The 56,401-nt window shown below is 69.0% G+C and carries 53 protein-coding genes and 2 CRISPR repeat arrays (2 of these 55 only partly in view); of the genes, 28 read left to right on the top strand and 25 right to left on the bottom strand.

Going from position 1 to position 56,401, the window contains the following annotated elements; translation table 11 throughout:
* Positions 1-440 carry the start of a P-loop domain-containing protein gene (locus tag ACFP1Z_RS03245; protein ID WP_390314211.1) on the bottom strand. Its footprint begins 3,343 nt before the window's first position, so 440 of the gene's 3,783 nt are visible here — the first part of the coding sequence; its start codon is at positions 438-440; its stop codon lies off the left edge, out of view.
* Between the two features lie 463 nt (positions 441-903).
* Here ACFP1Z_RS03245 and ACFP1Z_RS03240 point away from each other — a divergent pair, with 463 nt between their 5' ends.
* Positions 904-1,773, top strand: a complete 870-nt coding sequence (locus tag ACFP1Z_RS03240) for an SMI1/KNR4 family protein (RefSeq protein WP_390314210.1) — start codon at positions 904-906, stop codon at positions 1,771-1,773.
* Positions 1,774-1,845: 72 nt separating this feature from the next.
* On the opposite strand, the gene ACFP1Z_RS03235 is transcribed toward ACFP1Z_RS03240, so the two are convergent.
* Positions 1,846-3,573, bottom strand: coding sequence for a hypothetical protein (locus ACFP1Z_RS03235; protein ID WP_390314209.1), 1,728 nt, complete (start codon positions 3,571-3,573; stop codon positions 1,846-1,848).
* A 666-nt stretch (positions 3,574-4,239) separates the two neighbouring features.
* On the opposite strand from ACFP1Z_RS03235, the gene ACFP1Z_RS03230 reads away from it, so the two are divergent.
* Genes ACFP1Z_RS03230 through cas6e form a run of 5 tightly spaced genes read left to right on the top strand, consistent with a single transcriptional unit; the run spans position 4,240 to position 9,215 of the window.
* Positions 4,240-5,766: a type I-E CRISPR-associated protein Cse1/CasA gene (locus ACFP1Z_RS03230; RefSeq protein ID WP_390314208.1), complete on the top strand. Its 1,527-nt coding sequence runs from the start codon at positions 4,240-4,242 to the stop codon at positions 5,764-5,766.
* Positions 5,763-6,338 carry a type I-E CRISPR-associated protein Cse2/CasB gene (gene casB, locus ACFP1Z_RS03225; RefSeq protein ID WP_390314205.1) on the top strand — a complete coding sequence of 192 codons (576 nt, stop codon included), beginning with the start codon at positions 5,763-5,765 and terminating at the stop codon, positions 6,336-6,338. Before ACFP1Z_RS03230 ends, casB begins: the two co-directional genes overlap by 4 nt.
* On the top strand, positions 6,335-7,690 hold the full coding sequence (locus ACFP1Z_RS03220; RefSeq protein ID WP_390314203.1) for a type I-E CRISPR-associated protein Cas7/Cse4/CasC: 1,356 nt from the start codon (positions 6,335-6,337) through the stop codon (positions 7,688-7,690). The genes casB and ACFP1Z_RS03220 overlap by 4 nt, the downstream gene beginning before the upstream one ends.
* Positions 7,691-7,695: 5 nt before the next feature.
* On the top strand, positions 7,696-8,532 hold the full coding sequence (gene cas5e / locus ACFP1Z_RS03215) for a type I-E CRISPR-associated protein Cas5/CasD (protein ID WP_390314620.1): 837 nt from the start codon (positions 7,696-7,698) through the stop codon (positions 8,530-8,532).
* Positions 8,529-9,215 carry a type I-E CRISPR-associated protein Cas6/Cse3/CasE gene (gene cas6e / locus ACFP1Z_RS03210; RefSeq protein ID WP_390314202.1) on the top strand — a complete coding sequence of 229 codons (687 nt, stop codon included), beginning with the start codon at positions 8,529-8,531 and terminating at the stop codon, positions 9,213-9,215. The genes cas5e and cas6e overlap by 4 nt, the downstream gene beginning before the upstream one ends.
* 366 nt (positions 9,216-9,581) lie before the next feature.
* Here the strand turns inward: cas6e and ACFP1Z_RS03205 are convergent, their stop codons facing one another.
* The 5 genes from ACFP1Z_RS03205 to ACFP1Z_RS03185 form a co-directional block, all read right to left on the bottom strand.
* Positions 9,582-9,827 carry a DUF6255 family natural product biosynthesis protein gene (locus ACFP1Z_RS03205; protein WP_390314201.1) on the bottom strand — a complete coding sequence of 82 codons (246 nt, stop codon included), beginning with the start codon at positions 9,825-9,827 and terminating at the stop codon, positions 9,582-9,584.
* Positions 9,828-10,379: 552 nt separating this feature from the next.
* Positions 10,380-11,564, bottom strand: coding sequence for a helix-turn-helix domain-containing protein (locus ACFP1Z_RS03200; protein ID WP_390314200.1), 1,185 nt, complete (start codon positions 11,562-11,564; stop codon positions 10,380-10,382).
* Between the two features lie 39 nt (positions 11,565-11,603).
* Positions 11,604-12,242 (bottom strand): HAD family hydrolase, encoded by a 639-nt coding sequence (locus tag ACFP1Z_RS03195; protein ID WP_390314198.1) that lies wholly within the window; start codon positions 12,240-12,242, stop codon positions 11,604-11,606.
* A gap of 778 nt (positions 12,243-13,020) precedes the next feature.
* Positions 13,021-13,467 carry a hypothetical protein gene (locus tag ACFP1Z_RS03190; protein WP_390314197.1) on the bottom strand — a complete coding sequence of 149 codons (447 nt, stop codon included), beginning with the start codon at positions 13,465-13,467 and terminating at the stop codon, positions 13,021-13,023.
* 58 nt (positions 13,468-13,525) lie between these two features.
* Positions 13,526-14,764, bottom strand: coding sequence for an MFS transporter (locus ACFP1Z_RS03185; RefSeq protein ID WP_390314196.1), 1,239 nt, complete (start codon positions 14,762-14,764; stop codon positions 13,526-13,528).
* Positions 14,765-15,140: 376 nt separating this feature from the next.
* Between ACFP1Z_RS03185 and ACFP1Z_RS03180 the strand changes: the two genes are divergently transcribed.
* Positions 15,141-15,629: a hypothetical protein gene (locus ACFP1Z_RS03180; protein WP_390314195.1), complete on the top strand. Its 489-nt coding sequence runs from the start codon at positions 15,141-15,143 to the stop codon at positions 15,627-15,629.
* Positions 15,630-15,704: 75 nt separating this feature from the next.
* On the opposite strand, the gene ACFP1Z_RS03175 is transcribed toward ACFP1Z_RS03180, so the two are convergent.
* Entirely contained in the window at positions 15,705-15,938 is a 234-nt protein-coding gene (locus ACFP1Z_RS03175; RefSeq protein WP_390314194.1) for a response regulator transcription factor, read from the bottom strand.
* Between the two features lie 171 nt (positions 15,939-16,109).
* Here ACFP1Z_RS03175 and ACFP1Z_RS03170 point away from each other — a divergent pair, with 171 nt between their 5' ends.
* Together ACFP1Z_RS03170 and ACFP1Z_RS03165 are read left to right on the top strand one after the other, a co-directional pair.
* Complete coding sequence (locus ACFP1Z_RS03170; protein WP_390314193.1) at positions 16,110-18,206, top strand: S9 family peptidase; 2,097 nt, start codon at positions 16,110-16,112, stop codon at positions 18,204-18,206.
* Between the two features lie 275 nt (positions 18,207-18,481).
* Positions 18,482-18,876: direct repeats of the CRISPR family, unit length 29 nt; unit sequence GTGCTCCCCGCACACGCGGGGTTGTTCCC.
* A gap of 77 nt (positions 18,877-18,953) precedes the next feature.
* Positions 18,954-20,198: an MFS transporter gene (locus ACFP1Z_RS03165; protein ID WP_390314192.1), complete on the top strand. Its 1,245-nt coding sequence runs from the start codon at positions 18,954-18,956 to the stop codon at positions 20,196-20,198.
* A 475-nt stretch (positions 20,199-20,673) separates the two neighbouring features.
* Positions 20,674-21,373: a CRISPR direct-repeat array (repeat unit 29 nt; unit sequence GTGGTCCCCGCGCACGCGGGGTTGTTCCC).
* 227 nt (positions 21,374-21,600) lie between these two features.
* Here the strand turns inward: ACFP1Z_RS03165 and ACFP1Z_RS03160 are convergent.
* Positions 21,601-21,819 carry a DUF397 domain-containing protein gene (locus ACFP1Z_RS03160; RefSeq protein WP_390314190.1) on the bottom strand — a complete coding sequence of 73 codons (219 nt, stop codon included), beginning with the start codon at positions 21,817-21,819 and terminating at the stop codon, positions 21,601-21,603.
* Positions 21,792-22,652: a helix-turn-helix domain-containing protein gene (locus ACFP1Z_RS03155; RefSeq protein ID WP_390314189.1), complete on the bottom strand. Its 861-nt coding sequence runs from the start codon at positions 22,650-22,652 to the stop codon at positions 21,792-21,794. Before ACFP1Z_RS03155 ends, ACFP1Z_RS03160 begins: the two co-directional genes overlap by 28 nt.
* Before the next feature lie 324 nt (positions 22,653-22,976).
* Between ACFP1Z_RS03155 and ACFP1Z_RS03150 the strand changes: the two genes are divergently transcribed.
* From ACFP1Z_RS03150 to ACFP1Z_RS03140, 3 genes are all read left to right on the top strand, one after another.
* Positions 22,977-23,447, top strand: coding sequence for a DUF6415 family natural product biosynthesis protein (locus tag ACFP1Z_RS03150; RefSeq protein WP_390314188.1), 471 nt, complete (start codon positions 22,977-22,979; stop codon positions 23,445-23,447).
* Positions 23,448-23,543: 96 nt separating this feature from the next.
* The gene (locus ACFP1Z_RS03145) at positions 23,544-24,101 is read left to right on the top strand and encodes an NUDIX domain-containing protein (protein ID WP_390314187.1); all 558 of its coding nucleotides are present in this window, start codon (positions 23,544-23,546) and stop codon (positions 24,099-24,101) included.
* A 178-nt stretch (positions 24,102-24,279) separates the two neighbouring features.
* Positions 24,280-25,275 (top strand): MBL fold metallo-hydrolase, encoded by a 996-nt coding sequence (locus ACFP1Z_RS03140; protein ID WP_390314186.1) that lies wholly within the window; start codon positions 24,280-24,282, stop codon positions 25,273-25,275.
* A 268-nt stretch (positions 25,276-25,543) separates the two neighbouring features.
* Here ACFP1Z_RS03140 and ACFP1Z_RS03135 read toward each other — a convergent pair whose 3' ends face one another.
* Positions 25,544-26,878, bottom strand: coding sequence for an XRE family transcriptional regulator (locus ACFP1Z_RS03135; RefSeq protein WP_390314185.1), 1,335 nt, complete (start codon positions 26,876-26,878; stop codon positions 25,544-25,546).
* Between the two features lie 385 nt (positions 26,879-27,263).
* On the opposite strand from ACFP1Z_RS03135, the gene ACFP1Z_RS03130 reads away from it, so the two are divergent.
* The 8 genes from ACFP1Z_RS03130 (at position 27,264) to ACFP1Z_RS03095 (ending at position 33,638) form a co-directional block, all read left to right on the top strand.
* Positions 27,264-27,821 carry a hypothetical protein gene (locus tag ACFP1Z_RS03130; RefSeq protein WP_390314184.1) on the top strand — a complete coding sequence of 186 codons (558 nt, stop codon included), beginning with the start codon at positions 27,264-27,266 and terminating at the stop codon, positions 27,819-27,821.
* Positions 27,818-28,387, top strand: coding sequence for a dCTP deaminase (locus ACFP1Z_RS03125; RefSeq protein WP_390314183.1), 570 nt, complete (start codon positions 27,818-27,820; stop codon positions 28,385-28,387). Before ACFP1Z_RS03130 ends, ACFP1Z_RS03125 begins: the two co-directional genes overlap by 4 nt.
* Positions 28,384-28,914, top strand: a complete 531-nt coding sequence (locus ACFP1Z_RS03120) for a dCTP deaminase (RefSeq protein ID WP_390314180.1) — start codon at positions 28,384-28,386, stop codon at positions 28,912-28,914. Before ACFP1Z_RS03125 ends, ACFP1Z_RS03120 begins: the two co-directional genes overlap by 4 nt.
* Complete coding sequence (locus ACFP1Z_RS03115) at positions 28,911-29,381, top strand: cytidine/deoxycytidylate deaminase family protein (RefSeq protein ID WP_390314179.1); 471 nt, start codon at positions 28,911-28,913, stop codon at positions 29,379-29,381. Before ACFP1Z_RS03120 ends, ACFP1Z_RS03115 begins: the two co-directional genes overlap by 4 nt.
* 13 nt (positions 29,382-29,394) lie before the next feature.
* On the top strand, positions 29,395-30,309 hold the full coding sequence (locus ACFP1Z_RS03110; protein WP_390314178.1) for a class I SAM-dependent methyltransferase: 915 nt from the start codon (positions 29,395-29,397) through the stop codon (positions 30,307-30,309).
* A gap of 98 nt (positions 30,310-30,407) precedes the next feature.
* Entirely contained in the window at positions 30,408-31,325 is a 918-nt protein-coding gene (locus ACFP1Z_RS03105) for a UTP--glucose-1-phosphate uridylyltransferase (protein WP_390314176.1), read from the top strand.
* Between the two features lie 53 nt (positions 31,326-31,378).
* On the top strand, positions 31,379-32,923 hold the full coding sequence (locus ACFP1Z_RS03100) for a glycosyltransferase family 4 protein (RefSeq protein ID WP_390314175.1): 1,545 nt from the start codon (positions 31,379-31,381) through the stop codon (positions 32,921-32,923).
* A gap of 43 nt (positions 32,924-32,966) precedes the next feature.
* The gene (locus tag ACFP1Z_RS03095) at positions 32,967-33,638 is read left to right on the top strand and encodes an HAD-IA family hydrolase (RefSeq protein WP_390314174.1); all 672 of its coding nucleotides are present in this window, start codon (positions 32,967-32,969) and stop codon (positions 33,636-33,638) included.
* Here ACFP1Z_RS03095 and ACFP1Z_RS03090 read toward each other — a convergent pair.
* From ACFP1Z_RS03090 to ACFP1Z_RS03050, 9 genes are all read right to left on the bottom strand, one after another.
* Positions 33,632-34,156 carry an HIT family protein gene (locus ACFP1Z_RS03090; protein WP_390314173.1) on the bottom strand — a complete coding sequence of 175 codons (525 nt, stop codon included), beginning with the start codon at positions 34,154-34,156 and terminating at the stop codon, positions 33,632-33,634. The two genes, ACFP1Z_RS03095 and ACFP1Z_RS03090, sit on opposite strands and share 7 nt — an antisense overlap.
* 121 nt (positions 34,157-34,277) lie before the next feature.
* The gene (locus ACFP1Z_RS03085; protein ID WP_390314172.1) at positions 34,278-35,786 is read right to left on the bottom strand and encodes a YfcC family protein; all 1,509 of its coding nucleotides are present in this window, start codon (positions 35,784-35,786) and stop codon (positions 34,278-34,280) included.
* Positions 35,726-37,228, bottom strand: a complete 1,503-nt coding sequence (locus ACFP1Z_RS03080) for a nucleobase:cation symporter-2 family protein (protein ID WP_390314619.1) — start codon at positions 37,226-37,228, stop codon at positions 35,726-35,728. The genes ACFP1Z_RS03085 and ACFP1Z_RS03080 overlap by 61 nt, the downstream gene beginning before the upstream one ends.
* 518 nt (positions 37,229-37,746) lie before the next feature.
* Entirely contained in the window at positions 37,747-39,159 is a 1,413-nt protein-coding gene (locus ACFP1Z_RS03075; RefSeq protein WP_390314618.1) for an 8-oxoguanine deaminase, read from the bottom strand.
* 100 nt (positions 39,160-39,259) lie between these two features.
* Positions 39,260-40,234 carry a factor-independent urate hydroxylase gene (pucL, locus tag ACFP1Z_RS03070; RefSeq protein ID WP_390314171.1) on the bottom strand — a complete coding sequence of 325 codons (975 nt, stop codon included), beginning with the start codon at positions 40,232-40,234 and terminating at the stop codon, positions 39,260-39,262.
* Positions 40,235-40,241: 7 nt separating this feature from the next.
* Complete coding sequence (gene uraD / locus ACFP1Z_RS03065) at positions 40,242-41,141, bottom strand: 2-oxo-4-hydroxy-4-carboxy-5-ureidoimidazoline decarboxylase (RefSeq protein ID WP_390314170.1); 900 nt, start codon at positions 41,139-41,141, stop codon at positions 40,242-40,244.
* A gap of 139 nt (positions 41,142-41,280) precedes the next feature.
* The gene (locus ACFP1Z_RS03060; protein ID WP_390314617.1) at positions 41,281-41,607 is read right to left on the bottom strand and encodes a helix-turn-helix domain-containing protein; all 327 of its coding nucleotides are present in this window, start codon (positions 41,605-41,607) and stop codon (positions 41,281-41,283) included.
* A gap of 59 nt (positions 41,608-41,666) precedes the next feature.
* Complete coding sequence (locus ACFP1Z_RS03055; protein ID WP_390314616.1) at positions 41,667-41,954, bottom strand: thiamine-binding protein; 288 nt, start codon at positions 41,952-41,954, stop codon at positions 41,667-41,669.
* Positions 41,955-42,047: 93 nt separating this feature from the next.
* The gene (locus ACFP1Z_RS03050; RefSeq protein ID WP_390314169.1) at positions 42,048-42,272 is read right to left on the bottom strand and encodes a hypothetical protein; all 225 of its coding nucleotides are present in this window, start codon (positions 42,270-42,272) and stop codon (positions 42,048-42,050) included.
* A gap of 276 nt (positions 42,273-42,548) precedes the next feature.
* Between ACFP1Z_RS03050 and ACFP1Z_RS03045 the strand changes: the two genes are divergently transcribed.
* From ACFP1Z_RS03045 to gcl, 4 genes are all read left to right on the top strand, one after another.
* Entirely contained in the window at positions 42,549-43,595 is a 1,047-nt protein-coding gene (locus ACFP1Z_RS03045; protein WP_390314168.1) for a trypsin-like serine peptidase, read from the top strand.
* Between the two features lie 156 nt (positions 43,596-43,751).
* Positions 43,752-44,588: a TIM barrel protein gene (locus ACFP1Z_RS03040; RefSeq protein ID WP_390314167.1), complete on the top strand. Its 837-nt coding sequence runs from the start codon at positions 43,752-43,754 to the stop codon at positions 44,586-44,588.
* 48 nt (positions 44,589-44,636) lie between these two features.
* Positions 44,637-45,530, top strand: a complete 894-nt coding sequence (locus ACFP1Z_RS03035) for a 2-hydroxy-3-oxopropionate reductase (protein WP_390314166.1) — start codon at positions 44,637-44,639, stop codon at positions 45,528-45,530.
* A 29-nt stretch (positions 45,531-45,559) separates the two neighbouring features.
* Positions 45,560-47,275: a glyoxylate carboligase gene (gcl, locus tag ACFP1Z_RS03030; RefSeq protein WP_390314165.1), complete on the top strand. Its 1,716-nt coding sequence runs from the start codon at positions 45,560-45,562 to the stop codon at positions 47,273-47,275.
* Between the two features lie 109 nt (positions 47,276-47,384).
* On the opposite strand, the gene ACFP1Z_RS03025 is transcribed toward gcl, so the two are convergent.
* Complete coding sequence (locus ACFP1Z_RS03025) at positions 47,385-47,897, bottom strand: hypothetical protein (RefSeq protein WP_390314164.1); 513 nt, start codon at positions 47,895-47,897, stop codon at positions 47,385-47,387.
* 357 nt (positions 47,898-48,254) lie between these two features.
* Between ACFP1Z_RS03025 and ACFP1Z_RS03020 the strand changes: the two genes are divergently transcribed.
* Entirely contained in the window at positions 48,255-50,903 is a 2,649-nt protein-coding gene (locus tag ACFP1Z_RS03020) for a M48 family metalloprotease (RefSeq protein WP_390314163.1), read from the top strand.
* A 176-nt stretch (positions 50,904-51,079) separates the two neighbouring features.
* Entirely contained in the window at positions 51,080-51,538 is a 459-nt protein-coding gene (locus tag ACFP1Z_RS03015) for an NUDIX hydrolase (protein WP_390314162.1), read from the top strand.
* Between the two features lie 492 nt (positions 51,539-52,030).
* Here ACFP1Z_RS03015 and ACFP1Z_RS03010 read toward each other — a convergent pair whose 3' ends face one another.
* Positions 52,031-52,261 (bottom strand): DUF397 domain-containing protein, encoded by a 231-nt coding sequence (locus ACFP1Z_RS03010; protein ID WP_390314161.1) that lies wholly within the window; start codon positions 52,259-52,261, stop codon positions 52,031-52,033.
* Positions 52,258-53,112 (bottom strand): helix-turn-helix domain-containing protein, encoded by an 855-nt coding sequence (locus ACFP1Z_RS03005; RefSeq protein ID WP_390314160.1) that lies wholly within the window; start codon positions 53,110-53,112, stop codon positions 52,258-52,260. Before ACFP1Z_RS03005 ends, ACFP1Z_RS03010 begins: the two co-directional genes overlap by 4 nt.
* A gap of 203 nt (positions 53,113-53,315) precedes the next feature.
* Between ACFP1Z_RS03005 and ACFP1Z_RS03000 the strand changes: the two genes are divergently transcribed.
* Entirely contained in the window at positions 53,316-54,137 is an 822-nt protein-coding gene (locus ACFP1Z_RS03000) for an ATP-binding protein (protein WP_390314159.1), read from the top strand.
* Positions 54,138-54,279: 142 nt separating this feature from the next.
* Here ACFP1Z_RS03000 and ACFP1Z_RS02995 read toward each other — a convergent pair whose 3' ends face one another.
* Entirely contained in the window at positions 54,280-54,672 is a 393-nt protein-coding gene (locus tag ACFP1Z_RS02995; RefSeq protein WP_390314158.1) for a nitroreductase/quinone reductase family protein, read from the bottom strand.
* A 124-nt stretch (positions 54,673-54,796) separates the two neighbouring features.
* Between ACFP1Z_RS02995 and ACFP1Z_RS02990 the strand changes: the two genes are divergently transcribed.
* Entirely contained in the window at positions 54,797-56,239 is a 1,443-nt protein-coding gene (locus tag ACFP1Z_RS02990) for an MFS transporter (RefSeq protein WP_390314157.1), read from the top strand.
* Here ACFP1Z_RS02990 and ftsH read toward each other — a convergent pair.
* Positions 56,236-56,401: the final stretch of an ATP-dependent zinc metalloprotease FtsH gene (gene ftsH / locus ACFP1Z_RS02985; protein ID WP_390314156.1), read on the bottom strand. Its footprint extends 1,790 nt past the window's final position; only the last 166 of its 1,956 coding nucleotides appear in the window; the start codon falls outside the window, past its right edge; it ends in the stop codon at positions 56,236-56,238. The genes ACFP1Z_RS02990 and ftsH overlap by 4 nt on opposite strands.

The raw sequence follows: 56,401 nt of genomic DNA, 5'->3' as shown, positions 1-56,401 counted from the left end.
ACCAGGGTTGCCGGAGCTATGCGTTCGGCGATGTGGGGTTGGTGGGTGGGGGCAGAGGCATGGACCAGGCCGGAATCATTGATGCGGCGTGGGCCTCCTCGTTGGTTGACGCTGCTTTCGTGTTGCGCCTTGAGTAGCGCATCACGCCATTTCTCTTGCCTCCGTTGAGGGTTGTCGTCGGCACGACTGCCGTAGGCGACCCGCGCTAAGAACGCGACCATCCACAGGAAATACCTGCTGTGCTCGGGTTTCGGTGCCGCCTTGCCCTTCATCCAATCGCTGATGGTCTTGCGCGAGAGAGTCGCCGAAGGGTCCACATCCCTTTTCAAGCGCTCGATCAGGCGCTCGTACGAGAGCGTCGTCTGCTTTCGCTTGGCAGCTTCGTACAGCTCGCCCAGCATCTCACCGAGCCGCTTGGTCTCCGGCTTGTCCGTGGACATGCAGTCTCTCCCTTGCAGAACGTCGCCGGACGTCGCCGGACACCTCCGCGAAGTGCTTGAGCAGCCTACCCACCTGCACTTACCGGTTGGAGGCCCACCCAGCAACGCTGGTCGGAAGTCGCCGGACAGTCACCGGACGGTGGATACCTGTGGGACCGCAGCCCGGCGGACCAGACCTCCGGGCGCCTTGCTCCAGGGGGTAGCAGTGTCCGCACTTCCCGCCGCGCTGAACGACGCGGCTGCGTTGGCCGCTGTCACGGGACTGACCTATGCCGCCACGCTGTTGGCGGTAGCAGTCACCTCGGTCGCTTCCCGCAGCCCGGAGCGCCGTCGGGACGCGCGGGCCACGCTCACGATCCTCGTCCGGCGCCGGCCGTCGCGCTGATCGAGCGGCGCTAGGCCTCGATTACGATCCGAGTTCCACGTCGAAGACCACGCGACGACCGCAGGGAGACATCGCGCCATGTCCACGACCGTTGACATACCCCGGCACGTACAAGAGCACTGCAACCAGCTTGGCAAAGGGGCCAGTTACGCCCTGAAGGTTCTGTGTGCGCAGCTCAGCAACGACCCCCTGCTGGGTACTCCGCAGGACAATCCGTCCTCGTACACCGTGGAGATCGACGGTGACACCTTCGAGGACTGCCCGGCACTGCAGGTGCACTACGCCTACGGCCCGCCCCTGCTGGAAGAGGACCGGGTGGAGATCAGGAGCGTCACTGCGACTCAGCCGCCCGTCACCGGTGTCGACGACCGCGACCAAGTCCCGGATACCCGCCTGGAAGAGATCGTGGTACGGCAGGTGACCGGGGCGTGGCGGCGCATCGAGACGTGGCTGCGGGAGCGTGCGCCCGCGTCGTTCGCCTCGTTGCAGGCCGGGGCGTCGCGGGAGGAGATCGACAGGACGGAGAGCGAACTCGGTGTCAGGGTTCCCGTCGAGCTGAGGGCCCTGTGGGGACTGCACCGTGGCGTGCATTCCTCTGTGGGCGCGGCGTTCTTGCAGGACAACGGCAAGCTCATGACCATCACCGAGGTTGTCGACCTTCACCGGCACTGGGGGGAGGTCTACGACGACCACCTGTGGGATCGCCGCTGGATACCGGTGTGCACGCTTGGCGAGCACAGCTGGTCGTCCGGCCTCTACCTGGATGCCGGGACAGGGGAGATGTGGTCGTGGGACGAGTTCGCCAACCGTCAGGCCGAGTTCGAGTCCTTGACCAGCTACCTGGAGGAAACGGCGGATGCCCTTGAGGTGCCGTCCCTTGCCGGTCCGGTCAGGCCCGGCCTGGTGGATGGTGCCCTGGTGTGGGGGACGTACGGCGGTCCGGTCTGACCATGGGATCCAAGGCAAGGTAGGGACCAGCACTGCTGGCCCCTACCCCCCTTGCGCGTCACGCGGAAAGCGTCAGACCTTGCGCCAGGCGCAGGTCGTGTCGGCGTTCGCGCAGTGCTCGAAGCCGGGGTTGCTGACGATGAATCCGTCGTTGTCCAGCAGGCGCCAGACGGTGGGGTTCAGCTTGCTGAATGCCTGCCGGTTCTGGGTGGACTCGATACCGGCCCGACCGCACCTCTCCTGCCACGTCGGGCCGTCCTCAGCCTTACGGGTGTCGGCGAACAGGCCGAAGTCGGCGCTGCCGTCACCCATCTTGCCGGTGAAGAGCTGGGCGCACTGGTCGCCGTTGGACACCTGGTTGAGGCCGCCGGGAAATCCACCGCTCTCATGGGTGGAGGCCATGGCGTATTCGTCGCAGTCCATGGCGCCCATGGAGGCGTCGGTCTGATGCGCTGTCCAGTTCCCGCAGACCTTTCCACGGCTGTCGTCAGAGGTCCACGGCTTACCGGTATTGGGGTTGGTGACGGTGGTGTCCGGCCCCAGGTAGTGCAGCAGGGAGTCCCACTTCTTCGAGCCGGCGTGGTCGGGCATCTTCTCCTGCATCAGCCAGTAGTACGCGCCGGCAGCCGGGTACAGGTTGGTGTCGACGGTGTAGGTGGGCTTGAAGAACGGCAGGACACAGCCGGGCGATACGCCCTTGAGGATGTCGTCGCAGCGCGGGGCCAGCTCCCGCACCGGGTCCACGCCGCTGGTGCCGAAGTTGGCCGTAGCAGGGTTCCCGCCAGCGTCCACGGTCGCGGTGATCGACCATCCGAGGTCGATGGTCTCCTTGCCTGTTCCGGACCAGGTGGTCTGGATGGTTCCCCAGCGCCCGCTGTACAGGTCGCCGGTCCTGGTGTCCCAGTAGGCGTCGTCCGCAGTGTTGTTCTGGCCGTCCGCCCACCGGATGTTCGACGTCACGCAGGACTTGCACGTCGACCCGGCGTTCCACTTCATACGGACGCCCTTGAGCTCGGGGTCGATGTGCTGGGGCACCAGCACGATCTGCTGGTCGAACTCGGCGAAGTCGGAGCCACTCTGACCCTTGTTCGGGTAGGTCTTGATGCGCTGCTCGATGTTGAAGGTGGCCGTCCCCAGTGCGGGCTTCTTCGGGTCAGTGCTGGTGAAGATCAGCGTGCCGGTGCCGATGCTCTTCATGCAGGCTTCGGTCCGGGTCATGTAGTCCAGGCCGGAGGGCTTGTCGTAGCACCAGTCGACCAGTTCGACGGCCGGCCCCACGGGTGCCGCCGCCCGGAGAGCCTTCTTGGACGGCGGGTTCAGCTCGATGCACAGCTCCTGCCCCTGCGCGTCGGACTCACCGCATGTGCGCTTCTTGGTGGGGGCTTTGAGGAGCGTGCCGTCCTTGCGCAGGGTCGGCAGCGCCGGTCCCGGGTCGGTGCGCGTGAACTCGATGGTCTTCTGTGCGAGCGGGTCGATCGTCGAGGATGCCTGTGGCGCGGGGAACGTCACGTAGGGCTCGATGCGGAAGTTCGCCCACGGGGACCAGTCCGTCTCGTACAGGCTTCCGTCGTAGGCGGAGGTATGGAAGGCGTAGGTAACGCCCGGCTTCAACCTGCCGTACGGGACGATGACTTGCGCGGTCCTCCCCGATGCCACGAAGGGCGACACCAGGACACCGTACGGGTTGGCGTCGGTCAGTTTGACCTGCGTCTTGGGTTTGCCGTCAGCATCTGTCGTCCACACCTCGAACGTGAGGTTGGCCGTGTGGCCGTCGGCGTCAGTGACCGTGTTGCGGAGCACTGTCTCGGGGGTGATGACGCGCCAGGTACTGCCGGACTTGGTGTATTGCGGGCCAGCCGATGGGGTCTTTCCGGACACGGGCCGTGCCCCGGCGGCAGCTGCGTTCTCCGGCCCGGCTGCCGGTCGCGACGCGGGAGCTGCCGAGGGGGTGGGGCCCGGCGGTAACCCGGTGGCTGATGCTGTTCCGGCGCCCGCCATAACAGCCAGCACTGCAGCGGCGGCCACGTGCCGCAGCGCCGACAGGGTGCGTATGTGTCTCACACGATCCTCCCCTTGAGGGTACGCATGTTCGACTCAAGTCCACCATGCGCACCAGCCGAGTCATAGACGTAAGATCGCCATTTACCCCACGCTGCCTTCGGAGTTCCGCACATCCGGCATGCAACAGCAGCCCTGCGCAGGCCCGGAAGTTCCACCCCGGGGCAGGCCACGACGGCCCGGAGACGCGGCCCACACCCCCAGCCATCGTCCTGCCAGCTCAGTACTTCGATGAAGAAGAGCTGTGCCCAGCTCCGCGCCTTCACCGCTCTGCCCACCTGCTAGGGTCCTGCATCATCCCGCTGGAACAACCGCGAGGAGCGAGCGCGGCAGATGCACGAGGCTGAGTTATCTTCTTCGTCCCCGAAGGGTGAGCGCCCCTGCTGGGACCCGCGGCACGAAGCATGTGTGAGGGCCCTCACCCTGGATGGGACGACGGTCGAGCTGAGCTTGAAGGGGCTGCTCGAAGAGTCCGAGCAACTCCGCATGGTGAGCGGCACTACTCCTGGTGAAGTGATCGCTTTCATCGAGTTCTTGCTCGGAATCTGCTACGCGTCAAAAACCTACCCGCCCTCAACAGCCGAGTGGGAACGCTGGATCGAGAAAGAGCAACCGCTCTCCGCTGCCGCCTCTTGGTTGGCCGACCAACCGGACGAGCAGTGGAATCTCTTCCACCCCACCCAGCCACTCGGCCAGAACGCGCTCCTTGCCCCGTTTCTGAGTGAACACGGCACCGGGCCAGCCCAGTTGGTCATTGAACACGCAGGTGACTACAACCAGTTCTTCGACCATCACCACCTTGAGCATCCGGCACCGTTGCCCGCAGCCGCCGCCTTCCGGGCCATGCTCACCCAGCACGTGTACGGCTTGTCCGGACGGGCACGGATATCCGGTAAGGGGACGCTCGGCCCCACCATCACCAACCTCGCCACCGGGCGTCTGGGAGGACGCATCCGGGTGCTCGCCCAAGGACGCAATCTCGGCGAGACGCTGCGATTGAATCTGGCTCCCTCAGCCAGCCCTCCCGGCCCCCTCAACCTTTCCTGGACCACCGGGGACGTGAAGCGCAGAGGGTTCCACACCAAACCTGCCGGCAGGGCCGTCCAGGGTCCCGCGGACCTCCACAGCTACCTTGGGCGGTCCGTGCTGTTACGCCCCGCGCTCGTACCCAACGACAAGGGCAAGCAAGACATTTGCGTCGACCGCGTTCTGATAGGCGCTGGGGAACTGCTGGAACTGGGTCCGGAACAACACCTCCAAGACGCTGTGTTCACCACGACGAGAGAAGGAAAGGCCAAGCCGCTCTGGCCTTCTGGGACCCGCGCTTTCTGGCGTGAGGCCCATGCCCTCTACGCGGCCGTCACTGAGAAGCGGCAAGGACTGTACGGACGACTGGCGGGACTGCCCACGGTCTCTCAACCCAGGCCGCACCCCTACGATCTGTGGGCCGTCGGGCTCGTGGCCAACAAGACCTCAGCGGTCACCTGGGTCTCCAGTGCCTTTCCCTTCGCCCCAGGGCTGGGGCCGGTCCTGTACGAGGCCTCGCAGCGCGGTTCTCAGATCGCGGAACATGTGGCGCGGAGCCTCGACAAGGCGGCGTATGCGGCGTGGGAGATCACCTACCCGAACCCGAAGCCTGCCGACAAGCAGAAGCAGCTCGCCCGCTTCGATGCGCGGGACAAGCACTGGCAGGCGGCTGAGGAGCCGTTCCACCTCCTCCTGGAGGAGGTCGCGGACGGGGAGCCGATGGAGGAATGCGTCCGTGACTACGTCCGCACACTCACCACGTCAGCGAAGCACTTTCTCAACAAATGCCTCGACTCCCTGCCGAGCAACGATCGGGGGCATCGAGCGCGCTCAGCGGCACTGCATCGTTTCGACGGCGAGCTGACTGGTCCACGCGCCCCCGCCGATCTCCAAGGTACAGCTTCATGACCACTGATACGTCGTACCCGCTGGATAAGCCCGCCAGTGAACGACTCACTGATTGGCTCACCGCACTCGTACGCAACCGTGAATACGGCAAGCTCGCCCAACTGCGCCGCGCGAGGGCGGGTACGAATGCCCGTGCCGAGGCCGGCTGGCGTGCCGAGCCGAACCATGAGGAGCAGCGCGCCATATTCGAGCAGGTGGCCTTCCTGTTCGCCGTCTACCACCGCGGTAGGACAGCGCCCGACTACGGCGCAGGGAGTCTGGGCTCAGCTGCACGAAGAATCGGCGGCTCCGCTGGACGAGGCCCTGACGACGCCGGGGCATCCCGGTTGATGGCACGGATCGCCGCCAGCCGCCGTATTCCTTGGCCTCACCTCCAGCACGCGGTCGCCAGGCTCCGCTCCTGTGAGCAGCCCCCGCCGTCCTGGACCCAGCTCGCGGACGATCTCGTCAGATGGCACGAGCGCAAAGCCCGGATTGCCTACGGCTGGACCGTGGACTTCTACGAGCCGCCGCCCGCTGCCAGAGCACACAGCCTTGACAAAGACTCGACACAGAAGGGCAGTACGCAGTGACCGACGTCTCCGCCAGTCGCAGCCCATTCCTCTCGCTCCACGTGGTGGAAACACTCGCGGCGGTCCTGCCGGTCCGGGACGAGAACGGATCGCCCAAGACCATCGTCTACGGTGGTGTCGAGCGTCACCTGATCACGAGCCAGGCACGACGTCGTGCCGAACGCGTGCATGCCCGTAATCGCGCCAACGCCGGCATCGGTCCACTGGCTGGGCGAACGACGGGGCTACGTACCCGTGAGTGGGCTCTCATCACGGCCCGGGCACTGGAACGGGACCACGGTTGGGACAATGAGGAAGCAGTCCGTACGGCCCGTGCCATCTTGGAAGCCACCGGCCTGAAGTTCGGCGACCCCGCGAAGAAGACCGTCGCGAACCTGACGAAGGTCCTGCTCTTCGCCCCCTCCGACGCCGGCACCCGCATCGCCGCCCACATCGCCGCAGGCGCGACAGAGATCCGAACGTGGACAGCTGATTACCTGAAGGCGCAGGCAGCTACTGCGAAGCCCCGCAAGGGCACGCGCAAACAGTCCGTCGACGAGACGGAGAGCGGCAACGGCGAGAATGCCGGGGAGAAGAACGTACCCCCGTTGTCCAAGGAGACGCGCTCTGCGGTCCTCGCCGCCCTCGCCCCGCGCGATGCGATCGACATCGCCCTGTACGGTCGCTTCCTCGCGGAGATCGCCGATTCACCCAACGTGGACGGTGCCGTGCAGAGCGCCCACGCGTTCACCGTCCACGAAGCCGAGCAGGTCGACGACTTCTATGCTGCCGCAGACGACGCCAAGCTGGAGCGCAAGAAGAACGCCCTCGACTTCCTCGACGCCGCTGACGATGCCGGCGCGGGAATGACGGGCTACCAGTCGCTGATCTCCGGCACCTTCTACCGGCACGCCGCCCTGGACCGCCTTCAGCTGGAGGCGAATCTGCGATCCGCCGGGATGAACGATGAGGACGCGGCACAGGCCGCTGCCGCAGCGGAGAAGGAGTTTGTCAACGCCTTCGTCGAGGCGTTCCCCGAGGCGAAGAAGACCTCCACTGCCTCCACCGGTTCACTGCCCGCTGTGGTCCTGGCCTTCGAGGGAGATCGGCCCTACAACTACGCAGCCGCCTTCCAACTCCCCATCGACGAAACCCCGAAGGACAAGAGCGGGAAGGACAACGGCGGGGATGGACCCGCAGGGCCTGCGGCAGTACGTCGCCTGCTGGATCACCACACCTTCGTCGCCAAACGCCGCGCGGACATCAGGAACGCTCGCCTGCTGACGTACGACCCGCAGATCGACGTCCTTTTGCGGGAGTTGGAGACTGGCGGCGCGAGCATGGTCGAGTCGATCGAGGGGTTGTCCAGTTGACGCACGTGTTGTTGGTGCGGCTCGCAGCCCCCATGCAGTCATGGGGAGCCATCTCCCGCTTCTCACACCGGGACACCCACGGCAGACCCACCAAGTCCGCGGTGATCGGCATGTGCGCGGCCGCACTGGGCAGGGACCGAGCCGAGGACCCGAGCGACTTGGCCGAGATGCGGTTCGGCGTCCGCGCCGACCACCCCGGCATTCCTGTGAGGGACTATCACACCGTCGGCGCCGGGAAATATCCCGTGCGCCCACGGGACATCATCACCGACCACCGTCGTGCCAGCGCCCTCTCCGCGAGCCTGGACACCGCAGTGGGCGATCACTTCGGACACCATGAGCTCGCAGGCTGGTACGGAGCACCGAAGAAAATCGCTGCCGACCCTCTGTCCGGGGCCCTGGTATCCGGTGAGCTGTACCGTTCGGCTCTCATCACCGAGCGCTGGTACCTGGCCGACGCCGCCTTCGTTGTGGGACTCCAGCATACGAATCTGGGGCTGTTGGAAGAGATCGCCTACGCTCTGGAACACCCGCAGGCTCTGTTGTGGCTGGGCCGCAAGTCCTGTCCGCCTTCCGGGAGCCTGGCCGGAGATATCCTGCCCGGCACGTTGGAGGAAGCGTTCGCTGCGAAGCAGCTGCTTCCCGGTCCCGGCGGCTCTCCCGCTTCCAAACGCAGTCCCTGGGCTTGGCTCCAGGTAAAGGCAAATACCCCGGGAGCTGTGGCGGTCAACGACCAGCCGGTCAGCTTCGATGCATTGCGGCGGGAGCACACAGCCCGCTGGGAGACCCGCAAGCGCGTCAAGATCGCCGAGAACGCCACTGAATGGGACATCTTCCGGTGAAGACCACACCGACTGCGACGTCCAGGTTCGTCGCCACGCACTCCGTCCTCACCCTGGACGCACGGCACCCGTACGCGGCGAAGTCACTGGTCGACGCCCAGGAAATGCACCGCACCGTGATGAGCGGATTCTGCGCCTGGATCGAGGACGGAAGCCCGGACGCCCGCTCTCAAGCGGGCGTGCTCTCAACGTGGTCGGTCGACCTCAAGCAGGCCCTGCTCGTCCTGGTCGTACAGTCACGGGTACCGGGTGACTGGGGACGCGTGCCGAGGGCTGCGCTCGCCGAGGATCCGTACATCATCACCGTGGACCGCACGTTCAGAGCCGGTGAGGTCGTAAAATTCCGCACCGTCGTCAACCCCACCTTCAGCAAGCCAGCGGCCGGCGCCGCCGGAAAAAGGCCAAGGGGCCATCGGGTAGCTCACACTCGCCCCGAGCACGTGAAGAGCTGGTTCCAGCGGCGCCTTGACACGCACATCGGGGCCACGGCAGACGCGTCTGCCGTGGCCGTGCGCATGCTCCCCGCCGTCTCCAGCGCGACGGCTCACAAAGGACTGAAGATCGGCCGTGCGGAGATCCGTGGCTCCTTGACGGTGACAGATCCCCGCCGGTTTGTGACGGCTTTGTCGGACGGGATCGGTCATGCTCGTGCGTATAGCTGCGGCCTCATCCTGACTCGGTGACGGATTCGCCTGCCGACGGAGTTGTTCCTTGGGGGTAGGCATTGCGATTGCGCTTGTACGGGCGGTCCCCGTGCACACAGGGTTGGTCCCGGCGGATACCTCGCACGATTCCCCGCACACGCGGGGTTGTTCCCTCACCGAAACGCACGTCCTTGTTCTCGACCATGTGGTCCCTGCGCACGCGGGGTTGATCCCTGGCAGAAGGGATTCGGGAAACTCCTCGTCGGGTGGTCCCCGCGCATTCGGGGTTGATCCCAGGTAGAGGGCAGAGGCGGCGGTGATGATGACGTGGTCCCCGCGCACGCGGGGATATCCCGGGAGAGGGCCGGGCTGGCTTGGCCGGAATCGTAGCCCGCCCTGCGGTACTCAAAGGCAACGCTCTACGCCCTCCGAGCTGTCACCCTCGCGCTCGTCGCCGCGTCGATCACGCGCTTCTACAACCCGCAGCACACCAGTAGCCTTTGTCGTTGGACCACGCGGCGTCAGTTCCGGCAGATCAGACTTGAGTCTCAAGGTCGAGTAGACGAGGAAGCGTCGGATTCCGCACCCATCGCAGACGTGCACGCCGTCCACCATCTCCCAACCACCGCGGTGTTGACACACAGACTGCATCAGAGAACCCGATTCAGCACTGCGGCAAGCGCCTCAGCGTCGGTAAGCGCATCGGTACCGTCGGGTCTACTGAGCCAGCAGCGGCCGTACAGTGCGTACTCCGTGGGCGGGCAACGCAGCTCCCAGCCTCCAGGATGGACCGTCAGGTCCGTGACCGCCGCAAGTCGCCGGCACGAGCCCGGAGGGACGAGCCACCAGGCCCTGCGATCGAACGGTGCGGCGAGGACCGGGCCGAGTCTGTGACGTTCGCGTAGCTCTCTCGCGATATCGATCGACCGCACCAACCCCATTTCCACGACGTCCCATTCAGTCGTCGCGACAGCCCCGAGACGCTCGTCGCGCCATGCCTGACGGACAGAGCTCGGGCGTCGCGCGTGGGCGGCAATCCGTTCGGAGCCCGCTCCGAACGAGCTGAGTCCTCTTTGTGCTTCTGCTACCGAAGCAGGTGACGCCTGTACCTGCACCATGACGGTGTCCATCTGCCGGATTCATACGGACAGGCAGATGGTGATCCCTGGCAGGCAGCGCAAGTACCCCTGCCAGGGGTACCGGTCAGGGCAACGCGCGACACCAGCGCGCGAAGCTCGTGAGGGCTTCGGCGTCGGAGCGCTTCAGCCTGCCAAGGGTGGCGATGTCTTCACGTACCCAGCGGTGTTCGCGGGTGTGCTGCGGAGCGATGCGGCGGGCGGTCTTGAGGGAGTCGAAGGCCTTGTCCAACTGCCCAGTCCAGAGTTGCGCCCGTGCCCGATCAATGAAGAACCCCGAGTGCCGCTCCTTGGGAACCGGCGGAGCCGGCTCCCAGGCTCCGAGGTCATCAAGGACGCGTTGCACGCACTCACTGCCCAGGCTGACCGCGACACTCATTTCATGGATGCGCACGGATACAGGTCCGAACGCTGTTCCTTGATAAGTGCCTTCAGGTACCTGCTCTGCGAGCAAGCAGGCCTCGGCAAGATGGGCTTCGGCAGACGCGGCGGAGTGCCCGCGACCCGCGATAACGGCTGCCCGCATGTGCAGGGCGCCACGACAAGCGGTTGTCTCAGTACAACTGGGCGCTGGAGAGGCATCGATCGCCGCCTCCAGGGCGCGAAGCCCGGCCGAATAGGAACGGGCCGCGAAGAACGTTTCGGTGCGGACGTAGGCCACGCTGGTGTCGAGAAGCGGATCCTGCGCTTGGGCCGCAGCCCAGCGCATGAGCTCGACGAGCCGGGCGGACAAGTCCCGCGCGCCGAACTTGAAGGCGACCGCGTCGGCGGCCCGATAGGCCGCTACCAGCAATCGTGCAGCGTCTTGGCGCTCACCGAGTGGTGCGATCTGGAGAGCGCGACACAATTCCGCGAGGACCGGGGGGAGATGGCGGGCGATACGTGCATACTGTGCTCCGAGGCGCCAATGTACGGCCTCGTCGACTGTCCTCCGCAGGTCCCTGAGGGGGCGAACCGGGCCGTCGTCCGGCACGTCGTATGCGGCAATGGCGGCGGACAGACCGGGCATCGCGTGGTGGACGCGTTCGTCAGAGCGGTCACGTTGCGGAAGAAGGGCGGACGGGTCGATTCCGAGTGCTTCGGCAATGGCTTGCAGCACCTGGTCACTGGCACCGCGTTCATCGCGTTCCAGTTTGCGGACGGTGCCGAGAGCGATGCAAGCCGCTTCTGCGAGTTGTCGCTGGGTGAGGCGTGCGAGGCTGCGTTGATATGCGATGCGTCGGCCTGTGCCATGGTGGATCGTCGTGGACATTGTGGCTCTTCACTTCTCCGATCGCATGGGCGCTCGACGCTAATCGCAGAGCAGGGCAGGAAGTTCGCTCAGCGTGTTGATGCGCCAGTCTGCGGTTGCGGTTGCGGGCGTGTCGGCCCATAGGTGTCCGTACGGGCCGCGTCGCAGATGCACGGTCTTCAAGCCTGCGGCGGCTGCGGGCAACAGGTCGTTCTGCGGGTGGTCGCCAACGTACGCGGTGTGTTCCGGTGACGCCCCAGCCAGCTCAACGACCCGTCTGAAGAACGCCGGTTCCGGCTTTGCCACTCCCCACTCGCCGGACGTGGCGATCACGTCCGCCGGCAGGTCGAGGCTTCGTAGCAAATCTCCTGCGTGCGCGGTCTGGTTGCCCGCGATGGTGACGCGCAGGCCTGCTGCGCGCAGGGCGGCGAGGGCCGGGCGTACGTCGGGGTACAGGTCTGTCTCGTCAATGCGCTCCCCCTGGTCGACGGCCAAGCGTTCCTGGTATTCAGCCTCGATGTCGATGCCGGGGCATGCCAGTCGAAGTGCGTCGGCGTTGTCACGGCCTTGGGCAACTACCGCGCCGACCAAGGCGGATAGGGTGTGCCGGGGCACGCCGAGCCAGTCGGCCCAGGCGTTCCAGCCTCGGTCGTCCTTGATGAGAGTTTCACCGATGTCGAAAACCACAGCTTCGATCATGTCGGAGAGCCTACGGAGGGTGGGGCACATCTGCTGAGAGTGGGCGGAACGTGGATGCGAATCGCGATAGCTATTGTTACGAGGTGGTGCAGGAATGGTTCGTCATGACGGGTATGGAGGATGAGGATGACCAGTGCACCGGCATGCCCCATGATGGGGCCTATGTCTGCTAGGGCTGAATCCTTGGAAGTGAGTAAAAACCACCACGCGACCGCATGAACACGCAGGTCAGGACCTGTGGTCCCCGCGCACGCGGGGTTGTTCCCAGCCCGGCCGGATACACGAGCCTGTTCGTGATGTGGTCCCCGCGCACTCGGGGTTGTTCCTCCCGGTGACGTGGAGGCGTGGCCGGTGTGGGAGTGGTCCCCGCGCACGCGGGGTTGTTCCCCTCCAGATCATCGGGGGTTGGATCGCGCAAGGGTGGTCCCCGCGCACTCGGGGTTGTTCCCGCTCTCGACACCCAGCCCAGCCCGGCCGCCACGTGGTCCCCGCGCACGCGGGGTTGCTTGGGCAACTTCACCGACCTGCCCGCGGATACAGCCGCACGCCCCGAGCGCACGGCCGAAGTGCTGGAGCAGGTACGGGGGATGCTCCTCATGCAGAGCATGGGAACTCGCCGCAACAGTGCCGGGCGTGCCCCGGGCCAGCACATACACCCCACACCACATCCACCCGCAGAGTCGGTGCGTGCGAAACCCCCGGAGCCGCACGGGCGTTCACGCTGCGGATAGCCCAGAACCGCCTTCAGTGCTGAGGTACACGACAGGCCAACCGCGCATCACAGCGCCAGGACATACGCGCGTACACCGGCGCCGGCGCCGTACACCTTCAGCGGATGCCCGAAGGCACCCCGCGGCGTCGGCGGACACGGGACAGTGCCCAGATCGCTGTACTCACCATGGTCGAGGAGCACCGTGCGCAGGTCCCGGTACGTGGCGGTGGGAAGGAGGGCGACAAGTCGGTCGGGGAGCGGGTCGAGGGTGTCGCCCGCCCATGAGTACACCCGGGCCATGGGATCGCCCGGCACCGCGCGCTCCTGTAACTGGATGCGCGCGCTGCCGGGACCTTGCAGGAGCAGGGCCCACAGCGTGCGCTCGACGGTGTCGCGCGGGAGGGCGAACAGGCGTCGGGCCAGGGTGTCGGTGGGACCGGTGAAGGCGTGGAACTCGGCTTCAGTGCACGGGATTTGTGCGCTCGTTGCGCGGGAAGCATCGGTGCCGGTCATGGTGGTCCGCCTCGCTCGTCTTGGGGTGGGGCATGGGACCCGGTGCGGGTGCGGGGTGTCAGGAACCGCTCGTAGGAGTCTTCACCGGGCGCTCCCCCGCCGGCCTGCCCGGCCGTGGTCCCGCCTTCGCCGCCGGCAGAGCCATGGACGCCGCCGCGAGCAGCGCCGCGGCGCCCGCCGTCAGCGCGCCGAAGCCGGTCGAGACGTGCTGGACGACCACGCCGGTGACGAAGCTTCCGGCCGCGAAGCCGACCCAGTTGGCGGCGACCAGGACCGCGAACGCCTGGGCGCGGGTGGCGGCCGAGGCATACTCGCCGACCAGTACCGTCTCGATGGCGTCGGCGGGCCCGTTGACGAAGCCGATGACCACGAGCAGCGCCACGGTGAGCAGGATCGCCGGGTCGAGTGCCAGGGCCAGGATGCAGCCGCCGTACAGCCCGAGCGCGACGACGAGTTGCGCGGGCCCGCTGCCGGGGAGGCGCAGCCCGCCGTACAGGAAGCTGCCCAGTACTCCGCCGCAGGCCAGTGAGGCGACGAACAGCCCGGCGCTCGTGGACAGTTCGCTCGCGTGGGCGGTCACGGTCACCTGCAGTCCGCCGATCGCGAAGGCCGCCGCTGCCACCACGAGCTGGATGTGGACCTGCTGCCGGTTCCAGTCGAGGCGGAGCCCCGGCCCCGTCAGCCGTGGCCGTTCCCGGTCTACGAGCCGTACGGCGGGTGCCGCCCGCAGCCACCACACGCCGGCACAGGAGACGGTGGCCGTGACCACGACGGCGTACAGCGCGGGCAGTGTTGCCACGATCGCAGCCACCAGCAGTGGGCCGCCGATGAAGACGGCCTCGGTCAGCAGCCCGCTCAGGGCGAACAGCGTCTTGCGGTCCTCCTCGTCGGGCACTACGGCCATGTACACGGCGTTGGAGACGGCGGCCGCGGGCGGGGTCGCGGCGCCGGCGAGGAAGGCGGCCGGGACCAGCAGCAGAGGCCACACCGAGGTGGCGACCATGGCGACGAACAGGCCGAAGGACAGGGACTGCAGGCAGGTCGACCACGCCAGCGCGGTACGCGCCCCGCGCCGGTCCGCGACCCGGCCCCACAGCGGGGAGGTGAAGGCTAGGGCGACGGCGTAGGCGCCGGAGACGGAACCGGCGTTGGCGTAACTCCCGCTGGCCTCCTTCGCGACGAGGAGCAGCGAGAGGCTGACCATTCCCGCCAGCATCCGGCACACGAAGGCCGCCGCCATGACGCGGGCGACACCGGGACGAGCGAGTGCCGTCCGGTAGCGTGCGATGAATGTCATCCAGGGCCACCTCCACCGGTGGGGGATGCTGCCGACGGTCGGACGCTACCGGGCGGGCCGTGATCCGGGAAGTGGCGACAGCGGGCGCCGTCGGCTTTTGGCGCAAGGGGTGTGCCGACGGAGTCACAGAGTCCTCGCAAGGGGTTTGCCCGACAGGGTCCGTCCGGGTTGCGGCCGCGAAGCCCGGGGCGCTTCCCGGGGAATCATCGGGACGCTTCCCCGGGAGTCAATTCACCGATGTGTATTTGGCGGACAGCCATTTCACGGACGGCCATCTCACGGACAGGAGGACTCCTGGCATGGACCGCCAACGCAAACCGCAACTAGCGTGACTGACCACCAGCGGACCACCCGGAACACAGGAGGTATCACCTCAATGGGCACGGAATCGATGCGCACCCCCCAGAGCGCCGACGCCGTAACGGCCGCAGGGTGTGTGACGGCGGCATGGGACTGCCAGTCGTACAGCTTCATGGGATCTCCCCGGACAGTGATCGACAACCTGGCCCGGCTGCCCGACGAGCTCATGAGCCGCCGCGTCTACATGATCATGGTTCAGGGTGACGAGCACTGCGAGGCCCGTATCTTCGAGCGCTTCAACCTCGGGGACCCCAAGGGCACCGTCTCCAGCTGGGCCGAGAAGGACGTCCCCGGCATGGTCACCCAGATCACCGAAGTCCTCACCGCCAACCGCGGGGTGCACTGTCCCGGCGAGCAGGTGAAGGCGACGATCGAAAGCGAACGCGAGATCCAGGTCGGCACCCCGGCCCCGGCCCCCAAGACCGCGGCCGAGGCGTTCGGGCCGGTCCTCGGCGGCTTCCGGAACGACGCGTTCGTACGGGCCACCGTGATGGTCCTCTGCTGAGGGAGGTGAGGCACCGTACGCCGAGGATTCCGGCCGACAGAGGGGCAGCCAGGGAACCGGCTGCCCCTCCCCCGCTCATGACGGCACGTCACTGCCACGGGCCGCGGGCGCGGCACCCGGAAGCCCGCCTTCGAGCAGCCATTTGGCCACCAGGGCGGCCCGGCTGTGGACATCGTGCCGGTCGTAGAGCCGTTGCAGATGAGATTCCACCGTGCGTGCGGACATGTGCAGTTGCCGCGCTATTTCCTTGTTGCAACAACCTGCCACGATCAGAGAAAAGATCTGTTCCTGTTTTGGGCTCAGGTGCACGGAACTCTCTCCCTCAAGAGGGGATCTTGTAGAGCCGGGTCGCTCCTCGGCGGGTGCGGTGCACATTGCAGAGCGACATCGCAGAGCGAATGGCCGGGAGCATCGACCGTGCGGGCCCGGCGTTTTCGAAACGGCATGGATTATTTCATGTCCGACTCCCCAGGAGAAGGCGTGGCCCACCCCCGTGGCAAGGCCCCCGCTCACGCTCACGTTGCCGCTCCCGTTCCCGTTCCCTACGGAGCCTGGTTCTCCCCCCTCGACGCGGGGACCGTGGCCCGTGCCCGACTGCGCCTGGCCTTTCCCACGGCGGCCGACGGCCGTGTGTGGTGGCAGGAGGTGCGGCCCGAAGAGGGCGGCAGGACGACGGTCGTGGAGCACGGAGTCGGCGGCGCCGACCGCTGTCTCCTGCCCGCGCCCTGGGACGCCCGCAGCCGCGTCCACGAATACGGCGGACTGTCCTACCTGCCGGTTCCGTCTCCCGGGGGCGGTGGCCGGCTGATCGTCTTCGCTCACTTCCCTGACCAGCGGCTCTACCTCACCGCGTCCGACGGCCGACCGCCGAGTCCGCTCACCCCCGAACCGGACGCGCCCGCCGCGCTGCGCTACGCGGACTTCGCGCTGTCAGCCGACGGCCGCGAGGTGTTCTGCGTACGCGAACGGCACGGCGCCGCCGGGGAGATCACCCGGTCCGTGGTGGCCGTCCCGCTCGACGGATCCGCCGCCGCTGCCCCGGACCGGGTGCGCGAACTGGCCGTCGGGGCGGACTTCTTCGCCTTCCCCACCCCCTCCCCGGACGGCCGGCAGCTCGCCTGGATCTCCTGGAACCACCCCGACATGCCCTGGGACGCGACGGAGTTACGGACCGGCCCCGTCGCCGCGGCCGCCCCGACCACCGGCCGGCCCGTGATGGGCAGCGGCACCCGGGAGTCCGTTCTGGCGCCCTGCTGGCGCGACGCGCACACGCTCTACGCCGTCTCCGACCGCTCGGGCTGGTGGAACCTCTACAAGGTCGACCCCGACGGGCGTCGGCCGCCCCGCGCCCTCCACCCGGCGGCCGAGGAGTTCGCCGCCCCGCTCTGGGACCTGGGCGGCCGCCCGTTCGCGCCCCTCTCCGACGGCCGCCTCGCCGTCGTCCACGGTCGCGGTGACCAGCGACTCGCCCTGCTGGACCCCGCGGCCGCCACTCTCACCGAACTCGATTGCGGGTACCCCGTGTTCGCCCCGGCGCTCTCCACCGACGGGGACCATGTGGTGGGCCTCGCCGGAGGTCCTGCCACGCCGCTGTGCGTGGTACGGGTCGACGTCTCCACGGGCGGCGTCGAGGAACTGCGCCGCGAACTCGACGAGTTGCCGGATCCCGGCTACCTGCCGGTCCCCCGTGCCACCGAACTCCGCGATGACTCCGGCCGGTTAGTGCACGCTACGGTCTACCCGCCGTCCCACCCAACGGCCCGGGGACCGGAGGGGGTGCCGCCACCGTACGTGGTGTGGGTCCACGGCGGGCCGACCGGCTGCGAGTCCGGAGTGCTGGACCTCTCCAAGGCGTACTTCACCAGCCGCGGCATCGGCGTCCTCGCCGTGGACCACGGCGGTTCGAGCGGCTACGGGCGCGCCTACCGCGAACGGCTCAGGGGCCGTTGGGGAGTGACGGACGTCGCCGACGTCGTACTGGCCGCACGCCTCCTCGCCGAACGCGGCGAGGCCGACGGCCGGCGGCTGGCGATCCGGGGACCGTCGGCCGGCGGGTGGACGGCACTGGCCGCCGTCACGACGGGGGTCGCCGCGCACGGCCCCGTGTTCCGCGCCGCCACGTCGTACTTCGGCGTGACCGATCCTCGACTGCTCGTCGCCCGACTGCACGACTTCGAATCCCACTACCTCGACGGTCTCCTGGGCCCACTGCCGGCCGCCGACGCGGTCTACCGCGAACGGTCACCGCTCGGCCATGTCGGGTCCGGCACCTGTCCGGTGCTGCTATTGCAGGGCCTGGACGACCCCGTCGTACCGCCGGAGCAGGCGGAGGCGCTGGTGGCCGAGCTGTCGGCGCAAGGCATCGGGTACGTACACCTTGCCTTCGCCGGGGAGTCCCATGGCTTCCGGAAGGCGGCTACGGTGGCTGCGGCGCTGGAGGCGGAACTGGGCTTCTATGGGAGGGCTTTGGGATTTGTGCCGGTGGGTGTGCCCTTGGCCGAGCTTCGCGGCTCCGGTGGTGGGGGACGGCGTCCGGGCTGTACGGGGCGGCTCGGGGATCGCTGCTCGCCGTCGTGATGGCCGCCTTGCCTGGCGGCTGGGCGAGGTTGGTGTCGTGGCGGGCGGCGGCCTCGGGGGGTGGTTGTACGGGAGGGTGATGCGGGGGCCTGCTGCGCGCAGGACGCGATTATTGTTACGGGGTGGAGCGGGAGTGGTGCGTGGTGACAGGTAGGGAGGCTGAGGATGAGCAGTGCATCGGATCGCCTGAAATGGTGTCCATGTCTGCTAGGTCCGAATCCTTGGAAGTGAGTAAAAACGGCCACGCACCCACATGAACACGCAGGTCAGGACCTGTGCTCCCCGCACACGCGGGGTTGTTCCCGTCCCCGCCGCCGTCGCGGACCTGCTGGCCCGGTGCTCCCCGCACACGCGGGGTTGTTCCCGTGCCCGCGAGTAGCCGGCCATCGAGTGCGGCGTGCTCCCCGCACACGCGGGGTTGTTCCCGTCACGCCCTCCAGGGCGAGCTTCTGCGTGATGTGCTCCCCGCACACGCGGGGTTGTTCCCGTCTCCCGCGGCGGCTCTACGAGGTTCTGGCGGTGCTCCCCGCACACGCGGGGTTGTTCCCCGTTGCCAGGTACTGATCTGCGGGCCCATAGCGTGCTCCCCGCACACGCGGGGTTGTTCCCACCGTAAGCGCAGCGCCGGAATCGGCGGCACAGTGCTCCCCGCACACGCGGGGTTATTCCCACCCGCCACCCCGCCCTTCGGGGGACGAGTTACCGAACGCACATCGTGATGTTCGATGAGGCCCTACTGTCACGCGGGTGAGTTACGTGAGCCTGCTGCGGCAGCGTCCGGTCCTCGTCCTGTGGTCTGCCGAGACGCTCTCGGTCTTCGGCGACCGATTCTTCACGCTCGCGCTCGCGTGGACGGCTTGGCAGCGGTCCGGCGCCGTGGCGATGGGCCTGGTCGTGGTACTCGAATCCGTTCCCCACCTGCTGGTTGGAGCGTTCGGCCGACAACTGGTCGCGAGAGTCGCTTCATTCCGATCCCTGGCAGTCGTCGAGGCCCTGCAGATCGTGGTGATAGCGGCGCTGCCGTGGCTGTGGCCGTCGGCCGGCCTGGCGGGTGTGCTGGCGGTGATCCTGGTGATCGGCACGTGTGATGCCCTGACCGGGCCCAGCCTGTCGGCGCTGGTCCCCGGGCTCGTAGCAGGCGAGCAAGTGCGGCAGGTGACCGGGCTGATGGACGCCTCAGCCCGGCTGACCTGGTTCCTGGGCCCCGGCTCGGCAGCCGTGCTGCTGTCGTACTTGGCCGCCGAGGACCTGTTCCTCGTGGACGCCGCCACCTTCGCCGCCTCCGCACTCGCCTTTGCCTGGCTCGCCCGCACTGTGCCGCAGTCCTCCCGGCTCCGGGCGCCGGAGGCAGGGAAGACAGCGAAGCCCACGACGGTGAGAGCGCGTACGGTGTTGCGCGCCCGGCCGTTGATCACCGGCGCGTTCGTGCTCAGCGGGGTCGGGGAGTTCTTCCAGACGGTCCTGACGATCGGCATCCCCGTCTGGCTGACCGACCGACTCCACGCCGGCCCGGGGGCCTACGCGCTGGTCCTGTCGGCGATGGGGATCGGCTCGCTGGCAGGGAACATCCTCACGGGCAACACCAGGCTGGCCGCCCCCTTCCCCAGTGGCTTCTGCGCGGCGTGGGCGGTACGGGGACTGCTGCTGGCGGCGTTCGCGGGCAGCAGCAGCCTGCTGCAAGTCGTCGTTCTGACCGCGCTGGGAAGCCTGCTGGTGCCAGTCACGTCGATCGCGTTGAACGCCGAGATCGCCGCGCTCGAAGGCCCTGAACAGTTGCGCATGTTCAGCGTGTGCTCGGTGAAGCTGCACCTGGCGAGCATGGGGAGCATGCTGCTCCTGCCTGCGGTGCTGGAGCGGACGCCCAGAGCATCGTTCGCCGTGGCGGGTACGGCGACGGCCGTCACGGCACTGCTGACGTGGACGGTGCTGAAGGGCCTCGGCCACCGTCAGGCGCTGCAGCCCGGGCAGCAGAAGGAGCTGGCGCGCAACTGACTACCTGTCTGTCGACGGGCGGCGGGCGCGCAGGACCACGGCCTGGTGGCCGCGAACGTGCGGGGCGTCCACAGTCACCACTGCCTCGGTGTTCAGGCTGGCCGCGGCCAGCAACAGCCCTGAGCAACTACCGCGCCAGTCAAAGCCAGCGGGCTGTGCCACGGCACGCCAAGCCAGCTGACCCAGGAGTTCCAGCCTCGTGATCCTTGATGAGCGTTTCGCCGCTGCCGAAGAACCACATCCTCGAACCTGCGGGAGGCCCACGGAGGCTGAGGGCGGGCGTTGACTGAACTCGGCTACGCATCACGACTATTGTTGCGGGCCGGAGCCGGAGTGATGCATGGCGACAGGAGGGAGGCTGATGGTGAGCAGTGCAGCACCTAGCCCTGAAATGGCACTTATGTCCGCTAAGTCTGGATCTTTGGAAGTAAGCAAAAACGGCCACGTGCCCGCATGAACACGCAGGTCAGGACCTGTGGTCCCCGCGCACGCGGGGTTGTTCCGCTCCCGGACGCGTTCCTCGGGGTCGCCCTTCAGTGGTCCCCGCGCACGCGGGGTTGTTCCCCCGCGACCGGCATCACCAGCAAAATCCGCGGTGTGGTCCCCGCGCACGCGGGGTTGTTCCCGGCATCCGCCGCCTCGCGGTCGCCCATCCCCGGTGGTCCCCGCGCACGCGGGGTTGTTCCCCGGGGAAACGGATACGGAACCTACTGGGAAGGGTGGTCCCCGCGCACGCGGGGTTGTTCCCAGGTCCCAGCGTCCGAGCAACTCGGGGTCGACGTGGTCCCCGCGCACGCGGGGTTGTTCCGGCCCGCCTTGCGGGCCCGCGCGGTGTGGACCGGTGGTCCCCGCGCACGCGGGGTTGTTCCCGGGGCCCGCAGGATGACGACCGTTTGCGTGTAGTGGTCCCCGCGCACGCGGGGTTGTTCCCTTGGTGCAGCCCGGCGACACAATCACCCTGCCGTGGTCCCCGCGCACGCGGGGTTGTTCCCGGCGCGATGGTCGTGTCCAGGATGGACTGGAGGTGGTCTCCGCACACGCGGGGTTGTTCCCCTGGCGCCGGTGACCCCGTCGCGGGTATTGATGTGCTCCCCGCGCAGGCGGGGTTGTTCCCGACATCGGCGCTGCCCGTGCCCTTATGGGCGAGTGGTCCCCGCGCACGCGGGGTTGTTCCCGCAGGTGAGCCGTCGATACGCAGGCCGGCAACGTGGCCCCGCACACGCGGGGAGGTTCCCAACTCGGCGTCCTCAACAAGGAGCCAACCGCATGATCCCCACGGTGCGAGACCGACGCGTAGATGCCGCCCCGAAGGGAGCCGAAGTCCGCCTGTCAACCAGCTCCAACGGCAAGGGACTCAGCGCAAGCAGTGCCCGCGCCGACAGCACGCTGAACCCTGCTGGAGCTACGCCCCCAGGTTGCCGTTGCCCGCAATGACAGCCGTCACAAAGCAGGACCAAGCCGTGTCACCAAACACAAGCAGCCCCCGCCCAGGGTCCTTAGAATCCCGGACCGGCATAATGCGCGGCACCTTGTCAACGGGGACCTCAATGCAGCCACCCCCGCCCCCGCTGTAGGTGCTCTTACGCCACTCCGCTATGGGCAAGTCACGTTGGGCCGACATGGGTAAAGCTCCTCAACTGTCTTGCCGATAAAGGACCGTGTCGCCTCTGGGTCCAGAGCGACATCTCGCAGGTGATCATAGAGGTGGTTGAGCAACGCAATGTCGGAGCGATTGGCGATGAACGCACCGAAGACGTAGCCGTCCGGGCGCCACGCACCCAGGCGGCCGGTCCGCTCCTCCCACATGGTCACGAAGCCGACGTCGTCGACCTCTGCACCAACATCGAAGGGCAGAACGCGCACATCCACGTTCGGTTCATGCGATCGCTCGATCAGGTGGAGGAGTTGCCGACGCATCACCTGCTCACCTCCGATCGCAGACCGCAAGACGCCTTCACGGAGGATGACGTTGAGCGTGGGGGCGTCCGGCGTTCCCGACAGGATCGCGCGCAGTTGACGACGAAAGGCGACCTTGTCCTCCAAGCTCCCGCCGCGCAATTTCAGGCCCTCTTCGAGGCACAGTCGCGTGTGCTCCTCGGTCTCCAGCATCGGAGGAACCCAGTGGGAGCAGATCTGCCGGATCTCGACGGCGCCCGCATGCTTGGCCAGATACTTCTGCACTCGCTTCGCGTCGGGGTTGTCGTCCAGCTTGTCGCGCAGCCTGAAGATCCGGCCGCCCGCGTCCAAGGCCCGATCGATGCGACGGGCAACATCGCGACAGGGAACGTACTTCACCCGTCCGCTCTCGAAGTGGGAGACCGCCGTAGGGGACAAGGCGATCGCCTTCGCCAGCTGAATCTGTTTCCACCCCTTGGCCATCCGGGCCTCGCGGATCGCTGCCGCGAGCTCCTTGACTCGCTGCTCGTACAGTTCAGGCGCTGACAGGGCAGGCATAGTTGCACCTCCCACTTGAGTTTCGGGATCGCTCAGGTCCGGAACAGGCCTGGACAGGGATCAGCCTATGCGTCCTGGCAGATACTGGTGAGCGGAACCGGAAAGCTCCAACTCCAGCCGGTTGACGCTGCGTTCGAACAACGCCTGTCTGATTCCCGCCCCGGTGGTACGCCACACCTCATCACCCGGCGGGCCAGAGAGCTTCGAGCGGCCCCGGTTCCGGTCAGCGAACCCCGCACCCCACCCCTTGGCGTGGATTCGTACGGTCTGCCCCCGTGATCGCCCGCACCGCCCCCCACGTGCGGCCCGAAGGAGAGAACACTCATGCCCCCCGTTTTCCCTGGCACCGCCATGACCTTTGGAGGAGCCCTCATCCCCTCACCGGACTCCCCGATCACCGAGGCCGAGCACGGGGCCCTGGAGGGCATGCGGACGATCCTGGAAGCCCGCCCGTCACCGCCGGCGGAGAGTCTGCACGACATGATCAAGCACCTCCGCCGCTGCATCCGTCGGACCACGCCCGCGCTGAAGGTCCTCGCAGCCGCGCTGCCAGAGCACGACCCGCGGCGGGAACCCGCACGAGCGGTTGCCGATGAGGCGTTCTTCCAGGCCGGACAGGAAGACGGGGCAGGTAACGGCCTGTTGAGCGCGCGGGACTACTGTCTCGCCCTCTACGAGGCCATGCAGGACGTACGTCACCACTACTCACTGCTGATGCACCCGCGCGCCGAGCACGACGCCCAGCACGGCCGGGCCTCCGGCCAGGAGCCCGGCGCCCGCCCGCCGACGGGATAACCGTCCGGGGCCGCGCCAGTACGCCGGCTTGCGCACAACCACCCAGGACCGCCCGCCTCCCGGCGAATCCCCACCGAGAGAAGAACAAGGACATCCATGCACGCCGACGCCCTCTCCCTCACGAACCCGCCACCGCTGCGCGCCGCCGCAATGGCACTGATCGTGCACCCGGCCGACACCAAGTCGGCCGACGACCCAAGGACGTTGATGCTCTCCCCTACCGATACGGCCGACACGGCCAACCCCACAGAGCCCAGCCACAACTTCCGCCTCCCCGCCGGACCGCTACTCGAAGGAGAGCCGCCCTCAACGGCCGTGGCGCGTACCGTCCGCACCGAGACCGGACTCGAAGTGTCGCCGACCCGACTGCTCGTACTCGACTGGATCCCTCCCACAGGGACGGCACCCGCCGGTATCGAGTTCGTGTACGCGATGGCCCCACTCACCGACGAGGTGGAGATCAGGCTCCCCGGGCTGTCCGACAGCAAGGAACCGGCGTTCCTGAGCCACAAGTGGGTCCCGGCAACCCAACTCGACGATCACTGCATGCCGCACCAGGAGCGGCAGCTCCGCGCCGCGCTCGCCGCCCTCATCAACGGTGACGTGACCGAGCTGCATTACGGCGAGCCCGCCTGCACGACTACTACCCCATAGAGCAGCACCGGCTCACCATCGCTGCGCGGGCCCCACGCTTCCCCCTCGTACCAGTGAAGCTGCCCATGAGGGCCAGCCAACAGCGCTACCCCGTCCGTAGACTCCTGCCTCATCCAGCGCAGCGCCCACGCCCCCGGGCCGCCGGCCCTGCGCCCTCGCCGTGAGTCCAGGAGACCCTGTGGAACAGCCGCTCACCGAGACCGAGAACGCCGCGTGGGCGGCAGCCGCTACCGATGAAGAGATCGCCGCAGTCCTCGCTGCGGCCGACGACGCGGACATGGCGATGCGCACACCTCCGGTGCGTCTGACGCAACCGGCCCGGTCTGTGGCCCCGGGTGGGTGCGAGATCACGTTGCTCGGGGCGCTGGGATGCCGGTACGGCATGCTGTCCGGAGGAGCCGGCGGTCTCCTCGTCCGTACCGGAGAAGGCGCCGTGATCATCGATCCCGGGCCCGCAGCCCTCGACCGGCTGCTCGCTCTCGCCGCGCAGGGCGAGTTCGACTTCGCCGACGTGGTGGGGATCGCGGTCACGCACCTGCACCCCGATCACTACGCCGGCCTCATCCCCTGCCTCGAAGGAGCGGCAACTGCCGCCGGGCGAGCGCCGCTGGTCCTGGCGAACCCCACGACGGCCGAGCGGTTCGCCGACTTCTCCCCGTACCACCAGCGCATGGGTTCGTGGGTGACTCTCGCGCACCCCGAGACCGACGGCGACGGCGAGCCGTCCACGAAGGTCACCGACGGCACGACCGTCCACGCCACTCCCGCGTTGCACCTCGAAGAAGCCGGCCGTACCGGCAGTGCCATCGGCCTGGTTCTGGAAACCGCGGCAGGCCACATCTGGTATTCGTCGGACACGAACCTGTGGCCCGGCCTGCTCGACGCCGTCGCCGCAATCGCTCCGCGTCCACGGGCCGTCATCGCCCACGGCGACGCCGCTCTCCTGCACGCCGACGAACAGCGCAGGGCGGCCTGCCATTTGGGCATGCGCGACCTCCCGGCAATCGCACGAAGGCTCAGGCCGGAGACGTTGCTGGTGCAGCACTACGACGCCGCGTACTCCGGCGCCCGGTACCGCCATGCCCACACCGAATGGGTCAGGCGCAGCCTGGGCCCTCTCGACGCACCCGTACGCGTTGTCCCCGGATACGACGGATTCCGCCTGACTCTTTGATCCCGCAGATCAGCACCGCTGCACCCGAACCCCCTTCCAGAGCGACTCGTTGGCACGCCTCTGGTCAGATCCGAGCTCGGCGACTATGAATCCCCGCGCAGGGGAAATCCGAGGGCCCACAGCCTGTCAAGACACCTTGGAACTTGAGAGAGAAGGTCTCTGACCCGTCTCGGGTGTCACCGCCAGGAGGCGCGCCCGGGGGGCCTGTTGGCACGCCGGTCCCCCACAGGGATGTGTCTGGCGCCTCGGACGACTGCTTTCTGTTCTGTCACGCGGGGAGTGCGGTGTTGATGCGTTCGCGGAGGTCGCGGACGGCGGGGATGGCGTTGTGGGTGCGCATGTGGGTGGCGAGGTCGCGCAGGGGGCCGACGGCGCGGTGGGAGCTGATGTCTTCGGTGAGGTCGAGGGCGTGGTGGGCGGTGGCGCAGGCGCGTTCGGGGTCGTGCTGTTGCCATTGGGCGTCGGCTTGGCGGGCGAGGAAGAGTGCCTGGGTGCGGATCCGGTCGGTGGGGAAGAGGGCGGCGGTCTGGGCGAAGAGGTGTTCGGCGCGGGCGGGCTGGTGGAGGTCGAGGTGGGTGGATGCCTGGGCGCCGAGGAGTTCGGCCTGGTCGAACCAGGTGACCCATTCGGGGTCTTCGCCGTGGTGCCGGCTGGTGGCCAGGAGGCCGGCGGCGCGGTCGAGGTCGGTGAGGGCTGCGGGGTTGTTCTGGTGGGCGCGGGCACGGGCGCGCCGGGAGAGGAGCATGGCTTCGACGCGGTGGGTGCTGCGGCCGCGGGAAGCGGAGAGGGCAGCGGCGGTCATTGCCTCAGCGTCAGCCGGGCGTCCGCAGTTGTTCGCGGCGATGGACCAGAACGCCAGGATGTGGCTGCCGAGGGCGGGGTCGCCGCTCGCGTGGGCGGAGTGGAGGGCGGCATTGAAGTACGCGTCGGCGCAGGTGCCGTAGAGGTCGAAGACGGCCCAGGCGTGCATGCGGGTCAGGTCGGCCGCAGCGGCGTGGAGGCGGGCTCCGTGCGCATCACTGTAGGTGCGGTCCTTGAGCAGGCGGACGAGCATCTGCTGGCTCGCGGCGGTCTCGGTGAGGAGTTGTCCACCGCCGTCGAGGTCGTCGGCGTGCCGCAACTGCCGGACGCGGTCTTCGATGTGGGCGACAGAGGCCTCGCCGAGGCGGCGGGCGTGGGTGATCTGGCCGGCGGCGGCGGGGTCGGCGGTCAGCCATGCCCACAGGGAGGCCGTCAGGGCGACTCCGGTGAGCTGGGTGAAGTGCCGTCGCTGCATTTCGATGTTCTCCCTCCCTGACACTTCGTCGAGTGCCTGGATGGCGCCGGGAGCGTCCCAGCTGTGGATGGCGGGCTGCTGGAGCGGGTCCAGGGCGAGCCAGCGTGGCCAAGGGTGGTGCAGGACCGCTTCGGCGGGTATCTCCAGGAGTTCGGCGATCAGGTACTGGGTGGGCAGGTCCGGTTTACGGCCGCCTTCCCACCGGTAGACGCCGTCCTTGCCGGTGCCGACATGGACATGGCGTTCCTTGCCGAGAACGCGGATGCGCCGGGCGAGCTCGGGCGGTTTCCAGCCACGCGCGGTTCGTGCCCGTGCCAGCAGATGCATCCCAGTTCCCTTTCCGGTCGCCGGGCTGGGGCCGAACGTATCGACGGTAGCCGGGAGATGATGCCCTGCGGAATGGCTGTCGCGGGTGCTTGTCGGGTGCTCTTGACCGCACCTGACGGCACCCTCCTCGCGGCTTCCTCCAGGCGCATGGTGCCGGGATGGTGATGCTGCGCAGTTCGCCGTCCGGCTCTACGGATCCCGAGCCAGTGGGGCGTGGCGGCAGAAGGAACCGTCTGGCAGATCGGGTTCATCGTGCGGCACACCGCGTTGTTCCACGAGCCCGGCAGGCAACCAGCTCTCCCGATGAGACGTGCGCGGTGCTCGTGGCTCGGTTGATGACGGCTCGCTCGGCCCTGGACTCATCCCATGGTGAAGGAGGACAGCCATGCCCAAGCTGGCGCTCTTCGGCCGGCCCGGCGCCGGGAAGACCACACTCAGTGGCTTGCTCGCGTTGGAGCTGGCAGAGGCGGGCGCGGACGCGCGGATTCTCAAGGTCGGCGCTCCTCTGTACGAGTTGCAGGCCATCATCTACGCCGTGGCCGGCCGCCCCCTGCCGGACGGGCGCGTGCAGGACGGCCAGTTGCTGAACGCCCTGGGCTTCCACATCAGGCGGATCAACCCCGGTGCCCTCACTGAGGCTTTCGGATCACGGGTACGGCTGGTGGAGCGGGACACCCCACGGGCCGTTGTGCTGTGCGACGACATGCGTGCTGCGGACGCCGACGCGGTCACGGCTCTGGGGTTCCGCCTCATCGAGGTCACGGCACCCGACGGCGTACGACGGGAGCGTAAGCGCGGGCGGGGGGACCTGTCCGCAGGAGACGACCAGCACCCCACCGAGGCCGCGATCGACGCGGTGCCGTGGTTGAGTGTGGACAACTCCGGTAGCCTCGACGGCCTTCGCGTACAGGCGGCCCGGATCGTCCGGGAGGTCCTGCAGTGATCCTCACCGGACCGGAGATCGTCCGGCAGCGCCGCCTGGGAACCCTGACCATCGAACCGTTCAACTCCCGCCAGCTCAACCCCGTTTCCTACAACTACCGGCTCGGCCGCACCCTGCGCACTCACCGGGCAGCCGTGATGGATACGCACGCGGCGCACGAGCTGGAGGAGTTCACCATCCCGGACGACGGCATTGTGCTGCAGCCCGGCCGGGTCTACCTCGGCACGACGATGGAAGCCATCGGCAGCACACGGTTCGTGCCGTCGCTGATCGGCAGGTCCTCGCTCGGCCGCCTGGGCATGTTCCTGCAGTACAGCGCTGACTTGGGCAACCTTGGCGCGTGCCACCGCTGGACGCTGGAGATCAAGGTCGTTCAACCCCTGCACGTCTACGCGGAGATGATCACCGGCCAGGTCAGCTTCTGGACCGTCTGCGGCGCCCGCCAGCCCTACGCCGGTTACTTCGGACGCATCGACGAGGCCACCGTCCCGCCCGCCGACCTGCTGACGGCGCCGACGGCGCTCCTGCCGCTCCCCCTGCCTCTCCCAACACGGAGGCTGCCGTGATCCTCACCGGCCCGCAGATCGCCCACGAGTGTGCTCTCGGACGCCTGGTCCTCGATCCGTTCGACAAGGAGCAGGTCCAGCCGAACTCCTACAACCTCGCCCTGGGCCCCAACCTCATCCACTACACCGGCACCGTCCTGGACACCCGCCAGGAGAACGCGTTCGAGACGACGGTGATCCCTGACGAGGGGCTGGTGCTCAGGCCGGACCGCATCTACCTCGGGGCCAGCGTCGAGGTCCTGGGCAGCGACCACTACGTACCCATCATCCGCTCACGCTCGGGTGCTGCTCGCCTGGGGATGTTTGTCCACGTCACTGCCGATCTCATCGACATCGGCTCGACGGGGCAGACCACCTTCCAGCTCCACGCGGTCCAGCCCGTACGTGTCCACGCCGGCGATCGCCTGGCCCAGGTCACGTTCTGGCACACCTGCGGCAGAGTCGTGCTCTACAACGGCAAATACCAGGGCTCGGTGGGGCCCCAGCCCTCCCGGATCCACCGCGACGCCCTGCAGGAGAGGGCATGAGCGGCCGCACCGGTGGCGACCCCGCCTGCCTGTGCACCGACCCGGCTGCGCGCCTGCTGGTATCGGCGGCCTTCACCACGATCCGCGAGCGCTACGTCCAGGCCCGGCACCAGATCGCCGCCGCGATCCTGGACGCCGACCACCGTATTCACCTCGGACTGCACATCGACGCCATGGTCGGCCGGGCCGCGGTCTGCGCCGAGGCCGGCGCCCTGTCCGCGGCCCGCCTGGCCACCAGCGCCCCGCTGATCGCGGTGGCGGCCGTCCGCTACCCCAAACCGACCGAGTCCTGCGGCGCCCGCATCGTCCCGCCCTGCGGCCTGTGCCGCGAACTGCTTCTCGACCACGCCCCCGGCCTGCGTGCCGTCATCGCGGACGGCCCCCACGCCGCGCTGATGCCGCTCACGGCACTGCTGCCGCACAAGTACGTGGGCACCAAGTGGCCGACCGGCCCGTCCCGCCCCTGAACACCCGCGATCCGTGGAGAAGACGATGGACTTCCGTACTCCCGCCCTGGACGCCCTGGCCCACGAGGTCATCCCCGAGCAGCACTTCGAGTTCTCGGCCGCCACCGCCCGGGACCGGTTCTTCAACGACACCCGCATGCTCGACGTCAAACAGTGGGTCCACAACGCCTTCCGCACCAACCCGAAGTCGATGCTCGACCACATGCTCGGCAACCTCGCCTTCACCGGCAGCGAGGACCTGCTCGACCTCGGCTGCGGCAACGGCTTCGTCCTTGAGCACCTGCGCCCACACTTCGCCGACGGCAGCATCACCGGGCTCGACATCGCCCCCGCCGTCCTGGCCGCCGCCGCGGAACGTCTGAACGGCACCGCCACACCGTGCCGGTGGATCGAAGGCAGCGCCGACGACCTCTCCTTGCTCGACACGGACGCGTTCGACCGTGTCATGGCCAACTACATGATCCACTACGTGCCGGACCTCGACCGGTGCTTCGCCGAAGTCCGCCGGGTCCTGCGCCCAGGAGGGCTCTTCCAGCTCACCACCGACCGCACGGACAGCATGCTGGAGATGTACGACGTGCACTTCACGGCCCTCAAGGCCATGGCCGCACCCGAGGACCTGTTCAAGGCCACCCCCAAGGGCCGGCTCTCCCTCGCCAACGGCGCCCCACAGCTGCGCAAGCACTTCCAGCACGTCGAGACCGTCACCTGGCAGGACCAGCTGCGCTTCACCGACCCCGCACCGTTCATGCGTTTCTACCAGGTCGGCCACAACCACTGCTGCGCCTCCTCCGAACCAGACGAACGCCTGAGCGACGACTTCTTCACCGAGCTGCGCGACCGCGTCAACGCCCAGGTGGAACGCGCGATCAAGACCAACGGCTACTTCGCGGTGACCAAGTACACCGGCTCCTTCCTCTGCCGGTGAACTCCCCCGTTCCGGCAAGGCATGCGCCGATGCTTCGCTAGCGTCGGCCCGTGCCGCACCGGCCGGCGCGGCACGGGAACGAGACCGGGAGAGAACCGATGGGCACGACGATCCGCAGGGCAGTGATTCCCGCCGCCGGGCTGGGCTCCCGCCTGCTGCCGCTGACGAAAGCGATCCCGAAGGAGATGCTGCCGGTCGGCGACAAACCCGTCATCGAGCACACTGTGCGCGAGCTGGTGGCCTCCGGCATCACCGACATCACCATCGTCGTCTCCGGCGGCAAGAACCTCATCCAGGACCATTTCCGTCCCAACCCCGCCCTCGTCGAGCAACTGCGCGCCGATGGCAAAGCCGACTACGCCGACGCCGTCGAAGAAGTCGCCGAGCTCGCCCGTCAAGGTCACATCACCTACCTCGACCAGCACGGCCCCTACGGCAACGGCACCCCCGTCCTGAACGCCACCCGCAACTTCGGCGACGAGCCGTGCCTCGTGCTCTGGCCCGACGACGTCTTCGTCTCCGACACCCCCCGGGCCCAGCAGCTGATCCGCGCGTACGAGACGACCCACTGCCCCGTGCTCGCCCTGATGCCCATGGACCCGGCCGACGCCCCCCGCTACGGCGTGCCCGTCGTCAAGGAGGACCTGGAAGACGGCCTGCTGCGTATCACCGGCCTGGTCGAGAAGCCCAAGCCCGAAGACGCGCCATCGGCATTCGCCGCGATCGGCGGCTACGTCATCACCCCCGCCATCGTCGAGGAACTGCGCGAACTGACCCGCCACTGGTACGAGCACCGCACCGGTGAGGTCTACCTGACCGACGCCATCAACGCCTATGCCGCCCGCCGGGCCGTCTACGGGCAGGTCATCCAAGGCCGCTGGTACGACACAGGAAACCCCGCCGCCTACCTCGTCGCCCAGTTCGCCCACGCCCTCACCCACCCCGAATACGGGCCGATCCTGCGCCGGCTCGCCACCGACATCAGCACCCGGCCTGCCGGCGACACGACCACCTGACCCGTCGCTCCCTTCGGGCCCAAGGCCCGGCGAGCGGCTCGAAGGGAGCACCTATGCCGTCCATGGACACCGTCGTGCTGTTTTACCCGCGCGGCGGCAGCGCCCAGGTCATCCGCTACCTCCTGCGCGAACTCAACACCCGCGGCTGGACGAACCGCCTCCACGCCGGCTCCCTCGGCACCCCCGGCGACCCCTCCCACGGACCGTCCTTCTACCAAGGGCTGGACCTCCACCCGTACGACTACAACGACGCCTTCGCCGCGTTCCGCCGCGGAGACAACCCCCAAGACACCCCACTGCCTTTCCACCCCTCGTACGAGGACCGAGGCGACTGCCCCGACCCGCTTTTCAGCGCCGTCCCGCCCCTCGACGCCGACGGCCTCACCCGTGCCTGGACCCGGCACCTGGCCGCGCACCGCAGCACCGACACCGACCTGGTGCACCTGCACCACCTCAGCCACCTCCAGACCAGTGTCCGCGCCGCATACCCGAACACCCCCGTGGTCACCACCCTCCACGGCACCGAACTCAAACTCATCGACGGCATGGCCCGACGCGTCAACCTGGCCCAACGCCTCGGCATCTCCCTACGGGACCTCGCCCGCCTCCTCCACACGGACAATCCGCACCGCCGCGCCGAAGCCCAACGCTTCGCGACAGCCGCCGCCCTGGATGCCGCCGACACCGAACTACTCACCATCACCGCATGGCAGAAGTGGCTCTACTCCCCGTACTGGCTCACCCGCCTGCGCCAGGCCGTCTTCCACGCCGGCCACCTCCTGGCTGTTTCCGAGCACGACCGGGACCTGGCCCAGCGCCTGTTCGACCTCGACCACGAACTCCCCGTCATCCCCAACGGCGTCGACGCCCGTACCTTCCGCCCGCAACAGCTCGACGAGCAGCACTGTTTGGAGTACCTGCGGCACTGGCTCGTCACCGACCCGCACGGCTGGGCCCCCGGCTGCGTCCCGGGCTCCCTTCGCTACAGCGACACCGACCTCCGCCGCTTCCGCGACCCCGCCGGGAATCTCCGACCGCTGTTGCTCTGGGTGGGCCGTTTCCTCGACTTCAAACGCATCCCCGTCCTCCTGCGCGCCTTCACCGTCGCCCGCGCCCGCCTCGACCCCGCCCCGGTCCTGCTCATGTGGGGCGGATACCCCGGCGAATACGAAGGACAGCACCCCTTCGAACTCGCGAAGGACCTGAAGATTGAGGACGACGTCTTCTTCGCCGGGTGGCGTGGGCACGACGAACTACCCACCGGCCTCGCCTGCGCCGACCTCATGGTCGCGCCGGCCGTGGGAGAGCCCTTCGGCATGGTCTACCTCGAAGCCATGGCCTGCGGCACCCCGCCCATCGCCACCGCAACCGGCGGCCCGCTCCACACCATCGTCCCCGACGGCCCCCGCGCCACTGGCTGGCTCGTCAAACCGGACGACCCCGACGACCTCGCCGACACCCTCATCAACGCCTTGGCCAACACCGCAGAGCGCAAGCGGCGCAGTGCCAACGGCCGCTCCCGCATCGAGACCACCTACAGCTGGAGCCGCACCGCGGACCGCTACGTCGCCGCCTACCACCAGGCCTCACCACACTGACCCGGACCAGGCCGTACCCGGCCCGTCCCCCGAAGGAGTCTCCATGCCCGGCATCAACGGCCTGCTCCTCGACATGAACGGTCTCTTCCGACACTGGCACAACACCGGCGCCCACATCAGCGAGCAACGCGCCGGCCTCCCCACCGGCACCATCGCCCGCTACGCCTACGATCACCCGTCCTACCGCTTGGCACGGGTCGGCGTCCTCACCGATCAGCAGTGGGCCTCCGACGTCGCCGACCGCCTGGCGAACGACTACGGCCCGGCCGTCCGAAACCACCTCGGCCCCTGGCGAGCCGACCGCGGAGAACCGGACCGGACGATGACCGCGCTTCTGCAGGCAATCCGTGAACACCTTCCCGTCGGCGTCCTGTCCAACTGCACCGACGCCCTCCACACCGACCTCAAGCTCCACGGCATCGAGTTCGACTTCGTCTTCCCCTCCGCGGACCTGGGAGTCGACAAACCCTCCCCTCTCGCCTACCGGGCTGCCGCCGACCTCATGAGCATCCCACCAGCCGCGCTGGCCTACTTCGACGACGAGCCGACCTTCGTCCTGGCCGCACGATCCCTCGGCATGAAAGCGCACCTTTTCAACGGCACAGACGACTTCACCGCTCGTCTATGCCACCTCGGCGTTCCCCTGGCCGACACATCCCAAAATCCAGACCCCTTGCCCGTGAGGCCCAGCCACACGCCACGGTGCACCTACTGATGCGCTGACTCCTGGGTCGCGCCAGCCCGGATGGCGACCATCGCGGTGCGGATACGTTCCGCCGTGTCGGCTGCCTCTTCCGGGGACGGGGACAGGACTCCGTTCTCACTCATCAACGCGTGGAACTGCTGCTCCTGGTACGGGACACCAGGCGGCAACCCGGCGATGTGCCAGTGAAGATGGGCGTTTCCCTGCTGGCTGCCGAGCGAGTACAGGTACGTCCGTTCAGGGCCCAGGACAGCCTCGGCGGCGAGAGCGGTCTCGCGAACGAACAGCATGAGCCGGGTGTAGCCCGTCTCGTCCAGGTCGCGCACGACATGCTCAACATGCCGCCTCGGGGCGACGAGAATCTTCCCGGGCAGAGTAGGCCACCGGTCCAGAAACGCGACGTGGTCCTCATCCTCGAAGACGGTCTCGTGAAGATAGTCCGAGTGCCCGCGGAGAAAGGCGCAGATGAAGCAAGGGCCAGTCTGCGAACGCTCGATGTATGCCTCTAGATTCATGTGCTGCCGACCCATGAACGATCACTCTACGGCCGTGCCGCAAGCGCTCGCCCCGCAGTCGCTGCACTCTTCACCCATCGGAGTGTGGGCAGCTTCGTGAGCCCCAAGGGAAAGCGGCCCTGCACGCCCTCCCCCCTCAAAAAACCACCGCCCCCACCCCCACAAACACACAAACCAACACCCCCAAAATCACCAACAACGGCCACACAAACCGCAGATACCGGTCGTACCCCACCCTCGCCAGCGAAACCCCGCCCACCACCACCGCCGTGGTCGGCACCCACAGATTCATCCAGCCGCTCGCCGCCTGCCACGCCGTGACCACGACCGACCGCGCCACCCCCGCGAAATCCGCGAGCGGCGCCAGAATCGGCATGGCGAGCGTCGCGTGCCCCGAACTGGAAGGGATAAGAAAAGCCAGGGGCAGATTCACCACGAACACCAGCACCGCGAAGACGGCCGCCGAGGCCCCCGTGACCGCGTTCTCCACGCCGTGCAGCACCGTGTCGATGATCTTCGCGTTCGTCATCACGACCGTGACGCCGCGCGCGAGCACGATGACGAGGGCCGGGGAGATGAAGTCGGCCGCGCCCTGGACCACCGTGGCGCTCAACCGCTGCTCCCCGAGCCGGGCGACGAGACCCACCAATACCGACGCGACGAGAAACAACGCAGCCAACTGCGCGAAGGACCAGTCGAGTTCCCAGCCATACGGCTTGGCATCGGCACGGCCGGTCAACGCACCGGCCCAGGGAATCACCGAGAAGATCATGAAGGCGAAGACGAGGGCGACCAGAACCAAGACGGCTTTCTGCACACCCGTCAGTTCAGGCGGTTCCTCGGCCGCCTGCGCGTACTCGTGGTCGCCGGGCAGGAAGCCGACGAGGGAGCGGTCCGGGTCGGCGCGTACCCGGTGCGCGTAGCGGATGACGTAGCCGATCGTGACGGCCGTCAGGACCAGCCACATCGCGACGCGCAGTGCGATGCCGTCGCCGAGGGAGATCCCGGCGGCCGAGGAGGCGACGCCGGTGGCGAAGGGGTTGACGGTGGAGGCGAGGACGCCGACGCCGGCGCCGAGGATGATGGTGCCGGTGGCGACCATACGGTCGTAGCCGAGGGCCAGCATGAGCGGGACGAGCAGCCCGTAGAAGCCCAGTGTCTCCTCGGCGAAGCCCTCGACCGTGCCCAGGAGGGAGAAGACGGTCATCACGGCGGCGATCAGCAGGGCGCCTCGGGCGCGCAGGCGGTGGGCGAGCCGCTCGATGCCCCGGTCGAGGGCCCCGGTCGCGAAGACGACGGTGATGAACGCGCCGATCGCGAGGACGAAGAGGAAGACGCCGGCCGCGCCGTAGAGCGAGCCCACCGCGTCGGGGGCGACTTCCCCGGTCGCCGGGTCCCGCACCCCGTACAGGCCGTTGACGGGGGCGAGGAAGAGGTCGCCGAGGCGGTGGAGGAAGTCGCCGGGGGCGGGCTCGTGGTGGTAGGTGCCCTGGATCGGGCTGCCGGACGGGGTGCGCCGGTAGACGCCGGACGGGACGACGAAGGTCAGGGCCCACACCGCGACGGTGACGGCGGCGAGGACGGTCAGTGCGCTGGGGAAGACGAATTTCCGTCTCCCGTGGGGTGGTTCCCGGTCCCCGGACATCGTCCCCCGGTTTTCGCCTCCGGCTTCTGCGTCCACGGCGGGACCCCTCTCTGCACCACGCTCCGCACCAGCGGCCGACGCGGTCGGCGCGGACGACGCGTCCGACGCACCACCGGCCGACCTTTTTGTGCAGATTGTTGCGCAATTCCCAGCTGCTCCCCGGGCACCACACGGCGGCCGCGCCCGCCGGCGTGGTGGAAGGCCAGGTTGAGGACGACCGCGGTGAGACAGCCCGCGCTGACCCCGGAGTCCAGCAGGATCCGCAGGGTGCCGGGGATGGCCGGGTCGGCGTAGAAGCCGGGCGAGACCACGGGGATCAGGCCCACGCCGAGCGAGGTGGCGGCGACGAGCGCGTTGTCGCCGCGCTCCAGCCCGGCCTTGGCCAGGACCTGGACGCCGCTGGCGGCGACGGTGCCGAAGAGCACGATGCCCGCGCCGCCGAGCACGGGACGGGGGACGACCGCGACGAGCGCGGCGACGGCCGGGCTGAGTCCGAGGAGGACGAACAGCAGCCCGCACACGGCGACGACGTAGCGGCTGCGTACTTTCGTGAGCGCGACCAGGCCGATGTTCTGCGCGAAGGCGCTGTTGGCGAAGCCGTTGAAGAGGGGGCTGAGGGCCGTGCCGAGGGTGTCGGCACGCAGGCCGCCCGCGATGACCTCCGCGTCGGCGGGGCGGCCGACGACCTCGCCGAGGGCGAGCATGTCGGCAGTGCTCTCCGTCATGCACACCAGCATCAGGACGCACATGGAGACGACGGCGGGCAGGGAGAGCACCGGGGTACCGAAGTGGAAGGGGGCGGGGAAGCCGACGAGTCCGGCGTGGGTGACGGGAGAGAAGTCGACGGCTCCGCAGGGCACGGCCACGAGGGTGCCGGCGGCCATGCCGAGCAGGATCGCGATCTGCTGCCAGAATCCCTTCAGCAGCCGACGCAGCATCAGAACGATCGCCGAAGTCGCGCCCGCCAGCGCGAGGTTGGCGGGGGTGGCGGGGTGTGCGGTGTTCCCGTCCCGGATCCAGCCGAAGGCGGCGGGCAGCAGGGTGAGTCCGATCAGGGTGATGACGGTGCCGGTCACGACGGGCGGGAAGAAGCGGACGAGCCGGCCGAAGTACGGGGCGAGCAGGAAGCCCAGGGCTCCCGCGACCATGACGGCACCGAAGATGACGGGCAGGGCCTCGCGCTTGTCGGCCTGGGTGTCGGCGACGGCGAGCATGGGGGCGACGCCCGCGAAGGAGACGCCGTTGACGAATGGCAGTCGCGCCCCGACCTTCCAGAAACCGATGGTCTGCAGCAGTGTGGCGATGCCGGCGGTGAACAGGGCGGCGCCCACGAGGAAGGTGATCCCGGACGCGGGCAGTCCGCAGTACGCGCCGACGACGAGCGGTGGGGCGACCACGCCCGCGTAGCTGGCGGCGACGTGCTGCAGTCCGCCCGCGAGCATGCGCCATGGCGGCAGCAGCCGGTCCACGGGGTGCGGGCCGTCGTCCGCGTCCGGGCGTGCGGGGGCAGGGCTGTCACCGGGTGCGGCCACTGCGGTTCCTCCTCGGGAGTGGGTACGGGCCGGGGCGCCGGTGCAGTCGGCGCCCCGGCCCGCCACCGTGGGCCCTCGGACCCACGGGACCGGCCGAGGGCCGTCCCCCTCGGCCGGGGTCAGGGACGGGGCGCCAGGGCCCGGTCGGGCGGCGGGCCGGGGGCCTGGCCGGCCACGGGGCGGCGGGCTCGGCCCCGCGGCCGGACGAGCATGCCGGCCCGCAGCCGAGCGCGCACGCCAACCCGTAGCCGGGCGCATACGCCTGCCCGCCGCCGGATACACACGCCGCCCCGTGGCCGGGCGCACACGCCTGCCCGCCGCCGGGCGCGCACACCGACCCACCGCCGGACACGTACGCCGCCCCGCAGCGCACGTACACCAGCCCACCGCAGCGCCAACCCCCCGTCACCCGCCGGGCTCGGCACCCCTCACCCCTCCGCCGCCCGGCGCGCCAGCCGTACCGCCTGGTCGCGCGCGGTCCGGGCGATCGTGTCCTCGTCGGCCGTCGCCAGATGCCCTTCCTCGACGACGGGCCGTCCGTTCACCAGGGAGAGGGTCACGGGCGCGGCGGCGCCGAGGACGAGGGCGGCGACGGGGTCGGCGATGGTGGAGTGGCCTAGGCCGTCGAGCTTCCACAGGACGAGGTCGGCGAGCTTGCCCGGTTCCAGTGAGCCGATCTCCCGCTGTCTGCCGAGGACTTGGGCGCCGCCGTACGTACCCATCCGCAGCACCTGACGTACGTTCAGCGCCTTCTCGCCGCCCGCGAGCCGGTGGACGAGGAGCGCGTTGCGCAGTTCGGTGTGCAGTTCGCCGGCCTCGTTGGAGGCGGTGCCGTCGACGCCGAGTCCGACGGCTACGCCCTCGCGCAGCAGGGCGGGGACGCGGGCGGTGCCGGCGGCGACGCGGGCGTTGGAGGAGGGGCAGTGGGCGACGCCGGTGCCAGTGCGGGCGAAGGCCGCGATGTCGGCGTCCCGCATGTGGATGCAGTGTGCCATCCACACGTCGTCGCCGAGCCAGCCGGTGGACTCGAAGTAGGCGGTCGGCCCCATCCCGAACCGCTCCTTGCAGAACTGCTCCTCCTCGACGGTCTCCGAGCCGTGCGTGTGCAGCCGTACGCCTTTGCGTCGCGCCAACTCGGCGGCGTCGCAGAGGAGTTCGGTGGAGACGGAGAACGGGGAGCAGGGGGCGACGCCGATGCGCAGCATGGAGTCGAAGGAGGGGTCGTGGTGGGTGTCGATGGCCTCCTCGGTGGCGGTGAGCGCGTCCTCGGTGGTCTCGACGGCGAAGTCGGGCGGCAGTCCGCCGGCGGACTGGCCGCGGTCCATCGAGCCCCGGGTGGGCGAGAAGCGCACCCCCAGTTCGCGGGCCGCGCGGATCTCCGCGCCGAGCAGGTCGCCGGATCCCTTGGGGAAGACGTAGTGGTGGTCCGTGCTGGTGGTGACGCCACCCCGGACCATCATGGCCAGCGAGCCGCGCGCGGCGGCGTGGACCATGTCCTCGTCGATGCGCGCCCAGACGGGGTACAGGGCGACGAGCCAGTCGAAGAGGTTGCAGTCCTGGGCGAGTCCGCGGGTGAGCCACTGGTAGAAGTGGTGGTGGGTGTTGACGAGGCCGGGGGTGGCGAGGTGGCCTTCGGCGTCCACGCGGCGGACGACGTTCTCCAGCGCGGCGGGCGCGGCGCCGGATCCCACGGATTCGATGCGATTGCCGGCGACGACGATGTGGCCGTTCGCGTACTCGGTGTCGTGGGCGTCGACGGTGGCGACGGCGCAGTTCTCGATGACCGTGCGCTCAACGGCCGTGCGCTCAACAGCCGAGCTGCCGGGTGCCTTTGGTTCGATGGGGGGTGGGGGGATCACGGTGCTGCCTCGCTCTCGGCGTACGGGGCTCTCGGCGTACGGGCCGGGGGTAGGGACATGGTGTCGGGCCCCCGGCCGGCTGCTAAAGGAGCGTCAGGTCGGTGGGGATGGCGGGCTCGGTGCCCGGCCGCAGGACCGTCGCCTCGATCAGCCCGTAAGGGCGGTCGGCCGCATAGTAGACCTCGTTGTCGTTCTTCAGCCCGAACGGCGCCAGGTCGACCAGGAAGTGATGCTTGTTCGGCAGCGACAGGCGGATCTCGACGGTCTCGGGGCGCTGCTCGATGACGCGGGAGCCCATGGCGTAGAGGGTCTGCTGGAGGGAGTGGGAGTAGGTGCCGGCGAAGGCGTCCAGCAGGTGTTCGCGGGTGCGCGTGTAGGCGTCGTCCCAGTCGGGGGCGGGCTCGCGGTCGTCCGTCCAGCCGTACCGCCAGCGGGCGTTGACCTGGGTGGCGAGGATGCGGTCGGAGGTTTCGGGGAGGGTGGTGTAGGGGTCCTTGGCGTAGCCGCGGAACTCGGAGTCGGTGGTGTTGAGGACGACCAGGTCCTTGAGTCCGGTGATGGCCTGCCAGGTGCTGCCGTCGTAGGTGATCTGCGCGGTACGTGTCTCGCGGCCGGCGCGGACGAAGGAATGGCTGCGTTCCCCCGGCGCGCCGATCCGCTCCCCCGGCACCCCGACCCGTTGCCCCGGCGCCCCGATCCGCTCCCACGTGTACTCCTCGACCCGGATGCGCGCCCGGTGGATCGACGGCTGGCTGGTCACGAAGTGCCGGGCCAGGTGGATCGCGAACTGCTCGGCGGAGGCGATGCCGTGTTCCTTGGCGAAGGCGAACACGGTGTTCTTGGTGGCGTCCGTGGTGAGCACGGTGGCGTTGGAGCCGGAGAGGTGCACCGCGTCCATGGCGCCGGAGAGGGCGACGGAGACGCTCAGGTCCTTCAGGTGGTGGACGTGCCCGTCGCGGGTGACCTTCACGACGCGGGTCTCGGCCTTGCCGTACTGGTTGGGTCCGAGGACGGCGCTCGGCGCGGCGGCTTCCGGGGCCTGCGGGGACTCGATCATGGCGGTGCTAGCTCCCTCGGTAGACGCTGTAGCCGAACGGGCTGAGCAGCAGCGGTATGTGGTGGTGCTCTCCCTTCGCGAGCGCGAAGGCGACGACGACTTCGGGGAAGAAGGCGCCGTCCTTCCGGGTCCCTTCCAGGTGGGGGGCGACGGCGAAGCGGAGGCGGGCGTGGGTGGCGGTCGGCGGGGGTACGGGCAGGGCGGCGCAGCGGCCGTCGGCGTCGGTGGTGGCGGTGCCGAGGGGGACCCAGTCGTGGGGTTCGGTGCCCGCTTCGGTACGTACCGTACGTACGGTACGTACCGCCAGCTCCACGTCGACCCCGGCGGCGGGCCGCCCGGTGCTCGTGTCGAGGACGTGCGTGGACACGGTGGCCGGAACCTCCTCCGCCTGATGCTCTGTCACAAGGCGGACGAGCCGGATGCGGTTGATCTTCCGTAACTCCTCGCGTACGACCTCGCGTTCACGGTCCGGCGGGTTGTCGAGGCGGGTGCGGGCGGCGTCGCGGAGCTCCTCGGCGGAGCGCCCGGTGGCGCAGACGAGGAAGACGTGCCCGAACTTCTCCTGGTAGGCCAGGTTGAGCCGCAGCATGTCGGCCTTGAGGCCGGCGTCGGCGCCGGACATGCCGCGCTGTTCGCGCGCGGAGACCGCGTCCCCGGGGACCGGCCGGCCGATGGGCGGGTGTCCGGCCAGGGCTTCGGCGAGGTCCGCCGCGTCCATCCGTGCCACGGCGGCGTCGGAGGCGGCGAGCAGGGCGTCGGTGTCGGGGTAGGGGCGGTGGGCGGCAATGTCCCCGACCCAGGCGGCACTTGTGCAGATCTCGCGCAGCAGGGGGCGGAGCGCCGCCTCCTCCGCCGCGTTGAGCCGGGCCGGTCCCGGCGGCGTACAGGCAGAGTTCGTCGGGCACACGGGTACCTCCGTGACGCTTCCCGCCGCCCGACGGCGAGCGGCGAAGCTGCGCTCAGCTAACGCCCCCCGGAAAACCCGCGTCAACAGTTTGTTGAAATCCCTGGCCGTGGCTTTACGCGCCGCGCAGCCGGGCTTTACGTCACAACTCCCCGCTCCTGTCGGTGTTTTGCCTGTTCAGATAGTTGTAGATGGTGAAGCGGCTGACCCCGAGGGCGGCGGCGACCGTCTCGACGCCGCGCCGCAGGGCGAAGGCGCCGCGCTCCTCCAGGGACCGGACGACCGCCTGTTTGGTCCGGCGGTCGAGCCGCGCGAGCGGCATGCCGTGCCGGCGCTCCAGCTCGGCCAGGATGTGGTCGAGGGAGGCGGACAGCCGGGGCAGGCGGACGGCCACGACCTCGCGGCCCTCCCAGGACAGCACGACGTCGTCCGGTTCGGCGTGTTCGGGGTCGAGCATGCGGCCGCCCATGGCGTCGACGAGCGGCCGGACGGCGGCGCGGAAAGGGTGCTCGTGCCCGTCGGGGAGGGTCACGCGGTCCCCTCCTCGGGGGCTGCTTCCCCCGCGTCCCCCGTCGTCTCACCGACAACGCTGACCTGCACGGATACGCGTCGCGCGCCCGCTTCCAAGGACGCCCTCAACAGCCGCTGCACGGCGGCGAGTACGTCGTCCTCCCGCCCCTCGGCCGTGTTGCCGAACGGGCCCACGTCCACGGCGTCCAGTCCGGCGGCCTCCACGGCCTCGCGCGCCGCGCGGGCGTGCGGCGGGAGCTCGTCGAGGTCGAAGGGTTCGGTGGTGAACTCCACTCTCAATCGCACCATGGGCCTCACGGTAGCGCCGCAGGTATGCCGATCCGGCCGTCTCGGCGCAGCCGGACCTCCGGGCCTCCGGACCTCCGGACCGCCGGACCGTCAGTCGTCGGTGCCGGTGGCGTGCCGCATGTTCTCGTTCGCCTGGCGGATCTGCTCGGGGGTCCAGAACTCCTGGACGCTGCGGGGGTCCTGGTCCGAGGTGCGCGACACCGCGCTCTCGTCCGGCCGGGCGGGGGCCGGAGGGGCCGATTCTCCCCCCTCGCGCGCGAAGGCCGCACTGATCGTCACCGCCGTCACCGCGGCACCGATCACCGCGACGGCCACCTTCCCTTTCCGGGTCTTCCATGGCAACACCGTGCTCACCTGCTTCCGGGCAGCTCCCCACGGGACACCCCCACAATAGCCAACTCCCTCGACTCCACCCGCGATTGACAGCACGCGGTCCGTACCAGCTCAGCGACATCCGGCCGTTGTGGACGGAACCCTGTCCTCACTCCGGCCCTGTTGTTGTACTCGCACTCGTCCCGCTCGCCGGGACAGTCGATCAGCACATCAGGTGACCCTGCGTCACCGGCAATGGGGGAAGGAAACGGGGTGCAGATGCGATTCACGACGTCGCGGCTGCCACGACTGGCAGCCGCCATCGGCGCGTTGGCGATCGGTATCGGTACGGCGGGCACGGTGGGTTCGGCGCAGGCCGCCACACCGGGTCCCATGGACGCGGCGACGGCCTCCACGGCCGCCACGCAGAGCTCGACGGACCACGGGGAACAGGCCCGCTCGCACTGGACGGCGGAGCGGATGCGCACGGCGGGGCCGATACCCGTCCCGGCCGAGCGGCACACGGTACAGGCGCAGAGCCACCGGCTCGCCGCCCAGTCCTCGGCCGGTACGGCGGCTCCGGCCGCCGTCGCGTCGAGAGCGCAGGCGACGGCAGGGCTCAGCGGGGCCACCGCGGTCTCCAGGTCGGGCGTGTGGAACGCCCACGGCAGGATGCCGGCGACCACCGTCGGCAAGCTGTACTTCAGCACACCGCGCGGCAACAGCGAGTGCACCGCGACCGTGGTCAACTCGCCCAACAAGAGCGTGGTGTGGACGGCCGGGCACTGCGTGTCCGACGGCAAGGGCCACTGGTACAAGAACTGGGTGTTCGTCCCCGACTACCACGACGGCGTCCGGCCGCTGGGCGCCTGGTCGTGGAAGACGGTGTCGACGCCCAACGGCTACTTCAAGAAGGGCGACAGCAACTACGACCTCGCCGCGCTCACGCTGTGGCCGCAGAACGGCCGCAAGGTCGCCGACGTGACGGGCTCTCAGGGCTACAAGTTCAACTACGGGTACACCTGGAACGCCTACGAGTTCGGCTACCCGTACGACACCCACCCGGCACGGCCCGGCATCAACGGCCAGCAGCTGCGGTACTGCATCGGCAAGACCTGGCGCGCGGGCGGCCAGCAGGCGATCCACTGCGACCAGGGCCACGGCTCCAGCGGCGGCCCCTGGCTGGACGACCTGCAACTCGGGCGCGGCTGGGGCTACTTGGTCGGCAACGTCAGCCACCACCTCAGCGAGAGGTCGGACGAGGAACGCAGCCCGCACTTCGGTGACGCGGCGGTCAACGTCTACAACCAGGTGAAGAACGCCTAGCGCTGACGGGTGTTCACAGGCTCCCCGCCTCGTCGAGGCGGGGAGTTCTCGTTGTGCCGAGCCTTCGTTGTGCCGCGTCCCTTGACAGCCACCACCCCTCACCCCACTCTTCCGTGTGACGGAATCAATACTCCGAATATCGGAAGAGTCATGCCCATGGGTCTGTCTCGACACCGCTTCGACGTCAACCTCTCGATCCTCTTCACCGAACTGCCGCTGCTCCGCCGCCCCGCCGCCGCGGCGGCATGCGGTTTCACGGCCGTGGAGCTGTGGTGGCCGTGGCCGGACGACCCGATCCCCGAGCGCCGCCGACTCGACGCCCTGCGCACGGCGTTGCTCGACGCGGGCACCCGGCTCGTGGGACTCAACCTCTACGCCGGGCAGCTGCCCGGCCCCGACCGGGGAGCGCTGTCGATCCCCGGCGCCCCCTCGGACCGCTTCCGCGCCAACGTCGACGTGGCGGCCGAGTTCGCCGCGTCGGTGGGCTGTCCGGCGCTCAACGCCCTGTACGGCAACCGTGTTCCGGGCGTGGATCCGCGTGTCCAGGACGAACTCGCCCTGGACAACCTGTGCTTCGCGGCCCGTACCGCCGCCGGGATCGGCGCGAAACTGCTCATCGAGCCGCTGAACACGGTCGAGTCGCCCCACTATCCGCTGGTGAGCACGGAGGCCGCCGCGCGGACGGCGGACCGCGTCAACGCCGTCACCGGCCTGGACAACGCCGCGCTCCTGCTGGACCTGTACCACGTGTCGATGAACGGCGAGGACCCGCACGAGGCCGTCGACCGCTGGGGCGCCCGAGCGGGCCACGTGCAGATCGCGGACGTCCCGGGACGCGGCGCGCCGGGTACGGGCCGGCTGGACTTCCCCGAACTCTTCGACCGGCTCGCGAAGGCGGGCCACGACGGGTGGGTCGGCCTGGAGTACCGGCCGCAGGGCCCGAGCACGGAGGCGTTCGGCTGGCGTGACGAGCCGCGTTTCCGGGCGCGTTGAGGCCCGTACGTACGTACAGCACCGTCCCCCACCGAGGAGGTATCCGGCATGCCCACCGCACTCCCCCGTGTCGCCTGGATCGGGCTCGGGGTCATGGGTTCGCCCATGGCCGAGCACCTGCTGAAGGCCGGTTTTCACGTGACCGGTCACACGCTGGAACAGCACAAGCTCGACCGGCTCGCGGCGGCCGGCGGCACACCCGCCGCGTCCGTGGCCGAGGCCGTGCGCGACGCCGACGTCATCGTCACGATGGTGCCGGCCGACGCCGAGGTGAAGGCCGTCGCGTACGGCGACGACGGCGTCCTCGCGCACGCGCGGCGCGGCGCGCTGTTCATCGACATGTCCTCGATCACGCCCGCCACGTCCGTCGAACTCGCCGCCGCCGCACGGGAGAAGGGGATCCGTGTGCTGGACGCGCCCGTGTCCGGCGGTGAGTCCGGGGCCGTAGAGGCCGTACTGTCCATCATGGCCGGCGGCGAGCGCGCCGACTTCGACGAGGCGCGGCCGCTGTTCGACGTCCTGGGCCGTACGGTCGTCCTGTGCGGCCCGCACGGCGCCGGACAGACCGTCAAAGCGGCGAACCAGCTGATCGTCGCGGTGAACTTGCAGGCGTGCGCGGAGGCCGTGGTGTTCCTGGAGCGCTCGGGCGTGGACGTGTCCGCGGCTCTCGACGTGCTGGGCGGCGGGCTCGCGGCGTCGGCGGTACTGGACCGCAAACGCGACAACTTCCTTGGCCGTGACTTCACTCCCGGCTTCCGGATCGATCTGCACCACAAGGACATGGGCATCGTCACCGAGGCCGCGCGGGCGACCGGCGCGGCGATTCCGGCAGGTTCGCTCGTGGCCGGGCTCGTGGCGTCCGTACGCGCGCAGGGCGACGGGGGGCTCGACCACTCGGCGCTGCTGCGGGGAGTGGAACGTATGTCGGGGGTGACGCGGTGACGGTCCGTAAGGTACCCGTGATTCCCGCCATGGAAGCGGCCGTTCACATCATGAAGGACGAGGGCGTCGACATCGCCTTCGGCTGCCCGGGGGCGGCGATCCTGCCGCTGTACAAGGCGATGGAGACGGTCGGCGGCATCGATCACCTGATCGTCCGTCATGAGGAGGCGGCGGCCCACATGGCCGACGGCTGGGCCCGTACCAACGGGCGTGTGGGCGTGGCCCTGGCGACGTCCGGGCCGGGTGGTACGAACCTCGTCACCGGCCTGTACACCGCCTTCGCGGACTCCATCCCGATGGTGTGCGTGACGGGCCAGGCCGTCTCGACGAAGCTGCACCAGGAGGCCTTCCAGGCCGTCGACATCGTGGCCGTCGCCGCCCCGGTCACCAAGTGGGCGGTGCAGATCAAGGAGGCCGCGCAGGTCCCGTGGGTGTTCCGGGAGGCGTTCCGCGTGGCACGGGAGGGCCGGCCCGGCCCGGTGCTCATCGACATCCCGGTGGACGTCGCGGCACGCGAGATCCACTACGACCCGGCCGTGGACACCCGCCTCCCCGTACGCTCCGTACTGCCCCACGGCCCCGCGGTGGAGGCGGCACTGGAGCTGCTGCTGGCAGCCGAGCGGCCGCTGGTCCTGGCGGGCGGCGGGGTGATCCTCGCGGACGCCTCCGACGAACTGCGGGCCCTGGTCGACTACTTGCGGATCCCGTTCCAGGTCACCCTGATGGGCAAGGGCGCCGTCGAGGACGACCACGAGCTGCACATGGGGACGACCGGCATCCAGACGTCACAGCGGTACGCCAACACGTCTTTTCTGGAGGCCGATTTCGTGCTGGCGGTGGGCGCGCGCTTCGGTGACCGGCACACCGGGGCGGACCTGACGGTGTATCGGGGCGAGCGGACGTTCGTGCACGTGGATGTGGAGCCGACGCAGCTGGGGCGGGTGGTGGAGCCGGATCTGGGGATCGTGTCGGATGCCGGGCCGTTCCTGACGGAGTTTCTGACAGCGGCCAAGTCGTTGCCGTCCCGGCCGGATTGGCCGGAATGGCGGGCCCGCTGCCGCACCCTCAAACGCACGCTGCGGCGCCGCGACGACTTCACCACGGTGCCGGTGAAGGCCCCCAGGGTCTACCGCGAACTCAACGCCGTCTTCGCCGACGCCCCCGACACGTACTTCGTGACCGCGATCGGCCTCTACCAGATCTGGGGCGGCCAGCACCAGCGGGTCCGCCACCCCCGCCGCTACCAGGTCTGCGGCCAGGCCGGCCCGCTCGGCTGGGAGATCCCGGCCGCGATCGGCGCCCGCAAGGCACTGGACGGCCTGGGGTGCACCGAGGCCGAGGTCGTGGGAGTCGTCGGGGACTACAGCTTCCAGTTCCTGGTGGAGGAGCTGGCGGTGGCGGCCCAGTACGACGTGCCGTTCGTGCTCGTCATGCTCAACAACGCGTATCTGGGCCTGATCCGCCAGGCGTCGCAGGGGTATGCCATGAACTACCAGGTGGATCTGCACTACGGCGAGTCCGGTACGGACTTCGTGGCGCTCATGGAGGCGTACGGGTGCCGGGGGCGGCGCGTCACCGATCCGGAGGGGATCCGTCCGGCGATCGAGTGGGCGCGGAAGACGGCGCGGTCGACGCGGCGGCCGGTGCTGGTGGAGGTCCTGATCGAACGGGAGGGGGATGTGCCGCAGGGGCGGAACATCGACGGGGTACGGGAGGTGGAGGAGGGGGTTCCGGGGCGGTGCTGACGCCGAAGGCGGAGGAGACGTTGCGGGGGCTGGGTGCGCAGGCCGGATGACGAGGGGCCGGCCGGTCCACCCAGCAGCACCACGCGCTGATCGATGCTTCGTACTGCCATCACCGCTCGTCGGCCTGGTCGCGATCGGAGGCGCCCGGTTCGGGATCAGGGGCGCCCAATGCCAACTTCGCCACCGTCCGCTCAGCCAGGACGGTGGCCCGGTCGGTGTCGAAGCCGGCCTGCGCCGCCGAATCCAGGATCCGCCGTTGGACCTCGGCCAACTGTTCCCGCGTAAATACCGGCACGACGGTCGGCACTGATCGTCGACGGAACATACGGCGTATCCTCGACATCACGCTGCGCGACAGGCCATCGGTCGCAGGCTCGACGATCTGTTTCACCGACTCCTGGACCGCCACCCACGTAAGAGCAGTGGCCAGGGTGGTGACCTCGTCCAAGCCGAACCCCAACGGCTCACGAGATCGCCGGCGTTGTGTCAGTCGCCGTAACGCCTCATCGTCGTCGAGCCGGCTGAGCCCGTCCAGCACCGGAATCTCTTCCGGGGCCACCTCGGCCACGACATCGCGGACCACCTGACGAACCGTGCATGGTGTCGAGCCCTGCTCGTTCATCTCGACCAACTTTCCCCAGGTGTTGGGCCACGCTACCGTTCTCCGGCCGTTTAGTAGTCGGTCTCGCCGAAGGCAATGGGTCCCGCACCATGTCCGTAGGGTCATGGACGCGAAGGGCCGAGCACACCCCCTTTCACACCACCGTGCGCCCCGTCACCCCCATGTCCGGATCTCGCCAATCGGCTGGACACTCCCAGCACGAGGCTGGTTCTGGGGAGTTGGTGTCTTGTGAGTACGGAGCCGGCCGACGCCCCAGGGGACCGTGAGCCGCGACCGGAGCCCTCTGCCCAGGGCCGCGCTGACGCCTTTGCGCTTCCCGTCAGCACCAGTTTACGTTTCGCGTTACTCATCGCGGCGGTGGCCGCATCGAGCTTTGTCGTCTACGAGGGCATCTACGTGATCGCCTCCGGCGGGTCCGCGCTGCTTTCCGCTCTGCTGACATGCCGCTCGCAGGCGCTGGCACAGCAGCCGGTCGGGATCGTCGCCTATGCCAGAGCACTCCATCAGGCTGCGGAGTGCGGCCTGGGACAAACGCGCATCGAGGCGTGGTGGGGGCTGCTGGGCGTCGGGGTGCTCGTCCTTGTGGCCGGCGCCATCTTCTGGGCCCAGCCCTGGTGGTACAAGTGGCATCGAAATCTCACGGAGTTGACCGGCACCAAGCACGCCGACTTGGTGGACCGCCTCGAAGGGGTTCGCCGACAGACCGGAACAGGTCCTGTCGTCTGGCTGCTTCAGCCGGACAACCGCGTGTCGGGATATACGTTCGGCCGCCCCGGGCGCCGCTGCATCGCCGTCAGCGGTGGAACGGCAGCCGCCGCAGTCAATGATCCCGCCACGTTCAAGGCCGTCGTCCTGCACGAACTGGCTCACGTCAAGAACCGCGACATCGACCAGACGCACCTGACCCTGGCGATCTGGCGGGCGTTCGTCGTCGTGGCCCTGCTGCCCCTGGCCATCCTGTTGATCTTCAGCCGGGTGATGGGTGCGCCACAGCCCATGATCTGGCGCATGGCCGCCATCGCATTGATCGTTTACTTGCTCCGCTACGCGATCCTGCGGTCACGTGAGTTCGACGCGGACGCCCGCGCCCAGCAGTTCGAGCCCGCGGCCAGGCTGGGTGACGTGCTGACGGACCGTACCGCCCGCTCCGCCCGCCGTGTCCGGCGTCTGATCCGGTTGCATCCATCGCGCCAGGAACGCGCGGCGGCACTGGTGAATCCCGCGCCGTTGCACCGGTTCCGATTCTGGGACGGGCTGGCGATAGGGCTGGTGGCAGCGCTCGGCGCGAGCGCCGTGCGGGAAATAACCACCCTGCTGACCGCGACAGTCGGCGTGAGGCACAGCGTTCCGGCGATCGTCTTCGCGGCCTTCGCAGGAGGGGCCCTCACGGTCGGCATGTGGCGAAGCCGGCTGCCGGAGACCGGCACAGTCGCGAAGGGATGGGCGCCCGGGCTGGGACTTGGTCTCGGCTTGGCGCTCGGCCCGATCATCGCCCCGACTTCGTACACCCCGGCGCTGGCTCCCGACCATCCGAGCCTGGCGGCCGTTGGAGTCCTTGCGGTGTGGACCGGTGCGGTCACCCTGATCTTCACGCCCTTGCCCGTGTGGATCGGGCTTTGGGCCAGCGCCTGGCAGCAGCGTGCCGACGGGACGGCATCGCGGGTTCCCGCCCGAGGCGCCATGGCTGCGGCGGCGATCGGCGCGTGGGCTGTGATGGCCTGCGGCCTGTACTTTCTGCTGGACAATTTCACCTTCGTCGACGGGGCCAGCGCGACGGACGAGTGGCAGCGGCTCCCGGAGGCGATCAGGGGCACCGCCCTTGTTGTCGCCGGGTCGGCCGCCGGCTGGGTGGTGTTCCTCGCTGTCGTTGCCGTGCCGCTCGCGGCGGCCTTGGCGCGCCGCCGCCGGCGGCGGGTGGGTGCGCAAGACACAGCCGTAAGGTCCTGGCGCCGGCGGCCCCCGACCGTGCTGTGCCTGGCCGGCAGCGTGATCGCGGTCGCGTTGACGGTGGCGGTCAGCGCCCTCGCGCATGCGCGCATCGCCGACGTCGTGCGGTGGAGCCCCGACTTCGAGTCCCGGCTCGCGTTATTCGACATGCAGGCGATCGTCGTGGTCGCGGTGGCCTGCGCGTTCGTGGCAGCGGTGATGGCCAGGTCCGTACTGGACCTTGTGATCTCGGTCCTGGCCGGGGCGGTGGTCGCGGCGATCGGCGACCTGGCGCTGGAGAACGTGCTCACCATGGGGCACTGCGTCGCATGGCTCAGCATCCCTTACACGAACCCACCGGGCGGAGCTTGCCTGTCGCCCCCGGATGCCCAGATGTTCCGCCCGGTCGTGCTCGGCGCTGCCTTGCTGAGCCTTCTCGTCGTGCCCGCCGCCTATGCCGTCAGGACGCTCCTGCTCCCTCGTATCCGCCTGGCCCGGTGGCCCGCCGGCCTGGTGGCGCTTGGACGGCTCGCGGCTGCCGTGGCGGTGGTCTCCGCGGTCACGGGCACGGCTCTGTGGGGGCCCAGCGCCAGCGCGCAGGGCGTCGTGGCTGCCGGTGACATCGGCCATGACGGCTGGATCCACGGGAACGGCTACGACGTCCGACTCGTACCCAGCTGGTACGACCTCGACCGGGCCGGCAAGCCCGGGCCGGCACAGATCATTTTCCCGTTCGACGGCGCAACGATCAGCATCACGCGTCTGGTCGGCGTCACTCCGGCCCAGATCGCGGACTACAGGTCGTACCTGCTTCGGCTCGGGGCACGCCCGGACGCACTTGACGGTGTACCCGGACTCCTCGTCTCGCGTTCCGGCCTGCCCGGGAGTGAGCTGGCGCAATGGTTCATCGCCCGTGGTTCCGTGGCCTACGGGATAACGCTGAACGGAGCGCCCACATGGCCCGGTGATTCGCCATATCTCCGGCACGAATTCACCGTCATACTCAGCACCTGGCACTGGACGGATGAGGCGTGGGGTCCGGTGGTCGGCGCCCGGTCATCGCGCTGGCGAGCGGCGTGACGTGTTCCACGGACTGCCCGGCCGACGGGTGTCTGCCGCCCGGGCTCGACCTGCCCGCTGAACCCCCATCCTCTGTTCCAGGCCCCGGGGGAACTGCTGCCCGGCTACGCTGTCGGCCTCGCGGACGCCTACACCACCGCCATCTCCAAAGTCGCCGAGCACCACGAGGACTTGCTGTGATCCCCGCATCCACCACTCCCGGGCTCCTGGACGCACTGGCCCGTGTCGCTGAGCGCGACGGCATTGAAAAGGCCGTCGTCGGCGCCGTGATCGTGGACAAGAGCGGCAAGGTACTGCTCCTGCACCGGTCGGCCGACGACTACCTCGGCGGGCTGTGGGAGTTGCCCTCCGGCGGGGTCGACCCCGGCGAGAGTCTGATCGAGGCCCTGCGGCGCGAAGTCGTCGAGGAGACCGGGCTGACCGTCCAGGCCGTCGGCGGATACCTCGGTCACTTCGACTACCGCTCCGGCAGCGGCCGCAGGGCCCGTCAGTACAACTTCGTCGCCACCGTCACCGGAGCGTCGGTGAAGCTGAGCGAGCACGATGACCACCTGTGGGCTGATGAGGACCAGCAGGGCCAGGCCTCCAGCGCTGTCCGGGGCGTGCTGGGCACCTGGCGCCGACTGGGGGCCTGACCGCCGGCCTGTCCGTCACCGGTGAGTGCGCCGGGGGACTTCGGCCAGCAACGGGTGGGGTTCCACGGCAGGTTGACGTTACGCAACAGGTACGCTCGCCACCTGGGGTTTCCGGCCGGAGGGAGTCCCGGATCAGATCACTGCCGGATATCGGCGCTCGATGACAGCGCGGAGATTGGAGCCTGACCCATGTGGCCCGTATACAGCGGAGCAGCGGCATTAACGCTTTCCCTCATCGCCATGTTCTTCCTCGGACGTCCTCTCGATCCGGTCTGGCGCAACACCACCGCGCTTGCCGCAGGCGTCCTGGTGGCAGTTGCGGTCGGTGTGGCCGGACTCGGTGCGGGGATGGCCTCGGACGACATCTGGTCCCCTGCGGTGTTCTGGGGGGCGAGTGTTGTGCAGGGCACGCACCTGGTTCGGTCCGCCCGTGCCGGTCGTACGAGCGTCAGCCGGTGAACCGGCCGACTGTCCGGGGACAGCGGTACCGGTTCAGCGAACCTCGTTACGTGTTACGGCACGTATGAACGTCTCCCAGGCGTCGGAAGCGAATCGGAGGGTGGTCCGGCGTTCCGGGTCCTTGGTGTCCCGTATGGCCTGTTGACCGCCACAAAGTCTTCCGTGCTCCAGGCAGTTGCCCTGCCCTCCGCTGTAGCGGCTTGTGCGCCACCCCCATGCGCGGTCCGCGTATGGAGCTACCGTCGACGGCTTCCCGGAAGTCATGGTCCGCTTTCCTTTATCAGCTCACGGATGCAGGAACGGGAGTCGGCAGGGGGTAGAGCAGCTGCCGTGAGCTCCGCCCACGCACGTGCATAGACCTGCACGTCGGACGCCTGTTCCAGCAACGTACCACCGGCGGTGTGCTCCAGCCACACCACCTCGATCGGGGCTTCCCCTCTGAGCCTCATAAGGCTGTACGGGACGTATTGGTCAGCAGGCAACTTGGTCTTGAGCGGCATGACTTGAATCATCACGTTGGGACGTCGACCGGCTTCGATCAGGCATTCAAGCTGTGCGACCACCTCGCTACGGGGCCCCGGGATCCGGCGCAGTGCCAACTGGTCGATGACCACGCAGAACCTGAAGTCGGGATGATTGTCCAGAAGGTCCTTCCGCTTCATGCGCGCCGAGACAAGCGGCTCCACCTCTTCCTCGGATCTGGCCTGGGTGAACACATGCCGCATGTACATCTCGGTTTGCAGGAGCCCGGGAATCATCACGGGTTCGTATGCGCGCACGAGCTCCGAGTCTGCCTCCAGCATGAAGAACTCGCGCATCGAGTCACCCAGCAATGGGCCCTGCACCGACCACCAGTCGACCTTGTGAATGTCACGCGCGAGCTGCTTCAGGCTTCTGCGGAAGCTCTCGTCCGTGACCTCGTACATGTCGAGCAGCAGCGTCAAGTCGATCTGGCGGATACCGCGTTTGCCGTTCTCGATCTGGGAGATCTTGGGCTGACCGCACTCCAGCCGCCGTGCTACCTCGGCGATGCCGATCCCCTTGGCGTTGCGCAGCCGCCTCAGCTCACCGCCGAGCCTCCTGCTGCGCACGGTGGGCATGTCGCTTTGAGCCATGCGCGCATGATGCCGCATCGGGGGTGGCTCGTGTGAACGTCGGACAACAAGTCACTCGTTGGTGAGGCTTCGTCTAGGAAGACTTGCCTGGAGGCAACTCTCGGGTCCACCATCTCGACCCATCACACGGCGCGTCGCGGCACCCCAGCCCCGCGTTGCTCACCCCTGCCCTATGGGGGCAACCCACCGGCCCCGGAGGCCCCATGCCCACACCACCCCAAGCCCCCCAATCACCCCACGACCCCCAACAACTCCGCATCCGCGTGGACATGGCCCCCGACCACCCCGAAGCCATCACCCGCGCCCGCCGCATCACCCACGCCTGGCTCCGCTACTGGAGCGCCGACGACCCCGCACAGCGCGACGCACTCCACGACACCCTGACCGTCGTCAGCGAGCTGCTCACCAACGTGTACCGCCACGTCGACGACCGCACGGCGCAGCTCCTGATCCGCTACTCCGGCAACACCGTCCAGGTCGAAGTAGCCGACAACTCACCCGCGTTACCCGCCATCCGGCCACCGCACCCCGAATCCCTCACCGGCCGTGGCCTCCCCCTGGTCCACGCCCTGTGCAGCACCGTCGAGACCCTCCCCGAACCCATCGGCAAACGCATCCGCTGCACGCTCCGCCACCCCTGCTCCCACCCCCGGTGGACGACGAATGGCGACGGCGTACGCACCTGCGACACCTGCCGGGCCCGCCGATTCGCCGACTACGCGCCGCTGTTCACCGCCACCGGCGCCGACTGGCTGTCCCTGGTCCACGGCCGTGCCGGCCCTCCCGCCCCGCCCTTCCCCTCAGGAGCCCCCTTGCACTGGACCCTGCACAGGGCCTACGTCACGCGCGACGACGTCAAGCCCGGCGACATCGTCGACATCCTCGGCGCGCTCACGAAAGTGGTCGGCATGCGGGAGGCCCCCGACGGCACCGGCACCCGCCTCACCCTCGACGACGGCCGGACCTACACCATCAAGGGCGAGTCCCCGGTCTGCCGCGTGACCGTCACGCCGGGAACTCCCTGACCCGGTCGCCGCCACAGCCCTGTGGACAACCCTTTCACGGGTGAAGTGAAGACGTTTCCCTTACACCGCCACGCCCAGTACGTAGGCAAAACGTCATCACCTCGCTCCGGCCCATCGGGCAGAGCCCGGCGCCCGCACACCCTCACACATCCAGATCCACCCGAACCGTCAACAACCCCACCCCAAACACCCGCACCACCGCGCTGTTGTACCGGGGCAACCGCCGCAGCCGCGCCCTCGTGTCGTCCTCCGGCAGCAGGCAGGCCGTACCGGCGTACCACCGGCCCCCGATCCGTACCCGCACCCGCGGGTTCGCCTGGATGTTGCGTACGTACTGGGAGCGCTCCCCGTACTCGGAGACGAACCAGAACTCCTGCCCGACCCGTCTGCCGCCCACCGGCGTCTGCCGGGGCAGGCCGGACTTGCGGCCGGTGGTCTCGATGACCGTCTGCTGCGGCATCCGGGCCAGCACGGGGTTGATCTTCCGCTGGAAGGACGTGATGGCCCGGTACTTCAGTTCGTGAAAGCGTGACATGGGGTCCCCGTTCCTTGCTGTTCGTCGGCGACCAGCCTACGCACTCGGCCTTTCCGGTGAATCCGTACGGAAGCCGCGCGCCCGAGCCCCCTCGGCCCGGGCACAGGCCCGCACGGTGTGTGCCATGCACAAGGACGATCACCCCACCACTCTGAGGCAACGGCTGCTGCACGAGCGCGAGCGCCCCCGCTGGGTGCGCGAATCGCGGTATTCCTGGCAGCTGGCCGTACTCACCGTCTGCGTCGGCGCGTTCATGAGTCAGCTGGACGCGAGCATCGTCACCCTCATCTACCCCAGTCTTGAGCGGGAGTTCGGCGAGCGCCTGGCCACCGTGGAATGGGTGTCGCTCGCGTATCTGCTGGTGCTGACCGCGACGATGGTCACCGTCGGCCATCTGTCGGACGTGCTCGGGCGCAAGCTCGTCTACCTCTACGGCTTCGGGCTGTTCACCCTCTCCTCCGCCGCCTGCTCGCTCTCCCCGAATCTGACGGTCCTGGTGTGCTGCCGCGTGGTGCAGGCGCTCGGGGCTGCGATGCTCGCCGGCAACAGCGTGGCCCTGGTCAACATCGCGGCGCCGCGCGAGAAGCTGCGCAGTGCGCTGGGTTTCCAGGCGGCCGGGCAGGCGCTCGGGCTCGCGGTGGGGCCGACGGTGGGAGGTCTGCTGGTCTCGACGGTGGGCTGGCGCTGGGTGTTCTGGATCAATGTGCCGGTCGGGGTCGCCGCCATCGTCATGGGGCGGTATCTGCTGCCGCGCACCGTCGAGCGCGCCGTCGAAGCGCGCTTCGACCTGCGGGGTACCGCCTGGCTGACGGTGGCCGTGACGACGCTGCTGGGCGGCGTGTCGATGCTGTCGGGCATGCCGGTGCCGGGGTGGGCGGGTGCTGTGGTCCTCGCCGTGTCCGCCCTCGCCTTCGGGGGCTTTCTGCGACGCGAGGCGCGGGCCCGTGACCCGCTGGTGCCGCCCGCGCTCCTGCGGGACCGGCGCATCGCGTGGGGGCTGCTGGGTGCACTGTCCGGGTACCTCGTGCTGTTCGGGCCGCTGCTGGTCGTACCGATCGCCCTGACCCGGCACGGGGAGAGCGAGCTGCGGGCGGGGCTGCTGCTCGCCCCACTGCCCGCCGGGTTCGCGTTCGCCTCGAACCTTCAGGAGCAGTTGCTGCCCCGCAAGTGGAGCAGCCGTCGCCGGTGCGTGGCGGGGGCGGCGCTGTCGCTGGCGGGGCTGGCCGGGCTCGCCTTCGCCTCCCCTGTCGATCTGTGGCTGATCTGCTGGCTGGCGGTCCTGGCGCTCGGGCTGGGGCTGTTCACCCCGCCCAACAACGCGATGGTGATGGCGGCCGTGCCCCGGGAGCTGTCCGGCACGGGCGGCGGCATGCTCAACACGTGCCGTTCGCTGGGCACTTCGCTGGGTATCGCCCTGGTCACCCTGGCCTACCAGATCGGCGACGACCATGCCCTCGACTCGGTGCTGCCGGTGCTGCCCGTCCTCACCCTGGCCGTCGTCGCGGCGCTGATGTGGGTCTCGGCGGTGCTCGGCGGCCGTACACCCCCACGCACGCCTACGGGCTAAAGCCCCGTCTCCTCCCCCTCCGCCGGCCGCGAGACCCCCGCGATCCGGTACGCCTCCGCCTCCTCCAGCGTCTCGCGCTCCAGCAGAGCCCGCGCCAGCGCGTCCAGCTTGCCCTGGTTCTCCCGGAGTTTGCGGCACGCCTGCTCGTAGCACTCGTCGACG

The organism is Streptomyces gamaensis, from assembly GCF_042656465.1.
In the GTDB taxonomy this organism is placed as follows: Bacteria; Actinomycetota; Actinomycetes; order Streptomycetales; family Streptomycetaceae; genus Streptomyces; species Streptomyces gamaensis.
Note: the sequence above shows the minus strand (reverse complement) of the source record. Positions and strands in the feature narration are given on the sequence as shown.

What these genes read in the sequence shown, in the direction of transcription:
- ACFP1Z_RS03240 (WP_390314210.1), top strand. Translation starts at nt 904, where the DNA reads ATGTCCACGACCGTTGACATACCCCGGCACGTACAAGAGCACTGCAAC.
- casB (WP_390314205.1), top strand. Translation starts at nt 5,763, where the DNA reads ATGACCACTGATACGTCGTACCCGCTGGATAAGCCCGCCAGTGAACGA.
- ACFP1Z_RS03205 (WP_390314201.1), bottom strand. Translation starts at nt 9,827, where the DNA reads ATGCAGTCTGTGTGTCAACACCGCGGTGGTTGGGAGATGGTGGACGGC.
- ACFP1Z_RS03200 (WP_390314200.1), bottom strand. Translation starts at nt 11,564, where the DNA reads ATGTCCACGACGATCCACCATGGCACAGGCCGACGCATCGCATATCAA.
- ACFP1Z_RS03195 (WP_390314198.1), bottom strand. Translation starts at nt 12,242, where the DNA reads ATGATCGAAGCTGTGGTTTTCGACATCGGTGAAACTCTCATCAAGGAC.
- ACFP1Z_RS03190 (WP_390314197.1), bottom strand. Translation starts at nt 13,467, where the DNA reads ATGACCGGCACCGATGCTTCCCGCGCAACGAGCGCACAAATCCCGTGC.
- ACFP1Z_RS03185 (WP_390314196.1), bottom strand. Translation starts at nt 14,764, where the DNA reads ATGACATTCATCGCACGCTACCGGACGGCACTCGCTCGTCCCGGTGTC.
- ACFP1Z_RS03180 (WP_390314195.1), top strand. Translation starts at nt 15,141, where the DNA reads ATGGGCACGGAATCGATGCGCACCCCCCAGAGCGCCGACGCCGTAACG.
- ACFP1Z_RS03160 (WP_390314190.1), bottom strand. Translation starts at nt 21,819, where the DNA reads ATGTCGGCCCAACGTGACTTGCCCATAGCGGAGTGGCGTAAGAGCACC.
- ACFP1Z_RS03155 (WP_390314189.1), bottom strand. Translation starts at nt 22,652, where the DNA reads ATGCCTGCCCTGTCAGCGCCTGAACTGTACGAGCAGCGAGTCAAGGAG.
- ACFP1Z_RS03150 (WP_390314188.1), top strand. Translation starts at nt 22,977, where the DNA reads ATGCCCCCCGTTTTCCCTGGCACCGCCATGACCTTTGGAGGAGCCCTC.
- ACFP1Z_RS03145 (WP_390314187.1), top strand. Translation starts at nt 23,544, where the DNA reads ATGCACGCCGACGCCCTCTCCCTCACGAACCCGCCACCGCTGCGCGCC.
- ACFP1Z_RS03135 (WP_390314185.1), bottom strand. Translation starts at nt 26,878, where the DNA reads ATGCATCTGCTGGCACGGGCACGAACCGCGCGTGGCTGGAAACCGCCC.
- ACFP1Z_RS03130 (WP_390314184.1), top strand. Translation starts at nt 27,264, where the DNA reads ATGCCCAAGCTGGCGCTCTTCGGCCGGCCCGGCGCCGGGAAGACCACA.
- ACFP1Z_RS03115 (WP_390314179.1), top strand. Translation starts at nt 28,911, where the DNA reads ATGAGCGGCCGCACCGGTGGCGACCCCGCCTGCCTGTGCACCGACCCG.
- ACFP1Z_RS03105 (WP_390314176.1), top strand. Translation starts at nt 30,408, where the DNA reads ATGGGCACGACGATCCGCAGGGCAGTGATTCCCGCCGCCGGGCTGGGC.
- ACFP1Z_RS03100 (WP_390314175.1), top strand. Translation starts at nt 31,379, where the DNA reads ATGCCGTCCATGGACACCGTCGTGCTGTTTTACCCGCGCGGCGGCAGC.
- ACFP1Z_RS03095 (WP_390314174.1), top strand. Translation starts at nt 32,967, where the DNA reads ATGCCCGGCATCAACGGCCTGCTCCTCGACATGAACGGTCTCTTCCGA.
- ACFP1Z_RS03090 (WP_390314173.1), bottom strand. Translation starts at nt 34,156, where the DNA reads ATGGGTCGGCAGCACATGAATCTAGAGGCATACATCGAGCGTTCGCAG.
- ACFP1Z_RS03085 (WP_390314172.1), bottom strand. Translation starts at nt 35,786, where the DNA reads ATGTCCGGGGACCGGGAACCACCCCACGGGAGACGGAAATTCGTCTTC.
- ACFP1Z_RS03080 (WP_390314619.1), bottom strand. Translation starts at nt 37,228, where the DNA reads ATGCTCGCGGGCGGACTGCAGCACGTCGCCGCCAGCTACGCGGGCGTG.
- pucL (WP_390314171.1), bottom strand. Translation starts at nt 40,234, where the DNA reads ATGATCGAGTCCCCGCAGGCCCCGGAAGCCGCCGCGCCGAGCGCCGTC.
- ACFP1Z_RS03060 (WP_390314617.1), bottom strand. Translation starts at nt 41,607, where the DNA reads ATGGGCGGCCGCATGCTCGACCCCGAACACGCCGAACCGGACGACGTC.
- ACFP1Z_RS03045 (WP_390314168.1), top strand. Translation starts at nt 42,549, where the DNA reads ATGCGATTCACGACGTCGCGGCTGCCACGACTGGCAGCCGCCATCGGC.
- ACFP1Z_RS03040 (WP_390314167.1), top strand. Translation starts at nt 43,752, where the DNA reads ATGGGTCTGTCTCGACACCGCTTCGACGTCAACCTCTCGATCCTCTTC.
- ACFP1Z_RS03035 (WP_390314166.1), top strand. Translation starts at nt 44,637, where the DNA reads ATGCCCACCGCACTCCCCCGTGTCGCCTGGATCGGGCTCGGGGTCATG.
- gcl (WP_390314165.1), top strand. Translation starts at nt 45,560, where the DNA reads ATGGAAGCGGCCGTTCACATCATGAAGGACGAGGGCGTCGACATCGCC.
- ACFP1Z_RS03025 (WP_390314164.1), bottom strand. Translation starts at nt 47,897, where the DNA reads ATGAACGAGCAGGGCTCGACACCATGCACGGTTCGTCAGGTGGTCCGC.
- ACFP1Z_RS03010 (WP_390314161.1), bottom strand. Translation starts at nt 52,261, where the DNA reads ATGACTTCCGGGAAGCCGTCGACGGTAGCTCCATACGCGGACCGCGCA.
- ACFP1Z_RS03005 (WP_390314160.1), bottom strand. Translation starts at nt 53,112, where the DNA reads ATGGCTCAAAGCGACATGCCCACCGTGCGCAGCAGGAGGCTCGGCGGT.
- ACFP1Z_RS03000 (WP_390314159.1), top strand. Translation starts at nt 53,316, where the DNA reads ATGCCCACACCACCCCAAGCCCCCCAATCACCCCACGACCCCCAACAA.
- ACFP1Z_RS02995 (WP_390314158.1), bottom strand. Translation starts at nt 54,672, where the DNA reads ATGTCACGCTTTCACGAACTGAAGTACCGGGCCATCACGTCCTTCCAG.
- ACFP1Z_RS02990 (WP_390314157.1), top strand. Translation starts at nt 54,797, where the DNA reads ATGCACAAGGACGATCACCCCACCACTCTGAGGCAACGGCTGCTGCAC.